The 56,259-nt window shown below is 60.1% G+C and carries 50 protein-coding genes (1 of these 50 only partly in view); 26 read left to right on the forward strand and 24 right to left on the reverse strand.

The features are described from left to right. Positions 1-665 precede the first annotated feature (665 nt). Both CKW11_RS22605 and CKW11_RS22610 read left to right on the forward strand, forming a co-directional pair. A complete protein-coding gene (locus tag CKW11_RS22605; RefSeq protein WP_095139459.1) occupies positions 666-1,856 on the forward strand; it encodes an MFS transporter in 1,191 nt (396 codons plus the stop codon). Between the two features lie 159 nt (positions 1,857-2,015). Continuing rightward, positions 2,016-2,264 (forward strand): hypothetical protein, encoded by a 249-nt coding sequence (locus CKW11_RS22610; RefSeq protein ID WP_095139460.1) that lies wholly within the window; start codon positions 2,016-2,018, stop codon positions 2,262-2,264. Between the two features lie 200 nt (positions 2,265-2,464). Here CKW11_RS22610 and CKW11_RS22615 read toward each other — a convergent pair whose 3' ends face one another. From CKW11_RS22615 to CKW11_RS22655, 9 genes are all read right to left on the reverse strand, one after another. Continuing rightward, positions 2,465-3,445 (reverse strand): peptide ABC transporter ATP-binding protein, encoded by a 981-nt coding sequence (locus CKW11_RS22615; protein ID WP_095139461.1) that lies wholly within the window; start codon positions 3,443-3,445, stop codon positions 2,465-2,467. Further along, positions 3,445-4,413, reverse strand: a complete 969-nt coding sequence (locus CKW11_RS22620; protein ID WP_095139462.1) for an ABC transporter ATP-binding protein — start codon at positions 4,411-4,413, stop codon at positions 3,445-3,447. Before CKW11_RS22620 ends, CKW11_RS22615 begins: the two co-directional genes overlap by 1 nt. Before the next feature lie 10 nt (positions 4,414-4,423). Continuing rightward, positions 4,424-5,350 carry an ABC transporter permease subunit gene (locus CKW11_RS22625; protein ID WP_095139463.1) on the reverse strand — a complete coding sequence of 309 codons (927 nt, stop codon included), beginning with the start codon at positions 5,348-5,350 and terminating at the stop codon, positions 4,424-4,426. 10 nt (positions 5,351-5,360) lie between these two features. Then, positions 5,361-6,371, reverse strand: coding sequence for an ABC transporter permease subunit (locus tag CKW11_RS22630; protein ID WP_007953665.1), 1,011 nt, complete (start codon positions 6,369-6,371; stop codon positions 5,361-5,363). A gap of 73 nt (positions 6,372-6,444) precedes the next feature. Next, a complete protein-coding gene (locus CKW11_RS22635) occupies positions 6,445-8,040 on the reverse strand; it encodes an ABC transporter substrate-binding protein (protein ID WP_095139464.1) in 1,596 nt (531 codons plus the stop codon). 77 nt (positions 8,041-8,117) lie between these two features. Further along, positions 8,118-9,554 (reverse strand): OprD family porin, encoded by a 1,437-nt coding sequence (locus CKW11_RS22640; RefSeq protein ID WP_095139465.1) that lies wholly within the window; start codon positions 9,552-9,554, stop codon positions 8,118-8,120. A gap of 175 nt (positions 9,555-9,729) precedes the next feature. Then, a complete protein-coding gene (locus tag CKW11_RS22645) occupies positions 9,730-11,328 on the reverse strand; it encodes an ABC transporter substrate-binding protein (protein WP_095139466.1) in 1,599 nt (532 codons plus the stop codon). 301 nt (positions 11,329-11,629) lie between these two features. Beyond that, positions 11,630-13,255, reverse strand: coding sequence for an ABC transporter substrate-binding protein (locus CKW11_RS22650; protein WP_095139467.1), 1,626 nt, complete (start codon positions 13,253-13,255; stop codon positions 11,630-11,632). A gap of 260 nt (positions 13,256-13,515) precedes the next feature. Continuing rightward, complete coding sequence (locus CKW11_RS22655) at positions 13,516-15,117, reverse strand: ABC transporter substrate-binding protein (protein ID WP_095139468.1); 1,602 nt, start codon at positions 15,115-15,117, stop codon at positions 13,516-13,518. 885 nt (positions 15,118-16,002) lie between these two features. On the opposite strand from CKW11_RS22655, the gene CKW11_RS22660 reads away from it, so the two are divergent. After that, a complete protein-coding gene (locus tag CKW11_RS22660) occupies positions 16,003-16,365 on the forward strand; it encodes a DUF6124 family protein (protein ID WP_095139469.1) in 363 nt (120 codons plus the stop codon). Positions 16,366-16,535: 170 nt separating this feature from the next. Here the strand turns inward: CKW11_RS22660 and CKW11_RS22665 are convergent, their stop codons facing one another. Continuing rightward, a complete protein-coding gene (locus CKW11_RS22665) occupies positions 16,536-17,255 on the reverse strand; it encodes an SIMPL domain-containing protein (RefSeq protein WP_095139470.1) in 720 nt (239 codons plus the stop codon). Positions 17,256-17,667: 412 nt separating this feature from the next. Here CKW11_RS22665 and CKW11_RS22670 point away from each other — a divergent pair, with 412 nt between their 5' ends. Next, complete coding sequence (locus CKW11_RS22670; protein WP_095139471.1) at positions 17,668-18,930, forward strand: ATP-binding protein; 1,263 nt, start codon at positions 17,668-17,670, stop codon at positions 18,928-18,930. Further along, positions 18,923-19,483, forward strand: a complete 561-nt coding sequence (locus tag CKW11_RS22675; RefSeq protein ID WP_003221630.1) for a response regulator transcription factor — start codon at positions 18,923-18,925, stop codon at positions 19,481-19,483. Before CKW11_RS22670 ends, CKW11_RS22675 begins: the two co-directional genes overlap by 8 nt. Before the next feature lie 71 nt (positions 19,484-19,554). Here the strand turns inward: CKW11_RS22675 and CKW11_RS22680 are convergent, their stop codons facing one another. Continuing rightward, positions 19,555-19,881, reverse strand: a complete 327-nt coding sequence (locus CKW11_RS22680; RefSeq protein WP_095139472.1) for a hypothetical protein — start codon at positions 19,879-19,881, stop codon at positions 19,555-19,557. 270 nt (positions 19,882-20,151) lie between these two features. Between CKW11_RS22680 and CKW11_RS22685 the strand changes: the two genes are divergently transcribed. Further along, positions 20,152-21,879 carry an ABC transporter ATP-binding protein/permease gene (locus tag CKW11_RS22685; protein ID WP_095139473.1) on the forward strand — a complete coding sequence of 576 codons (1,728 nt, stop codon included), beginning with the start codon at positions 20,152-20,154 and terminating at the stop codon, positions 21,877-21,879. Between the two features lie 191 nt (positions 21,880-22,070). Then, positions 22,071-22,817 (forward strand): FadR/GntR family transcriptional regulator, encoded by a 747-nt coding sequence (locus tag CKW11_RS22690; RefSeq protein WP_177440032.1) that lies wholly within the window; start codon positions 22,071-22,073, stop codon positions 22,815-22,817. Between the two features lie 4 nt (positions 22,818-22,821). On the opposite strand, the gene CKW11_RS22695 is transcribed toward CKW11_RS22690, so the two are convergent. The 3 genes from CKW11_RS22695 to CKW11_RS22705 all read right to left on the reverse strand — a co-directional run bounded on the left by CKW11_RS22695 (position 22,822) and on the right by CKW11_RS22705 (position 24,924). After that, the gene (locus tag CKW11_RS22695) at positions 22,822-23,175 is read right to left on the reverse strand and encodes a hypothetical protein (protein ID WP_095139474.1); all 354 of its coding nucleotides are present in this window, start codon (positions 23,173-23,175) and stop codon (positions 22,822-22,824) included. 244 nt (positions 23,176-23,419) lie between these two features. Beyond that, on the reverse strand, positions 23,420-23,608 hold the full coding sequence (locus CKW11_RS22700; protein ID WP_095139475.1) for a hypothetical protein: 189 nt from the start codon (positions 23,606-23,608) through the stop codon (positions 23,420-23,422). 11 nt (positions 23,609-23,619) lie between these two features. After that, the gene (locus CKW11_RS22705) at positions 23,620-24,924 is read right to left on the reverse strand and encodes a phospholipase (RefSeq protein ID WP_095139476.1); all 1,305 of its coding nucleotides are present in this window, start codon (positions 24,922-24,924) and stop codon (positions 23,620-23,622) included. A 237-nt stretch (positions 24,925-25,161) separates the two neighbouring features. Between CKW11_RS22705 and kdgD the strand changes: the two genes are divergently transcribed. The 5 genes from kdgD (at position 25,162) to CKW11_RS22730 (ending at position 31,872) form a co-directional block, all read left to right on the forward strand. Continuing rightward, positions 25,162-26,073: a 5-dehydro-4-deoxyglucarate dehydratase gene (gene kdgD / locus CKW11_RS22710; protein WP_007981458.1), complete on the forward strand. Its 912-nt coding sequence runs from the start codon at positions 25,162-25,164 to the stop codon at positions 26,071-26,073. Positions 26,074-26,133: 60 nt separating this feature from the next. Continuing rightward, on the forward strand, positions 26,134-27,579 hold the full coding sequence (locus tag CKW11_RS22715) for an aldehyde dehydrogenase family protein (RefSeq protein ID WP_095139477.1): 1,446 nt from the start codon (positions 26,134-26,136) through the stop codon (positions 27,577-27,579). A gap of 166 nt (positions 27,580-27,745) precedes the next feature. Further along, positions 27,746-29,107: an MFS transporter gene (locus tag CKW11_RS22720; RefSeq protein WP_095139478.1), complete on the forward strand. Its 1,362-nt coding sequence runs from the start codon at positions 27,746-27,748 to the stop codon at positions 29,105-29,107. A gap of 11 nt (positions 29,108-29,118) precedes the next feature. Continuing rightward, positions 29,119-30,672, forward strand: a complete 1,554-nt coding sequence (garD, locus tag CKW11_RS22725) for a galactarate dehydratase (RefSeq protein ID WP_095139479.1) — start codon at positions 29,119-29,121, stop codon at positions 30,670-30,672. 258 nt (positions 30,673-30,930) lie between these two features. After that, positions 30,931-31,872 carry an AEC family transporter gene (locus CKW11_RS22730; RefSeq protein ID WP_095139480.1) on the forward strand — a complete coding sequence of 314 codons (942 nt, stop codon included), beginning with the start codon at positions 30,931-30,933 and terminating at the stop codon, positions 31,870-31,872. A gap of 136 nt (positions 31,873-32,008) precedes the next feature. Here the strand turns inward: CKW11_RS22730 and CKW11_RS22735 are convergent, their stop codons facing one another. The 6 genes from CKW11_RS22735 to gatC all read right to left on the reverse strand — a co-directional run bounded on the left by CKW11_RS22735 (position 32,009) and on the right by gatC (position 37,309). Continuing rightward, positions 32,009-32,389: a carboxymuconolactone decarboxylase family protein gene (locus CKW11_RS22735; RefSeq protein WP_016984177.1), complete on the reverse strand. Its 381-nt coding sequence runs from the start codon at positions 32,387-32,389 to the stop codon at positions 32,009-32,011. After that, complete coding sequence (locus CKW11_RS22740; protein WP_095139481.1) at positions 32,386-33,447, reverse strand: calcium/sodium antiporter; 1,062 nt, start codon at positions 33,445-33,447, stop codon at positions 32,386-32,388. The genes CKW11_RS22735 and CKW11_RS22740 overlap by 4 nt, the downstream gene beginning before the upstream one ends. 46 nt (positions 33,448-33,493) lie before the next feature. Continuing rightward, positions 33,494-33,865, reverse strand: coding sequence for a septal ring lytic transglycosylase RlpA family protein (locus CKW11_RS22745; RefSeq protein ID WP_095139482.1), 372 nt, complete (start codon positions 33,863-33,865; stop codon positions 33,494-33,496). 232 nt (positions 33,866-34,097) lie between these two features. Next, complete coding sequence (gatB, locus tag CKW11_RS22750) at positions 34,098-35,543, reverse strand: Asp-tRNA(Asn)/Glu-tRNA(Gln) amidotransferase subunit GatB (RefSeq protein WP_007961565.1); 1,446 nt, start codon at positions 35,541-35,543, stop codon at positions 34,098-34,100. Between the two features lie 10 nt (positions 35,544-35,553). Next, complete coding sequence (gene gatA / locus CKW11_RS22755; protein WP_095139483.1) at positions 35,554-37,005, reverse strand: Asp-tRNA(Asn)/Glu-tRNA(Gln) amidotransferase subunit GatA; 1,452 nt, start codon at positions 37,003-37,005, stop codon at positions 35,554-35,556. Between the two features lie 16 nt (positions 37,006-37,021). After that, complete coding sequence (gatC, locus tag CKW11_RS22760; RefSeq protein ID WP_003221657.1) at positions 37,022-37,309, reverse strand: Asp-tRNA(Asn)/Glu-tRNA(Gln) amidotransferase subunit GatC; 288 nt, start codon at positions 37,307-37,309, stop codon at positions 37,022-37,024. A gap of 211 nt (positions 37,310-37,520) precedes the next feature. Between gatC and mreB the strand changes: the two genes are divergently transcribed. The 8 genes from mreB (at position 37,521) to tldD (ending at position 48,784) form a co-directional block, all read left to right on the forward strand. Continuing rightward, on the forward strand, positions 37,521-38,558 hold the full coding sequence (mreB, locus tag CKW11_RS22765) for a rod shape-determining protein MreB (RefSeq protein WP_002555108.1): 1,038 nt from the start codon (positions 37,521-37,523) through the stop codon (positions 38,556-38,558). Between the two features lie 141 nt (positions 38,559-38,699). Further along, on the forward strand, positions 38,700-39,812 hold the full coding sequence (gene mreC / locus CKW11_RS22770; protein ID WP_095139484.1) for a rod shape-determining protein MreC: 1,113 nt from the start codon (positions 38,700-38,702) through the stop codon (positions 39,810-39,812). Continuing rightward, the gene (gene mreD, locus CKW11_RS22775; RefSeq protein WP_007961576.1) at positions 39,812-40,303 is read left to right on the forward strand and encodes a rod shape-determining protein MreD; all 492 of its coding nucleotides are present in this window, start codon (positions 39,812-39,814) and stop codon (positions 40,301-40,303) included. The genes mreC and mreD overlap by 1 nt, the downstream gene beginning before the upstream one ends. A 44-nt stretch (positions 40,304-40,347) precedes the next feature. Further along, the gene (locus tag CKW11_RS22780; protein WP_095139485.1) at positions 40,348-40,944 is read left to right on the forward strand and encodes a nucleoside triphosphate pyrophosphatase; all 597 of its coding nucleotides are present in this window, start codon (positions 40,348-40,350) and stop codon (positions 40,942-40,944) included. 58 nt (positions 40,945-41,002) lie between these two features. Beyond that, positions 41,003-42,460 (forward strand): ribonuclease G, encoded by a 1,458-nt coding sequence (gene rng, locus CKW11_RS22785; protein ID WP_007961585.1) that lies wholly within the window; start codon positions 41,003-41,005, stop codon positions 42,458-42,460. Between the two features lie 75 nt (positions 42,461-42,535). Continuing rightward, on the forward strand, positions 42,536-46,339 hold the full coding sequence (locus CKW11_RS22790; RefSeq protein WP_095139486.1) for a YhdP family protein: 3,804 nt from the start codon (positions 42,536-42,538) through the stop codon (positions 46,337-46,339). A 137-nt stretch (positions 46,340-46,476) separates the two neighbouring features. After that, positions 46,477-47,337 carry a carbon-nitrogen hydrolase family protein gene (locus tag CKW11_RS22795; RefSeq protein WP_095139487.1) on the forward strand — a complete coding sequence of 287 codons (861 nt, stop codon included), beginning with the start codon at positions 46,477-46,479 and terminating at the stop codon, positions 47,335-47,337. 4 nt (positions 47,338-47,341) lie between these two features. Then, a complete protein-coding gene (gene tldD / locus CKW11_RS22800; protein WP_007961588.1) occupies positions 47,342-48,784 on the forward strand; it encodes a metalloprotease TldD in 1,443 nt (480 codons plus the stop codon). Between the two features lie 92 nt (positions 48,785-48,876). On the opposite strand, the gene yjgA is transcribed toward tldD, so the two are convergent. Further along, positions 48,877-49,401: a ribosome biogenesis factor YjgA gene (yjgA, locus tag CKW11_RS22805; protein WP_007961589.1), complete on the reverse strand. Its 525-nt coding sequence runs from the start codon at positions 49,399-49,401 to the stop codon at positions 48,877-48,879. Between the two features lie 108 nt (positions 49,402-49,509). Here yjgA and pmbA point away from each other — a divergent pair, with 108 nt between their 5' ends. From pmbA to CKW11_RS22835, 6 genes are all read left to right on the forward strand, one after another. Beyond that, the gene (gene pmbA / locus CKW11_RS22810; protein WP_027610838.1) at positions 49,510-50,856 is read left to right on the forward strand and encodes a metalloprotease PmbA; all 1,347 of its coding nucleotides are present in this window, start codon (positions 49,510-49,512) and stop codon (positions 50,854-50,856) included. Between the two features lie 216 nt (positions 50,857-51,072). Continuing rightward, a complete protein-coding gene (locus CKW11_RS22815) occupies positions 51,073-51,480 on the forward strand; it encodes a FagA protein (RefSeq protein WP_095139488.1) in 408 nt (135 codons plus the stop codon). Beyond that, the gene (locus CKW11_RS22820; protein WP_095139489.1) at positions 51,461-52,837 is read left to right on the forward strand and encodes an aspartate ammonia-lyase; all 1,377 of its coding nucleotides are present in this window, start codon (positions 51,461-51,463) and stop codon (positions 52,835-52,837) included. Before CKW11_RS22815 ends, CKW11_RS22820 begins: the two co-directional genes overlap by 20 nt. Before the next feature lie 27 nt (positions 52,838-52,864). Continuing rightward, positions 52,865-53,305 carry a hypothetical protein gene (locus CKW11_RS22825; RefSeq protein ID WP_007967199.1) on the forward strand — a complete coding sequence of 147 codons (441 nt, stop codon included), beginning with the start codon at positions 52,865-52,867 and terminating at the stop codon, positions 53,303-53,305. A gap of 1 nt (position 53,306) precedes the next feature. Continuing rightward, positions 53,307-53,918: a superoxide dismutase gene (locus CKW11_RS22830; RefSeq protein WP_095139490.1), complete on the forward strand. Its 612-nt coding sequence runs from the start codon at positions 53,307-53,309 to the stop codon at positions 53,916-53,918. Between the two features lie 30 nt (positions 53,919-53,948). Further along, positions 53,949-54,842, forward strand: a complete 894-nt coding sequence (locus CKW11_RS22835; protein WP_095139491.1) for a ZIP family metal transporter — start codon at positions 53,949-53,951, stop codon at positions 54,840-54,842. Positions 54,843-54,933: 91 nt separating this feature from the next. Here the strand turns inward: CKW11_RS22835 and CKW11_RS22840 are convergent, their stop codons facing one another. The 3 genes in view from CKW11_RS22840 to ptsN are tightly spaced (at most 15 nt apart) and all read right to left on the reverse strand, a layout consistent with a single transcriptional unit that may run on beyond the window. Next, positions 54,934-55,209 carry an HPr family phosphocarrier protein gene (locus CKW11_RS22840; protein ID WP_095139492.1) on the reverse strand — a complete coding sequence of 92 codons (276 nt, stop codon included), beginning with the start codon at positions 55,207-55,209 and terminating at the stop codon, positions 54,934-54,936. 15 nt (positions 55,210-55,224) lie between these two features. Next, positions 55,225-56,082: an RNase adapter RapZ gene (rapZ, locus tag CKW11_RS22845; RefSeq protein ID WP_095139493.1), complete on the reverse strand. Its 858-nt coding sequence runs from the start codon at positions 56,080-56,082 to the stop codon at positions 55,225-55,227. A gap of 2 nt (positions 56,083-56,084) precedes the next feature. Continuing rightward, positions 56,085-56,259: the 3' end of a PTS IIA-like nitrogen regulatory protein PtsN gene (gene ptsN / locus CKW11_RS22850; RefSeq protein WP_095139494.1), read on the reverse strand. Its footprint extends 290 nt past the window's final position; only the last 175 of its 465 coding nucleotides appear in the window; its start codon lies beyond the right edge, outside the window; it ends in the stop codon at positions 56,085-56,087.

Below are 56,259 nucleotides of genomic sequence, written 5' to 3' on the forward strand. Positions count from 1 at the left end.
GCGGACCAATCTCCAACTGAGCACAACCAATCCCACTCTAGGAGCCAGCCTGCTGGCGATGGCGGCCTGATAGCCGACCAATCTCTAACTGATTGCACCCAATCCAATTGTGGGAGCGGGCTTGCTCGCGAAAGCGGTTTCACAGCCGACCAATCTCCAACTGAACACAACCAATCCCACTGTAGGAGCCAGCCTGCTGGCGATAGCGGCCTGATAGCAGACCAATCTCTAACTGATTGCACCCAATCCAATTGTGGGAGCGGGCTTGCTCGCGAAAGCGGTTTCACAGCCGACCAATCTCCAACTGAACACAACCAATCCCACTGTAGGAGCCAGCCTGCTGGCGATGGCGGCCTTACAGCAGACCAATCTCTAACTGATTGCACCCAATCCAATTGTGGGAGCGGGCTTGCTCGCGAAAGCGGTTTCACCGCCGACCAATCTCCAACTGAGCACAACCAATCCCACTGTAGGAGCCAGCCTGCTGGCGATGGCGGCCTGACAGCAGACCATTTTTTCTAATCGAATTGAGCGACTGAAGGCAGCTCCTGAAGGGGCTGTAGGGCGAATCCGTATTTTGAAATCTCGAGGTTCTTGAGCGCGACAACCGGCGTGCTGGACGTTAGTGTTCCAGGTCACGCCGGTCGCTTTGAGAGGTCAATGGAATGACGCGCAACCTCATCCATCTGCTGCGCCCCAACGGTTATTTCAGTCTGATGGCCTGGGTGCTTGCGGCCCTGCTGTTCATCAATCGTCTGAGCAGCATGGTCAAGTTGTTCATGGCGCTGTACCTGCGCCAGGAGCTGGGGCTGGCGATCGAGACGGTGGGTTGGCTGTTGTCAGCGTACGGTGCCGGGTTGTTGGTCGGTTCGATGCTCGGTGGGCTGCTCAGTGATCATGTGCGCACGGCGCGGCTGACGGCGACGTTGTTCTTTGTTTCGGTGTGGGTGTTGATTCTGCTGGGGCTGGTCACGCAAGTGCCGTTGCTGGCGGCATTGCTGTTGCTCAGCGGGACGATCGATGGGGCTATTCGCACCCTGCACCAGCGCCTGATCATGGAGTACTGCGAAGTCGCTCAACGCTCGCGTGCGCAGGCCTTGAGTCGGGTGGCGCGCAACCTTGGCATGGCTGCTGCGGGTATTGCCGGCGGGGTGTTGGCGCAGACGGATTTTCGCTGGGTGTTTTTCGGCAGCGCGGCGATGACGCTGTTGGCCTTGCTGTGGTTTGTTCGTACCACTTGGCTGCGGCCGGTGTTGGCCAATGACGAGGCCTCAATGAACGGTGCAGGGGGATCGGGTGCGCCGTATCACGATAAACCGTTTCTGTGGCTGCTCGCGGCGACGGCCGTGCTTGGCATTGCATTCGACACGGTCTACAGCACGCTGGGCAATTATCTGCGTGATTACTACCACTTGAGCACCGAGGCGATCGGCTGGCAGTTCGGGCTCAATGCGTTGCTGGTGATCGCGCTGCAGATTCCGTTGTCACACTGCGGCGAGCGTTGGGGCACGCGGCGGCAAATGCTCGCCGGGAGTTTGTTGCTGGCCGGCGGATTGGGCATGTTGCCGTTCGGATCCGGGCTGGCGTTCGTCTGCCTGTCGACGGTGATCTGGACCTTGGGCGAGGCGTTGTTCATGCCGCCGCTGAATGTGCTGGCGATGCAGTTTGCCCAGCGTGGCAAAAGCGGCCAGTACTTTGGTCTGTTCTTTATGAGCTGGAGCGCCAGTGCGTTGTTGTCACCCGTGCTCAGTGGTCAGCTCTATGGTCAGTTTGGCGGTCACAGTGTCTGGCTCATGAGTGCGCTGTTGGTGCTCATCTCCATCCCGCTGACCTGGCAGGCCACGCGCGGCGCTTAGCTGTTTCGGTTATTGCTGTTATTCGAAAGCAATCTGTCTGCCGATGGCATTTCTGCCCGCCTTGCTGCGTCCTAAGTGGTGAGCCGGCCGGATCGCAACTAGATTTCACACGGAGCCAGTCCGGCAAGCATGTCTTAGCGCAACAGGATGGAGTCGGCCATGAAAAGCAGATTGCTACGGATTTTGATGTTGTTGAAAGTGATGGTGATGCTGTCCCTCGGCACCGCGACGGCCTGGGCCGAGTGCGAGGATCACGATTCCCAGGCGTTTAACGGCCAGGTCGGACACAGCGGCTTGATGCTCGCCAAGTCGGAATCAGAGCCAGGCGATCAGGGGCAGGGTGGCAGCGCCGATGACGACGACTCTACCACTGATGAACCGGACGATGAAGGCGACAGCCAGACGTAGATCTTGGCCAAAAGAAAACCCCTTCTGCCTCGACTGATGCGCAATCGAGACAGAAGGGGTCTGGTTAACGCTTTAGCTACAACTCAAGCTCCCTGTGGGAGGGGGCTTGCTCCCGAAAGCGGTGAGTCAGTCACCATTATCATGGACTGTCACACCGCATTCGCGAGCAAGCCCGCTCCCACACTTTCGTCCGCCGTTAATCAGGCGGCGCCGTCGAGGAATTGCTCGGCGTAGTGGCAGGCCACCTGGCGATTATCCAATTCACGCAACAACGGCTCTTCAGTGCTGCAACGCTCGGTCGCGTATGGGCAGCGCTTGTGGAACGCGCAGCCCGGTGGCGGATTCAACGGGTTGGGCAATTCGCCGACGATCTTGATTTTCGGCTTGTTCGGGTCCGGGTGAATGGTCGGGGTCGCTGACAGCAGCGCCTGGGTGTACGGGTGCAATGGACGCTCATAGATGTCGTTCTTCGGACCCATTTCCACCGGGCGACCGAGGTACATCACCATCACGTCATCGGCCACGTGTTGCACCACCGCCAGGTTGTGCGAGATGAACACGTAAGCAGTGTTGAATTCCTGCTGCAAGTCCATGAACAGGTTCAGCACCTGCGCCTGAATCGACACGTCCAGTGCCGAGGTAGGCTCATCCGCCACCAGCACTTTCGGTTGCAGCATCATCGCGCGAGCGAGGGCGATCCGCTGGCGCTGACCGCCGGAGAACATGTGCGGATAACGCTGGTAGTGCTCGGGACGCAAGCCGACCTGCTTCATCATCGCCTGGACTTTTTCGCGACGTTCGGCGGCGGACAGGTTGGTGTTGATCAGCAGCGGCTCGCCGAGCTGGTCACCGACTTTTTGCCGTGGGTTCAATGACGCGTACGGGCTCTGGAACACCATCTGCACGTCTTTGCGCAGTTGCTTGCGCTGAGCCTTGTCGGCGCCAGCCACTTCCTGCCCGGCGATTTTCAGCGAGCCGGACGACGGCTCTTCAATCAGGGTCAGGGCGCGGGCGAGGGTGGATTTGCCGCAGCCCGATTCGCCGACCACGGCGAGGGTCTTGCCGGCTTCCAGTTCGAACGACACACCGTTGAGGGCGCGCACGGTCGCGTGGCCCTTGAACAGGCCACGGGACACTTCGTAGTGACGGGTCAGGTCGCGGGCGGTAAGTACGACGGCCATTACGCCACCTCCTGGTTCAGCGGGAAGAAGCAGCGAGCGAGGCTGTTGCTTTTCGGATCAAGGGCCGGACGCTGCGCGCGGCAGCTGTCCTGCACGTACGGGCAGCGCGGCGACAGCAGGCAACCCTGCGGACGGTCGTAGCGGCCCGGGACGATGCCCGGCAGGGTCGACAGGCGTGAGGCGCCCTGGCTGTGTTCCGGAATCGCCTTGAGCAGCGCTTCGCTGTATGGGTGCGCGGGGATGTCGAACAGTTGCGGCACCTGACCGACTTCAACGGCTTGGCCGGCGTACATCACGCACACGCGCTGGGCGGTTTCGGCCACGACGGCGAGGTCGTGGGTGATCAGCACCAGGCCCATGTTCTGTTCTTTCTGCAACGCCAGCAGCAGATCCATGATCTGTGCCTGAATCGTCACGTCCAGTGCAGTGGTCGGTTCGTCGGCGATCAGCAGTTTCGGTTCGCCGGCGATCGCCATGGCGATTGCCACGCGCTGGCTCATACCGCCGGACAGTTGGTGCGGGTAGGCGTCCATACGGCTGGCGGCGCCCGGGATCTCCACTTTTTCCAGCAACTCGATCGCACGTTTGCGCGCTTGCTTGCCGGACATTTTCAGGTGCAGACGCAGTACTTCTTCGATCTGGAAACCGACGGTGTAGCTCGGGTTGAGCGCGGTCATCGGGTCCTGGAACACCATCGACAGGTCTTTGCCGACGATTTGCCGACGCTGACGATTGCTCAGCTTGAGCATGTCTTTGCCGTCAAAGCTGAGCGAGTCGGCGGTCACGATGCCGGGATGCTCGATCAGGCCCATCAGCGCCATCATGGTCACGGATTTACCCGAACCCGATTCGCCAACGATCGCCAGGACTTCGCCTTTGTCGACTTTCAGGTCGAGGCCATCGACAACGGGTGTAGCGGTTTTGTCGCCGAAGCGAACGTTGAGATTCTTGATTTCTAGCAGTGACATGGGAATCTCCTCAGGCGGCGTTCTTGAGTTTCGGGTCCAGCGCATCGCGCAGACCGTCGCCCATCAAGTTGATTGCCAGCACGCTGAGCAAAATGGTCAAACCAGGCAGACTGACGACCCACCAGGCGCGTTCGATGTAATCGCGGGCCGAGGCCAGCATGGTGCCCCACTCAGGGGTTGGCGGTTGTACGCCAAGGCCGAGGAAGCCCAGCGCCGCAGCGTCGAGAATCGCCGAAGAGAAACTCAGGGTCGCCTGTACGATCAGCGGCGCCATGCAGTTGGGCAGCACGGTGATGAACATCAGACGTGGCAGACCGGCACCGGCCAGACGCGCGGCGGTCACGTAGTCGCGGTTCAGTTCGCCCATCACGGCGGCGCGAGTCAGACGCACGTAGGACGGCAGCGATACCACAGCGATAGCGATCACGGTGTTGATCAGGCCAGGGCCGAGGATGGCGACGATCGCCACCGCCAGCAGCAAGGACGGCAGGGCCAGCATGATGTCCATCAAGCGCATGATGGTCGGGCCAATCATTTTCGGGAAGAAACCGGCGAACAGACCCAGCAGGATCCCCGGGATCAGCGACATCACCACCGACGACAGACCGATCAGCAGCGACAGGCGCGAACCCTGGATCAGCCGTGACAGCAGGTCACGACCGAGTTCATCGGTGCCGAGCAGGAATTGCATCTGCCCGCCTTCGAGCCACGCCGGTGGCGTCAGCAGGAAGTCACGGTATTGCTCGCTCGGGTTATGCGGCGCGACCCACGGCGCGAAAATCGCGCAGAAGATGATCAGCAGCATGAACAGCAGGCCGGCAACCGCGCCCTTGTTCTTGGAGAAGGCTTGCCAGAATTCTTTGTACGGCGACGGGTACAGCAGGCTTTGATCCGCGCTTGGAGCGGCGGTGGCTACTGAGGATGTTGGAGTGCTCATGATATGGACCTCAGCGCTGATGACGGATGCGTGGGTTGGCAAAGCCGTAGAGGATGTCCACTACGAAGTTGACCAGAATCACCAGGCAGGCGATTAACAGGATGCCGTTTTGCACAACCGGGTAGTCCCGGGCGCCAATGGCTTCGATCAGCCATTTGCCGATGCCGGGCCAGGAGAAGATGGTTTCGGTCAGGACTGCACCGGCCAGCAGGGTGCCGACTTGCAGGCCGACCACGGTCAGGACCGGGATCAGCGCGTTGCGCAGGCCGTGCACGAACACCACACGCGACGGCGACAGGCCTTTGGCCTTGGCGGTGCGGATGTAGTCTTCACGCAGCACTTCGAGCATCGACGAACGGGTCATCCGCGCGATCACCGCCAGCGGAATGGTGCCAAGCACGATGGCCGGCAGGATCAGGTGATGCAGGGCATCGAGGAATGCGCCCATGTCATCGGCCAGCAGCGTGTCGATCAGCATGAAACCGGTGCGCGGCTCGATGTCGTAGAGCAGGTCGATCCGTCCGGACACCGGGGTCCAGCCCAGGCTCACCGAGAAGAACATGATCAGGATCAGGCCCCACCAGAAGATCGGCATCGAATACCCCGCCAGGGAGATGCCCATCACCCCGTGGTCGAACAGGGATCCTCGCTTGAGTGCCGCAATCACCCCGGCCAGAAGACCGAGGATGCCGGCGAACAGCAGGGCGGCCATGGACAGTTCCAGGGTCGCCGGGAAAAGGGAGGTGAACTCGGTCCATACGCTTTCACGCGTACGCAGGGATTCGCCGAGATCGCCGTGGGCCAGTTTGCCGATGTAGTCCAGGTACTGGGCATACAGCGGTTTGTTCAGACCTAGGCGTTCCATTGCCTGAGCGTGCATTTCGGGGTCGACCCGACGTTCGCCCATCATCACTTCCACGGGGTCGCCCGGAATCATGCGAATCAACGCGAAAGTCAGCAAGGTGATGCCGAAAAACGTGGGGATCAACAACCCCAGTCGGCGGGCAATAAAACTAAACATCTTGTGTGGTACCTCATCAGCCGGTTAGGCGTGCCCGGCGACCCTGGGGTCAGGGTCGCCGGGAGTTTCTTATCTACTTCACCTGGGTAGTGGCGAAGTTATTAGTTGTGAGAGGGCTGATGTGATAACCCTCTACGTTGTTGCGCATTGCGGTAAACATACGGGTGTGGGCCATGCTGATCCACGGTTGGTCCTGATTAAACAGCACCTGGGCCTGTTCGTAGAGTTTGGCGCGTTCGGCCGGATCTACTTTAGCCCGTGCTTCGTCGAGCAGTGCCTGGAATTTCTCGTTGCACCAGCGCGCGTAGTTTTCGCCGTTCTTGGCCGCTTCGCAACTGAGCATAGGCGTCAGGAAGTTATCCGGGTCGCCGTTATCGCCAGCCCATCCGGCCGAGACCATATCGTGCTCGCCGGCTTTGGCGCGCTTGAGCATTTCGCCCCATTCCATCACGCGGATGTCGATCTTGATCCCGACTTTCGCCAGATCGGCCTGCATCATCTGCGCGCCGAGCATCGGGTTCGGGTTGGTCGGGCCGCCACCGTTACGGGTAAACAGGGTAAACACGGTGCCTTCCGGAACTCCGGCTTCCTTGAGCAAGGCACGGGCCTTGTCCAGATCGCGTGGCGGGTTCTTCAGGTCGTGGTTGTAGCCCAGCAGCGTCGGCGGGTACGGGTTGACCGCCACCGAGGCATTGCCTTTGCCGAACAGCGCGTTGACGTAGGCTTCCTTGTCGAACGCGATGTCGATGGCCTTACGCACGCGCACGTCGCTCATGTACTTGTGCTGGGTGTTCATGGCGATATACGAGACGGTCATCGCATCCAGTTCGTCGACTTTCAGGTTGCTGTCTTTCTTGATGCTCGGGATGTCGTCCGGTTTCGGATACAGCGCGATCTGGCACTCGTTGGCCTTGAGCTTCTGCAGGCGCACGTTGTTGTCGGTGGCGATCGCCAGGATCAGCGCGTCGGCCGGGGCCTTGCCACGGAAGTAGTCCGGGTTGGCCTTGAAGCGCACCTGCGCATCTTTTGCATAGCGCTGGAAGATGAACGGACCGGTGCCGACTGGCTTGTTGTTGAGGTCGCCGGTCTTGCCGGACTTGAGCAACTGGTCGGCGTATTCGGCCGGGTAGATCGAGGAAAACGCCATGGCGATGTCGGCCAGGAACGGCGCTTCGCGGCGGGTCAGGGTGAACTTGACCGTGTTGTCGTCGACTTTTTCGACGTTTTTCAGCAGTTCCTTGAAGCCCATGCTTTCAAAGTACGGGAAGCCGACGCTCGACAGTTTGTGCCACGGGTGATTCGGGTCCAGCTGACGCTGGAAGCTCCAGACCACGTCGTCGGCGTTCATGTCGCGGGTCGGCTTGAAGTATTCGGTGGTGTGAAACTTGACGCCTTTGCGCAAATGGAACGTGTAGGTCAGGCCGTCTTCACTGATATCCCAGGATTCGGCCAATGCCGGAATCACTTCAGTGGTGCCGGGCTTGAAGTCGGCCAAGCGGTTGAAGATGGTTTCGGCCACCGCATCGGCAGTGACTGCAGTTGTGTACTGGACCATATCGAAGCCTTCCGGGCTGGCTTCGGTGCAGACCACCAAGGGTTTGGCCGAGACGCCGATGGCGGCGCTCAACAACGCGGCAGCAACGGCCGCACGTAGGGGAAGCATTTTCATCGATAACCCTCTGCAATCGGTTGAAGACAAAAAACCGAACGGCCGACTCATCATGAGTCAGCCGTCGGTTGGCGTTTTTACAGGATGTTGAACGGGATGGTGGTCACGAGACGGAACTCGTTGATGCTGCCGTCGGACTGGAACTCGCTCGCACGGTGCGCGGTGTAAGTGCCGCGAATGGTGGTGGCTTTCAGCGGACCGCTTTGTACCGCATAGGTCGCGCCGATGCCGTATTCATAGTGGTGCTCGCCGTCCTGTTCCTGGATGGTGTCGTAACCTTTGCCCGCCACACCTTTGTTGCCGGTGTAGTGGGTGCCGTCGATGCCCCAGCCGCGCGCCTGATAGATGTTGAATTTCAGACCCGGCACGCCGTACTCGGCCATGTTGATGGCGTAGGAAACCTGAAAGGACTTCTCGTTCGGGCCGTTGAAGTCCGACAGCAGGGAGTTGGCCAGGTAAATGCCGTTGGTTTCGTGCAGGTAGTCGAAGTATTCGTTACCGTTCACTTGCTGGTACGAGAAGGTCAGGTTGTGTGCCTGGTGGGTCAGGCCGAACGACAGCGAGTAGGTGTCGTTGTCGATTTCGCCCAGCAGCTTTTTGCCTTCGTCGACGGTTTTGTAGTAATTCAGGCCGGTGGTCAGAGCGAGGACATTGCTGTCACCCAACTCATGGGTGGCGCCGAAGTAGTACTGATTCCACAGGTCTTCAACCTGAGTGCCCCACAGGCTGGTTTTCAGGCTGGCGAGCGGCTGGTAGCTGATGCCTGCGGTGTTGACCTTGTCGGATTCAACGCGGCCGTTGGCGTATTCAGCGCGGAATTTTTGCAGGCTTTGTTCCGAGCGCGGCGATACGCGATCGAACGTGGCCAGGTCGAAGGACAGGTTGTTCAGTTCTTCACTGTGCAGGGCAATACCTTCGAAGCTCGAAGGCAGCGCACGGTTGCCTATCACGTCGACTTGGGGGCTGCTGAAACCCATGCGGCCGGCGGTCAGCGTGGTGTTGGAAACGCGCGCCTTGATGTTGGCCAGGCCCACTTTGCTCCACTGATCGACCGCCTCACCGTTGTTCTTGTGAGTCAGGGTACGGTTGTTCCCTGAGTAAGCGCCGGTCTTCGGTGCGCCACCGTTACCGGAGGCCAGATTCTCACGATCACGTTCGAGCGCGATGGCGTTGTACGCCGCGACTTCAGTGCTGATCCCTACAGTACCCTCGGTAAAGCCCGAGTTGTACTTGACGATGGTGCCTTGTACCCAGTTGATCCGTCGGTCGGTTTCGGCGATCTGACCGTTCTTTTTGTAGGCGAACTTGCCGCCGCGCTTCAGTTGCTCATTGGCGTACCAGTTACGCGTCGTACCGGTGATCGATTGTCCTTCGACGAAGCCGGTCGCTTCAGCCTGGGCGCTCTTGGTGTTGACGGTCACCGGGGTGAACGCCTGGCTTTGGGTTTCCGCATAAGCCGTGGCGGTGACGCTGCTGATGGCCAGGGCCAGTATCGCGGTGCTGCTCAGTTTCATGGGTGAAGCTCCTTTACTTTCTTTTTATGCCGGCTTTTTTGGGTGGGCCGGTTATTGGTTTAGAACTCATTTCACACATCGCAAACGTTTGCAAAAGGCCGGATTGGCGAATTTCGGCAAAGCGCTTGCGTGAGGGGATAGACGGTCCCCTCAGCATTGCGGCTAATCGGTTGGGTTAATCGATACTGACGCCCGAGAACACATTGCGACCGAAGGGGCTGACCTTGAAGCCTTCAACCCTGGCGCTTAACGGCTGGTTGACCGTCGAGTGGGCGACAGGCGTGATCGGCACTTGCTGCTTGAGCAACTGCTGCGCCTGTTTGTAGAGCATGGTGCGCTGGTCGCGGTCGGTGACGACCTTGGCCTCTTTGATCAGCTTGTCGTAAGCCGGATCGCACCACATGGAATAGTTGTTGCCGCCAATGGCATCGCAGCTGTACAGCGTGCCCAGCCAGTTGTCCGGGTCGCCGTTGTCGCCGGTCCAGCCGATCAGGCTGATGTCGTGCTCGCCATTCTTGGTGCGCTTGATGTACTCGCCCCATTCGTAGCTGACGATCTTCACTTTCAGACCGATTTTTGCCCAGTCCGCCTGGAGCATTTCGGCCATCAGTTTGGCGTTCGGGTTGTACGGACGCTGTACCGGCATCGCCCACAGGGTGATTTCGGTGCCTTCTTTCACGCCGGCAGCCTTGAGCAGCTCGCGGGCTTTTTCCGGGTTGTAGGCGGCGTCTTTGATGCTGTCGTCGTAGGACCACTGGGTCGGTGGCATGGCGTTGACCGCCAGTTGCCCGGCGCCTTGATAAACAGCGTTGAGAATCCCCTGTTTATTCACCGCCATGTCCAGCGCCTGACGTACTTCGAGCTGGTCGAAGGGCTTGTGGCGCACGTTGTAGGCGATGTAGCCGAGGTTGAAACCCGGCTTGGAAATCAGCTGCAGTTTCGGGTCGGCTTTCAGTGCTTCGACATCGGCAGGGCGCGGGTGCAGGGTGATCTGGCATTCGCCGGCCTTGAGCTTCTGCACGCGCACCGAGGCGTCGGTGTTGATCGCGAAGATCAGATTCTTCAGCTTGACCCGGCTCGGGTCCCAGTACTGTTCGTTGCCGGTGTAACGGATGTTCGAGTCTTTCTGATAGCTCTTGAACACGAACGGCCCGGTACCGACCGGCTTCTGGTTGATGTCGCTCGGCTTGCCTTCGGCCAGCAGCTTGTCGGCGTATTCGGCGGACAGGATGGCAGCGAAGCTCATGGCGATGTTCTGGATGAACGCGGCGTCGACGCTGTTGAGCGTGAATTCCACGGTCAGCGGCCCGGTCTTTTCGACCTTGGCGATGTTCTTGTTCAGACTCATCCCGTTGAAATACGGGAATTCGGTCGGATAAGCCTTACGGAATGGCTGTTGCGGATCGAGCATGCGGTTAAACGTGAACAGCACGTCGTCGGCGTTGAAATCGCGCGTCGGTTTGAAGTACGGCGTTGTGTGAAATTTCACACCTTCACGCAGGTGAAAGGTGTACTTGAGACCATCCTGGGAAATATCCCACTTGGTTGCCAGTCCCGGTACGACGTTGGTCGCGCCTTTTTCAAACTCGACCAGACGGTTGTACAGCGGCTCGGCGGCATCGTTATCGGTGGCCGTCGTGTACTGCGCGGTATCAAAACCCGCCGGGCTGCCTTCAGAGCAAAACACCAGGCTGTTGCTGGCGGCGTAACTGGCTGACGTGGCGGCCAACAGGCCGGCGCCCAGCAATGCGGAAAAAATCAAGGTATGGCGCATGACGCTCCCTCTTTTTGTAGTGTTGTTCAATGCACCGCGGTCCCGTCCAGAGACGTTGAGGTGGCATCGAGCTCAATCCAGCACGTACGGCAAGCCGGTGGCACACGCAGAAACTGGTCAGAACCCGACGGTAGGGGCCGTGGGTCTGGCAGTAAATGCGTAATTGCCTGAAAACTCGTAGGAAAAGTCGACACGTCCTATGCCACTGCAGTCATCCGCAGCGGAATTGGCTGTAGGCAAATTCCTGACTTCCCGGCAGCTAAAGCAAGGGCGACGTCATGAACGTCGCCCTTGCAATGGCTTAATTGCTGACGCTGACGCCGTAGAAGGAATTCAAGCCGAATGGGCTGATCTTGAAGTCCTGCACGTTGGCGCGCATGGGTTGATACACCGTCGAGTGAGCGATAGGTGTCATTGGGACTGCATCTTTGAGGACGTGTTGCGCCTGTTTGTACAGTTCGGTGCGCTTGCCCTGGTCGGTCGTGCGCTTGGCTTCCTTGACGAGGCCGTCGAACTTCTTGTCGCACCACTTGGAGAAGTTGTTGCCGCTGAGCGAGTCGCAGCCGAACAGCACGTTCAGCCAGTTGTCCGGGTCACCATTGTCACCGCTCCAGCCAATGATCATGGCCTGGTTCTCGCCACCTTTGGAGCGCTTGATGTACTCGCCCCATTCGTAGCTGGTGATCTTCACTTTCAAGCCGATCTTGGCCCAGTCGGACTGGAGCATTTCAGCCATCAGTTTGGCGTTCGGGTTGTACGGACGCTGCACCGGCATCGCCCACAGCACGATCTCGGTACCTTCCTTGACGCCGGCTTCCTTGAGCAGCTGTTTGGCTTTCTCAGGGTCGTACTTGGCGTCCTTGATGGTGGTGTCGTAGGACCACTGGGTCGGCGGCATGGCGTTGACGGCCAGCTGGCCGGCGCCCTGGTAAACCGAATCGATGATCTGTGGCTTGTTCACCGCCATGTCCAGCGCCTGACGTACACGCAGGTCAGCCAGCGGGTTCGCTTCGTTGCTGCCCTTGACCTTGTCCATCACGTTGTAGGCGATGTAGCCCAGGTTGAAACCGGCCTGGTCAGGCATCTTCAGGGTCTTGTCGGCCTTGAGCGCCGCGAGATCCGCCGGACGCGGGAACAGGGTGACCTGGCATTCGTTCTTTTTCAGCTTCTGGATACGCACCGACGGGTCGGTGGTGATGGCGAAGATCAGGTTGTCGATCTTCACGTCATCCGGCTTCCAGTAGTCCTTGTTGCCGGTGTAACGGATGTTCGAGTCTTTCTGGTAGCTCTTGAACACGAACGGGCCAGTGCCGATCGGCTTCTGGTTGATGTCGGCAGCCTTGCCGTCTTTCAGCAGTTGGGCAGCGTACTCGGCGGACTGGATCGAGGCGAAGCTCATGGCCATGTTCTGGATGAACGCGGCGTCGACTTCTTTCAGCGTGAACTTGACGGTGTGGTCGTCGACTTTATCGATCTTGGTGATGTTGGTGTCCATCCCCATGTCGGTGAAGTACGGGAATTCGGTCGGGTACGCCTTACGGAACGGGTCATCCTTGTTAATCATGCGATTGAAGGTGAACAGCACGTCGTCGGCGTTGAACTCACGAGTCGGCTTGAAATACGGGGTGGTGTGGAACTTGACGCCTTCACGCAGGTGGAAGGTGTAAGTCAGGCCGTCCGGGGAAATGTCCCAGCTGGTGGCCAGACCCGGGATAACGGCGGTGCCGCCACGCTCGAACTGGCTCAGACGGTTGAACATGGTTTCGGCTGAGGCGTCGAAGTCGGTTCCGGTGGTGTACTGGCCTGGATCAAAACCGGCCGGGCTCCCTTCGGAGCAGAACACCAGGTTAGTCGCAGCGGATGCGAAAGGTGCGGAGGCTAACAAGCCTGCGCCGACTAAAAACGGAATGACCGCGTGTTTAAGCATGTTGGCCTCATGATTTGTTGTCATTTTTTAATAGTGAGGTACGACCTCGTGAGTCGTGCCTGCGGATACTTATGCAGGGGCCATACCCAATGCAAGATCCAGAGTGTGAGCGAGCGTTAAACGGTGGCACGTACGTACCTTAATGTCGCATCTGTGTAACTTTTGACGCATTTGACCGTTTGCGAGTGGTTTTTACGGTGCAAACGAAGCCCCAAAACGGTGCGCTGGTCACGTTGTGCGCGCCGCGTTGGGGCTCGGTGTTACTTATTTATACCCACGCCGTAGAAGGGGGTAAGACCGAACGGGCTGATCTTGAAGTCGGTCACTTCCTTGCGCAGCGGCTGGAACACCGTCGAGTTGGCAATCGGGGTGATCGGCACCTGTTGTTTAAGGATCAGTTGCGCCTGTTGATACAGTTTTACCCGTTGCGCCTTGTCGGTGGTCACTTTGGCCTGCTGCACCAGTTTGTCGTAGGCCGGGTCGCACCACTTGGCGTAGTTGCTGCCTTTCACCGCCGCGCAGCTGTAGAGCACGCCGAGCCAGTTGTCCGGGTCGCCGTTGTCACCGGTCCAACCATAGATCATCGCGTCGTGTTCGCCATTTTTCGCACGCTTGATGTACTCGCCCCATTCGTAGCTGACGATGTTGGCCTTGATGCCGATTTTCTCCCAATCCTGCTGGATCATCTGTGCCGACATGCGCGCATTCGGGTTTGAAGCGCGCTGCACCGTCATCGCCCAAAGGTTGATGGTTGTACCCGGTGCAACCCCTGCTTCTTTCAGTAGCACCCGGGCTTTGACCGGGTCGTAAGGGGCGTCTTTGATGGTCGGGTCATAGGACCATTGCGCAGGCGGCAGGGCGTTCTGCGCCAACTGGCCGGCACTCTGGTAAACGGCTTTGATGATCGCCGGTTTGTCGATGGCCATGTCCAGCGCCTCGCGGACCTTGAGCTGGTCCAGTGGCGGATGAGTGGTGTTGTAAGCGAGGAAGCCGAGGTTGAAACCGGCCTGCTTGAGCACGCGCAGGTTCGGGTCTTTCTCCATGACCTGGATGTCGGCCGGGCGCGGGTAGCCGCTGACCTGGCATTCGCCGGCCTTGAGTTTCTGCAGGCGTACGGCGGCGTCCGGGGTGATCGAGAAGATCAGGTTGTCGATCTTCACGTCTTCCGGTTTCCAGTAGGTCGGGTTGGCGGCGTAGCGGATCTGCGAGTCTTTCTGGTAGCGCTTGAATACAAACGGGCCGGTGCCCACCGGCTTCTGGTTGAGGTCGGCGGCTTTGCCTTCCTTCAAAAGTTGCGCGGCGTATTCGGCCGATTGCACTGAGGCGAAGCTCATGGCGAGGTTTTGCACGAAGGCGGCGTCGACGTTGTTGAGGTTGAAGCGCACGGTCTGGTCGTCGATTTTTTCCACCGATTTGATCGTGGTGTTCAGGCCCATGTCGGTGAAGTATGGGGATTCGGCGGGGTAGGCCTTGCGAAAGGCGTTGTTCGGGTCGAGCAGGCGCTGGAAGGTGAAGAGGACGTCGTCGGCGCTGAAATCGCGGGTCGGGGTGAAATATTCCGTTGTGTGGAATTTCACGCCTTGCCGTAGGTGGAAGGTGTACTGGAGGCCGTCTGGGCTTACGTCCCAGTTGGTTGCCAGGCCGGGTTCGACTTCGGTGCCGCCGCGCTGGAATTGGGTGAGGCGGTTGAAGACGGTTTCGGCGGAGGCGTCGAAGTCGGTGCCGCTGGTGTATTGGCTGGGGTCGAAGCCGGCGGGGCTGGCTTCGGAGCAATAGACCAGTGTGGTGGCTGCGTTTGCGATCGGGGCTATGGCTGTCAGTGCGAGGGTGATTAGTAGTGGTTTTAGGGTGAATCTTTCCATGGAGTCCCCGGGATTTGGAGGTGGTTGTTTTTTCAGGTTAGCGGGGATTTGGGTGTGTTCGGAAATATCGTTTTTCCTGTTGGGGTGTCTATCTCGGTATATGTGGCGGCTTTTGTCGGGTACATATCCGTTGCTGCGGTAACGGCTGCTTAGGGTTCCGCCCTGACGGCGGGTCACTTTGGCAAAAGCCCCAAAGTAACCAAAGGGCTTTACCCTGACGTTCGGCCCTCGCTTGGGCTCGGGTTCCTTCGCTCCGGGATTCATCCGGGGGCAGCGCCTACGGTTTGCTTCGCTGCACCTCCTCTCGCTGTGTTTGGCTGCGCCAAACGGTCGCTGCGCTCCCACCCCCGGATAAATCCCTCCACTCAGCCTGCCGACGGGCCCTCAGATCAAAAGCGGTACTCGAGCTAACGCTCATCGTGTGAGTGGTGAAAAGCGGGTGCGGCGACTGGCTAAGTTATGGCGGCCTGACAGCCGACCAATCTCTAACGGCCTGCACGCTATCCACTGTGGGAGCGGGCTTGCTCGCGAAGAGGGCCGTCCAGTCACCTGATAAAATTGGCTTGTTTAAAGTCGTTTCAAATAACCAGAACCTTCCCACAAGGTTTTCAGGTTGTCCCTCGGACGTCAGCTCTCTAGCCTTTAGATGTCGCTGAAAACTCAGCGATCGGGTGTGAGAACCCGCAGGAACTGTTAATCCACAATCAGTACCACCATAATTGCCGCCGGCATTTCTGCTGCTGCAATGTTCTATGGCGGCTGTGTGCGGGCGGGCTTCGGTCCGGCCGGGCTTGTTCCTACCGGTTTCTCACCCCGCACATTGCTGCCACCACTCCGCCGCGTGAGAAACGGCGAGTGAATGGCTGTTGACCAGGAACGCTAACAATGTCCAAACCCGTCCCAGATCCACCGCTCGAACCTACAACCCCACTCGCCGAAGCCCTCCACGCCGAAGACCTCGCAAAAAACCGCGAAGCGATCAAGCGCGCCCTCGACTTCTACCTCAGCCCCGAAGCCACAAAACCGCGTCCACCCAGTTCGATGTTCCTCGTCCATCCGGGCATCGACACTGAAAGCCTGCTGGCCCACGCCTGTGAATCCTTGGCCTCGGCCAACACCATGGCCAGTGATTTCGCCGATCAGCTCAGTCGTCCGCAGCGCAATACGGCGCTGGCGATTCAGCAGATCATCATGCTCGCTGAGCTGGCGGTGAATCGGGCGCTGGATCGGGTTGATCCGCAGGCTTGAGACCGTGTCATCGTTCTTCGCGAGCAGGCTCACTCCTACAGGGGAACGCATTCCAAATTGTAGGAGTGAGCCTGCTCGCGATGGCGGCGGAACATTCACCACAAAATCCAGGCACAAAAAAACCGGCGATCATTCACTGATCGCCGGTTTTTCATTCAGCCCACATCAATTCACTGCATCAGCACTTCAATCGAGCCGTCGGCGGTCAGGCTGACCTGGCTGGTGCCGGCTTCAACTTCCGGCGTGACCGGTGCCGAATCCGCCATGCCGGCGGCTTTCATCATCATCGGGGCGCGCATGTACGGTTGTGGATAACCGTTGCTGCTGAGGTTCAGGTTGACGATTTTGTAGCCCTTGCCGCCCAGTGCATCGGTGGCCAGTTGCGCGCGAGCCTTGAAGGCGCTGACGGCTTCCTTGAGCAGTTGGTCTTCGCTGGCCTTGCGGGTCGGCTCGGCAATGGCGAAGTCCATGCCGCCCATTTTCAGGTCGGTCAGCAGCTCGCCGGTGAGTTTGGACAGGGCGGCGAAGTCGGCGCTTTCCAGGCGCAGTTCGGCGCGTTCACGCCAGCCGGTGATCTTCTGGCCTTTGGTGTCGTAGATCGGGTAGCTGTTGCGGCTGCCCTGGCGCAGGGTGATGTCTTTGACTTGCTTGGCCTGGGCCAGAGCCTTGTTCATGGTGGTGCTGACGTCGGCGGCGAGTTTGGCCGGGTCGGTGTTTTGCGCTTCGGTATAGAGCGTCACGATCATCAGGTCGCGGGCCACTTCCTGGCTGACTTCGGCGCGCAGGGAGATCTGGTTGTAGTGCAACTCATCGGCGGCCAGCGCCGGAAGGCTGGCGACACTGCCGACGGTCAGGGCGAGAAGGGCGGCGCTGCGGCGAAAGGTGTGCATGAAGGCTCCTTGAATAATGCGCAGGTGTTGGTTCGTCCCTGCGTGAAACCATCAGACTCTAGCTTCTGTGATCCGGTTCGCCCAGTTACAACTTCTATACAGATCTCATGTCTGCACGTATTCCTTGAGCGAATGAGATTTTTGTGGCGAGGGAGCTTGCTCCCGCTCGGCTGCGCAGCAGTCGTAAGACCAGCAATTGCGGTCTTCCAATCAGACTGCATTTGCCGGGATTGGGCCTGCTTCGCAGTCCAGCGGGAGCAAGCTCCCTCGCCACAGTCGATCTCGGACAGCCATGTGAGGTAGCCGATTTTTCTGGCAACACCATGTGGTCATTTGCCGCACTTTCGCCTCTCAAAGGCGCGGCTTGGTTATACTCCGTGCGATCCGCCTGGAGCGCTCATCAGGAGAGCTCATGCTCGCCCCCGTACAACTGACTTCCGCCACTCGCCAGAACCTCTGGCGGCTGACTTTCATTCGCACCCTGGTGCTTGCCGCACAGGCCGGTTCCGTCGGCCTGGCCTACTGGCTGCAACTGCTGCCGTTGCCGTGGGTGCAACTGGCAATGACCCTCGGCTGCTCGATTCTGCTGTGCGTGTTCACTGCCGTGCGACTGCGTACGTCGTGGCCGGTGACCGAACTCGAATATGCGCTGCAACTGGCCTGCGATCTGGTGATCCACAGTGCGTTGCTGTATTTCTCCGGCGGTTCGACCAACCCGTTCGTTTCCTATTACCTGGTGCCGCTGACCATCGCGGCGGTGACGCTGCCGTGGCGTTATTCGGTGATTCTGTCCGGCATCGCGCTGGCGCTGTACACCGTGATGCTCACGCGTTTCTACCCGCTGGAAACCCTGCCGGTGGCCCGCGAGAACCTGCAGATCTACGGCATGTGGCTGAGCTTCGCGCTGGCCGCTGCGGTGATCACGTTTTTCGCTGCGCGCATGGCTGAAGAGCTGCGTCGTCAGGAAGAATTGCGCGCGATTCGTCGCGAAGAAGGCTTGCGCGATCAGCAGTTGCTCGCCGTCGCCACTCAGGCGGCCGGCGCCGCGCATGAACTCGGCACGCCGCTGGCGACCATGAGCGTATTACTCAAGGAGATGCAGCAAGATCACCCCGACGCGATGCTGCAAGACGACCTCAAGGTGCTGCAGGATCAGGTCAAACTGTGCAAAGAAACCCTGCAGCAACTGGTACGCGCCGCCGAAGCCAACCGCCGTATGGCGGTAGAGATACAGGACGTCACCCAATGGCTCGACGAAGCGCTGAACCGCTGGCACCTGATGCGTCCGGAAGCCAGTTATCGCTTCCAGCGTCTCGGCCAGGGCAGCGTGCCGCGCATGGCGCCGCCACCGGATCTGACCCAGGCGCTGCTCAACCTGCTGAACAACGCCGCCGACGCTTGCCCGGAAAATCTTCAGGTGACGCTGGACTGGGATGCGGAAACCGTGACCATCAGCATTCGTGACCACGGCGCCGGCGTGCCGCTGGCCATCGCCGAGCAGATCGGCAAACCGTTTTTTACCACCAAGGGCAAAGGTTTCGGCCTGGGCCTGTTTTTGAGCAAGGCCAGCGTGACACGCGCCGGCGGCTCAGTGAAACTCTATAGTCATGAGGAAGGCGGCACGCTCACCGAGCTGCGCCTGCCCCACGGCGCCCGAGGAGACCAACATGAGTGACGAAATCCAAGTCGAAGGCGAAGAACTGCCGCATTTGCTGCTGGTCGACGACGACGCGACCTTTACCCGGGTGATGGCCCGTGCCATGGCCCGCCGTGGCTTTCGCGTCAGCACCGCAGGTTCCGCCGAAGAAGGCCTGACCATCGCCCAGGCTGACCTGCCGGACTACGCCGCGCTGGACCTGAAAATGGACGGCGACTCCGGCCTGGTGCTGCTGCCCAAGCTGCTGGAGCTGGACCCGGAAATGCGCGTGGTGATCCTCACTGGTTATTCGAGCATTGCCACCGCGGTCGAAGCGATCAAGCGCGGTGCCTGCAACTACCTGTGCAAACCGGCCGACGCCGATGACGTACTGGCCGCGCTGCTCTCCGAGCACGCCGACCTCGACAGTCTGGTGCCGGAAAACCCGATGTCGGTTGACCGTCTGCAATGGGAGCACATCCAGCGTGTGCTGACCGAACACGAAGGCAACATCTCCGCGACTGCCCGTGCCTTGGGCATGCACCGCCGCACCCTGCAGCGCAAACTGCAGAAGCGCCCGGTTCGTCGTTAAAAGGTTTTCTGGGCAAATGAGCTGGACTGAATGAAACAGGCGCTACCCTGCATTAGGCTAGCGCCTTGGGTTCAATCTACAACCGTGAAGAACGTTTTTGGCGATGAGTATTGTTTTTCACCAAGTGTCGCTTCGCATTGCGCGTAGAGATCCAGCCCCAACCAGCTTTCCAAGGTAGCTTTTGTTACCGGGAGAATAAGCTCGTTGTTTTTACCGCCTTTCTGTTCGGATTTCTTTCCGGAGGCATAACCGATCCAGGCAAGATTGATATGAACCTTGGAATTTTTGGACCCGAATGTGAATGTAGTTCCCGAATCCCCGAGCTTGCTGATAGACAGTTTGCCATTCCTGATCGAATCGCTGGTTGGAGCATCAAGCGGGTTGTCTTCTTTGTTCATGACCAATTCCTTTCGTTGTCAGAGGGGTAACCTGCTCTCCTGATTCACAGCGAATTCCTTGCAGGAGGCCAGCCCAGTTGATCAGCCTGAATCGCCCCCCTCTACTGTCAACTCTGACAGTCCCGATGAACGGTACGTGCGCTCGCTGCGATACTGAAACCCCCATGAATCTGAACAATCCCTGAATGAGCCAGTCCCACTCTGGCGATAAAATGCACCGATCATCTATGATCGGTGCGTATCTGTTCTTTTCTTTATCGAGCCTTTTCCATGAATCAGAACGCTGAATATTCCGCGGTCAACGATGCTGTGCGCGGGCAGTTTTTTCGCAAGGTGTGGGCGATCATCACGCCTTACTGGCGCAGCGAAGAGAAGGGCAAGGCCTGGACGTTGCTGATTGCGGTGATCGCGCTCTCGCTGCTGAGTGTGGGCATCTCGGTGTGGTTCAACACCTGGTACAAGGATTTCTACAACGCGCTGCAAAAGAAGGATGAGGCGGCGTTCTGGCGCTTGATTCTGTATTTCTGCGGCATTGCGGCGGTGGCGATTGTCGGTGCGGTGTATCGGCTGTATCTGACCCAGATGCTGACGATTCGCTGGCGGGCCTGGCTCACCGAAAAGCATTTCTCCCGTTGGCTCGCCGACAAGAATTACTACCAGCTGGAGCAGGGTGGTTACACCGATAACCCGGACCAGCGGATTTCCGAAGACCTCAACAACTTCACTTCCAACACCCTTGAGTTGGGGATCGGCCTGCTGCGCAATATTGTCAGCCTGGTGTCGTTCTCGATCATTTTGTGGGGTGTGTCGGGCAGCATCGAAGTCTATGGCATCACCATTCCCGGCTACATGTTCTGGTGCGTGCTGGTCTACGCCGTGGTGGGCAGCTGGCTGACGCATTTGATCGGTCGTCGCCTGATCGGCCTGAACAATCAACAACAACGTTTCGAAGCCGACCTGCGTTTTTCCATGGTGCGGATTCGTGAAAATGCCGAGAGCATCGCGTTGTATAACGGCGAGCCGAACGAGAATCGCCGCTTGAGCAACCGTTTCGGCATGGTCTGGCATAACTTCTGGGACATCATGAAAGTGTCCAAGCGCCTGACATTTTTCACCGCCGGTTACAGCCAGGCGGCGATCATTTTCCCGTTCATCGTCGCGTCGCCGCGTTACCTCGCCGGCAAGATCGAACTTGGTGAGCTGATGCAGATCAGCTCGGCGTTCGGCAACGTCCAGGAGAGTTTCAGCTGGTTTATCAGCGCCTACCAGAGCCTCGCGTCCTGGCGTGCCACCTGTGATCGTCTGTTGAGTTTCCGTCAGGCCATGACCGATAACGAACAGCGCCGCCCAGCCATCGATGTGCAGAATCAGGGCAGCGAATTGCAAGTGCACAACCTCGGCCTGGATCTGGCTGATGGTCGTCACCTGCTGACCAATGCCGACATGACAGTCGAGCCGGGCGAGCGTGTAATGCTCAGCGGCCGCTCCGGCAGCGGCAAGTCGACGTTGCTGCGAGCGATGGGACACCTGTGGCCGGCGGGGCACGGCAACATCCGGCTGCCGGCGGCGCGTTACCTGTTCCTGCCGCAGAAACCGTACCTGCCGATCGGCACCTTGCGCGAGGCCTTGAGTTATCCACAGCCGAGTGAGACCTACGCGCCTGAGCGTTATGCCGAAGTGCTGGAAATCTGCCGTCTGCCGCATCTGGTTGCGCGTCTGGACGAAGCCAATCACTGGCAGCGCATGCTGTCGCCGGGTGAACAGCAACGTCTTGCCTTCGCCCGCGCCATGCTTTACGCACCGCAATGGCTGTATATGGACGAAGCGACGTCGGCGATGGATGAAGAGGATGAGGCAACGTTGTATCAGGCGCTGATCGATCAGTTGCCGGGCCTGAGCATTGTCAGCGTTGGCCATCGCAGCAGCCTCAAGCGTTTCCACCCGCGGCATGTGCGGATCGACAGCGGGCATCTGGTGGAGCAGGCCGTGACCGCGTGATCACCACAACCCCCTGTGGGAGCGGGCTTGCTCGCGAAGGCGTCCCTTCAGTCGACAAATCGGTTGCCTGACACACCGCCTTCGCGAGCAAGCCCGCTCCCACATGGCGTAATGTGAGGCGGGATGTGATCGTACAACCCGCGTGCGCTATGATGCCTACCAAGCCGAATTTTCGAGACCAGACGTTGACCATGGAAAACCCGATCGACACTCCACGCCTCCCACGCAAGCGCCGCAGCCTGGCTCAGGAGCTGGTGACGGTGCTGACCGAGCAGATCCGCGACGGTCTGCTCAAGCGCGGCGACAAATTGCCCACCGAGTCGGCGATCATGCAGGAGCACGGTGTCAGCCGCACCGTGGTGCGCGAGGCGATCTCCCGCTTGCAGGCTGCCGGCCAGGTGGAAACCCGCCACGGCATCGGCACCTTCGTGCTCGACACGCCAAGCCCCAGCGGTTTTCGCATCGACCCGGCCACGGTCGTCACCTTGCGTGATGTGCTGGCGATTCTCGAATTGCGCATCAGCCTGGAAGTGGAGTCCGCCGGCCTCGCCGCGCAACGCCGCAGCCCCGAACAACTGGCAACCATGCGCGCCGCCCTCGATGCGCTGAACGACAGCGTCGCTCACGCCAGCGATGCGGTAGCCTCGGACTTCGCTTTCCACCTGGAAATCGCCCTGTCCACCGGCAACCGCTACTTCACCGACATCATGACCCACCTGGGCACCAGCATCATTCCGCGTACGCGGCTGAATTCGGCGCGCCTGGCCCATGATGATCAGCAGCACTACATGAACCGCCTGAGCCGCGAGCACGAGGAAATCTACGAGGCGATTGCCCGCCAGGATTCCGATGCGGCGCGAGCGGCAATGCGTCTGCACTTGACCAACAGCCGCGAAAGACTGCGCCAGGCCCATGAAGAGGCGCAGGCGCAGGGGTGAAAGGTTACCGTTCCAGTTTAATGCGCAGAGGAGGTGATGGCTCTGGTGCCTGATTGAGACGTGTGACGATGTAGTGGAGATCGGCAGTCGCTTCGGGAGTCAGTTTCTTTTCAAAAACATCTTTGGGGATTAAGAAAGTGATCGGCATTCCTAACTCGGGCGCAGTCAGTACGTGATGGTCTTGCCACGTGTTACCTGAGGTGGTCACTACATGAAAAGTAATTCGGTCACCGACAGATGCAGGAGGGTAGGGCGGCACTTCTCCGTGGGCCGCTCCCGTCAGTTTGCCAACATAAAGTTTTCCGTCTTCTGCTTCCTTGAGAAGTGGCGCGGCCAAAGCGTTCACTTGTGTAGCCATGATCAAACTCCGTTTCAATATCCATCAAACCGTTCAAGGCACGCTGATTAAGGCGTTACCTGGCGGAGCCGGTTCGTTAACTCCTTGAACATTGAAGCCGGCAGAGGATTGATCTGGCACCTGTAAGAAATACCAGTTTCGACGAACGGTCTTAGTCACAGGCCTCTTCGCGAGCAAGCCCGCTCCCACACTTGAAATGCATTACAACGTGGGAGCGGGCTTGCTCGCGAAGGGGCCGGTGAATTCAGCGCGGCAATATCGAGCGATCCACCCTCACTGCCAGTTGCGCTTGCCCCGGCTTGGCAGTAAACGCTACCAAACCGTCCTCATCCACAATCCCCCGCGCAATCGGCTTGCCATCTGCCAGCAACTCCAATGGCGCACCTTGCAGCGACTGCCCCGACGCCAGTTCCAGTTTCAATGTGATCGTCATGCTCATTCTCCTTAGTTGACATTGCCCGTCGGGTGGTAGTCCTTGAGCAGCAGGTAGGTGCTCCAGCCCCACCAGTCATCGATGGTGGCGGTGTCGTTGAGGTTGTTCACGTCTTTGCGCCGCAGCACCTTGCCGCCCTCGACGCGGAACAGCGGCGAGAAGTTGCCGGCAAGATTCAGCACCGCCGTCAGATCCGGCAGGCGTTGCAGCGCGGCAAACGTCGAAGGGGCGGGCACGTTGCCGCTGAGGTAGGCGGCGAAGATTTCATCCGCCGAGGCCTGCACCGCCAGATTGACCTGGGTGCGGTTGTCCGCATCGCTGGCCTCGAAGTAGCGTTTGTCGCCGTAGGCGCGCCATTGATCGCCATGGGCGTTGCGCACGTTGAGGCCGAATTTGCTGTCCTCGTCGTGCATGAAACGGGTTACCAGCGAGCCGAGATCGCTCGGCGTGACCACCGCCGCCATCTCTTTACGCGGCACCCGCAGGTGGCCGGCAGAGAACAGGTCGGTGAGGAAGTGGTCGGCAAACGCGTTCATCGCGTAGGCCCGTTCCAATTGTTGTTCATCGTGAGTGGCGCGGGCCGCGACGGCGGTTTGCAGGGCGGCGGTGTGGCCGGCGATGTAGGCCAGTCTGGCCCAGTCGCCGAAGTGGTCGGCGTTGTTCGCCGCCAGTTTCAGATAACGCCCGAGCGGGAACAGCGCCGAGACAAAACTGCCGCCACCGGTGAGCCTGTTCCACTCTTCCGACAACGTATCTCCCAGTGCATCGTAGGCTTCGTGCGGTGGTTTACCGTCCTTGATCGCCTGTTTAACCGCGTCGATCTCTTTTTGCATGACCGCAAGAATCTGCGTGGCCTCGGCGCGGGAGGCCGGGAGCACGGCGAGAGTATCGAATGCCGCGCTGAAGCGGTTCAGGCGATCAGCCGGGGTCGCGCCTTCGTTGATCGGTCGATCGACCACGCCGTAGAAATCTCCGGCCAGCGCCACCACCTGGCCGTAGGTCAGCACGAGGCCATTGGGCAGGTGCAGGGGCACGTTTTGCGCGCGAATCGGCTCGGCGTTTTCGCTGAAGCGCAGCAGGGTGTTATCGCCGATGGATGTGTGTTCAGCGCCCTCGAAGCGCAGTGGCGGTCGAATGTTCAACGCTTTGCCGGGGAGGGCGGTGGCCGGTTCGACATCGCTGTGGGCGTCGGCAATATGCAGCAGCAGATGCGGATTGTCAGCGTTGAAGTGGATGCCATTTACGGTGAAAAGATCATCGAATCGGGCGACGACCGGTTGGGGCCTTTCCTGTGGTTTCGGGTGCAGTCCGGACATTTCTTTCTCCTTGATATGTCGTCGGTGGATTTATTTTAACTGTATGGATATACAGTCAAATCGAGCCTAGCCCAGATTTTTCCTACGTCAAGAACGAATCTTGTCCGACAAAAAGAGTGAGGCGACGATGAAATGCAGTTGACGGTTATCTTTTAAGTTGTACGATGACCTACAACTTCAGCACTGGCTGAACCATAAAACTCACAAAAAAATGTTGCTACCCAGGGTGTTCGAAAAATGAATCCACAAGAACTGAAGTCCATCCTCTCCGCCGGTCTGCTGTCGTTCCCGGTCACCGATTTCAATGCCCAGGGCGATTTCAACCGCGCTGGCTACATCAAACGTCTGGAATGGCTGGCCCCGTACGGCGCGTCGGCACTTTTCGCCGCCGGCGGCACCGGTGAGTTCTTCTCCCTGGCAGCCAGCGAATACTCGGAAATCATCAAGACGGCGGTCGATACCTGCGCCACCAGCGTGCCGATTCTGGCCGGTGTCGGCGGCTCGACCCGTCAAGCCATCGAGTACGCGCAGGAGGCCGAGCGTCTGGGCGCCAAAGGCCTGTTGCTGCTGCCGCACTACCTGACCGAAGCCAGCCAGGACGGCGTCGCCGCCCACGTTGAAGCGGTGTGCAAATCGGTGAACATCGGTGTGGTGGTCTACAACCGCAACGTCTGCCGCCTGACCGCGCCACTGCTGGAACGTCTGGCCGAGCGCTGCCCGAACCTGATCGGCTACAAGGATGGTCTGGGCGATATCGAGCTGATGGTGTCGATCCGTCGCCGCCTCGGTGATCGCTTCAGCTACCTCGGCGGCCTGCCGACCGCCGAAGTCTACGCCGCTGCCTATAAGGCTTTGGGCGTGCCGGTTTACTCGTCGGCGGTGTTCAACTTCATCCCGAAAACCGCGATGGATTTCTACCACGCCATTGCTCGCGAAGATCACGCCACCGTCGGCAAGATCATCGACGACTTCTTCCTGCCGTACCTCGACATCCGCAACCGCAAGGCCGGTTATGCCGTGAGCATCGTCAAGGCAGGCGCCAAGATCGCCGGCTATGACGCAGGTCCGGTGCGGGCGCCGCTGACCGACCTGACCGGCGAAGAGTACGAAATGCTCGCCGCGCTGATCGACAAGCAAGGCGCGCAATAAACACCGACCCAAGAGGCCGCTGAGCAATCAGCGGCTTTTGCGTAGAGAGGAGAATTTTCTGTGGCTGCTTCCAAGCGTTACGACAACTACATCAACGGTGAATGGGTTGCCGGTGCCGATTACTCGGCCAACATCAACCCGTCCGAGTTGAGCGACACCATCGGCGACTACGCCAAGGCTGACCTGACTCAGGTTAACGCCGCTATCGATGCGGCCCGAGCCGCGTTCCCGGCGTGGTCGACGTCCGGCATTCAGGCCCGTCACGATGCGCTGGATAAGGTCGGCACGGAAATCCTCGCCCGTCGCGAAGAACTCGGCACCCTGCTGGCCCGGGAAGAGGGCAAGACGCTGCCCGAAGCCATCGGCGAAGTGACCCGCGCCGGCAACATCTTCAAGTTTTTCGCCGGTGAATGCCTGCGTCTGTCCGGCGACTATGTGCCGTCGGTGCGCCCGGGCGTCAACGTCGAAGTGACTCGCGAAGCCCTCGGCGTGGTCGGTCTGATCACTCCGTGGAACTTCCCGATTGCGATTCCGGCGTGGAAGATCGCCCCGGCGTTGGCCTACGGCAACTGCGTGGTGCTGAAACCGGCGGATCTGGTGCCGGGCTGTGCCTGGGCGCTGGCGGAAATCATCTCCCGCGCAGGCTTCCCGGCCGGCGTGTTCAATCTGGTGATGGGCAGCGGCCGGGTGGTTGGCGAAGCGCTGGTCAACAGCCCGAAAGTCGATGGCATCAGCTTCACCGGTTCGGTGGGCGTGGGTCGGCAGATCGCCGTTAATTGCGTGTCGCGCCAGGCCAAGGTGCAGCTGGAAATGGGCGGCAAGAACCCGCAGATCATTCTCGACGACGCCGACCTCAAGCAAGCAGTCGAGCTGTCGGTGCAGAGCGCGTTCTACTCCACCGGCCAGCGTTGCACGGCGTCGAGCCGCTTGATCGTCACCGCCGGGATTCACGACAAATTCGTCGAGGCCATGGCCGAGCGCATGCAGTCGATCAAGGTCGGCCACGCGCTGAAGTCCGGCACTGACATCGGTCCGGTGGTTTCCCAAGCGCAGCTTGAACAGGACATGAAGTACATCGACATCGGCCAGAGCGAAGGTGCGCGTCTGGTCAGCGGCGGTGGTCTGGTGACTTGCGACACCGAAGGTTACTTCCTCGCGCCAACGCTGTTTGCCGACAGCGAAGCGTCGATGCGCATCAGCCGTGAAGAGATCTTCGGCCCGGTGGCCAACGTCGTTCGCGTGGCCGATTACGAGGCGGCGCTGGCGATGGCCAACGACACCGAGTTCGGCTTGTCCGCCGGTATTGCTACCACGTCGCTGAAGTACGCCAACCACTTCAAGCGTCATTCGCAAGCCGGGATGGTGATGGTCAACCTGCCGACCGCCGGTGTCGATTACCACGTTCCGTTCGGTGGCCGTAAGGGTTCATCCTATGGCTCACGTGAGCAAGGGCGCTATGCACAAGAGTTCTACACGGTCGTGAAGACCAGCTACATCGGCTCCTGATACAGCAATACCCCTGTAGGAGCTGCCGAAGGCTGCGATCTTTGCTTTTGAAGATCAAAAGATCGTCCGATCGCGGCCCGAGCCTTCGGCAGCTCCTACAGGGAATAAATGCAAGACCAAAGAAGATTCACCCGCGCATAAAAATAATCAGTGGGAGTACATCTACATGCAATCGTCCAAGCCGACTCACGTCCGCTATTTGATCCTGCTCATGCTGTTTCTGGTGACCACGATCAACTACGCCGACCGCGCGACCATCGCCATCGCCGGTTCCAGCCTGCAAAAAGACCTCGGCATCGACGCGGTCACCCTCGGCTACATCTTCTCTGCTTTCGGCTGGGCCTACGTTGCCGGGCAGATTCCCGGTGGCTGGCTGCTCGATCGCTTCGGCTCGAAAAAAGTCTATGCCCTGAGCATTTTCACCTGGTCACTGTTCACCGTGCTGCAAGGCTTTGTCGGTGAATTCGGCATGTCCACGGCGATCGTTGCGCTGTTCATGCTGCGTTTTCTGGTGGGGCTGGCCGAAGCGCCATCCTTCCCCGGCAACGCGCGCATCGTTGCCGCCTGGTTCCCGACCGCTGAACGCGGTACGGCTTCGGCAATCTTCAATTCGGCGCAATACTTCGCCACCGTGTTGTTCGCGCCGTTGATGGGCTGGATCGTGTATTCCTTCGGTTGGGAGCACGTGTTCATCGTCATGGGTATGCTCGGCATCGTGTTTTCGCTGGTCTGGCTGAAAGTCATCTATAGCCCGCGCGAACACCCTCGCATCAACGACGCCGAGTTCAAGCACATCGCCGACAACGGCGGCATGGTCGACATGGATCAGAAGGGCAAAAAATCCGACGGTCCGAAGTGGGATTACATCCGTCAGTTGCTGACCAACCGCATGATGCTCGGCGTGTATCTGGGCCAGTACTGCATCAACGGCATCACCTATTTCTTCCTGACCTGGTTCCCGGTGTACCTGGTGCAGGAACGCGGTATGACCATCCTCAAGGCCGGTTTCATTGCCTCGCTGCCGGCAATCTGCGGTTTCATCGGTGGCGTGCTTGGCGGGGTGATTTCCGATTACCTGCTGCGCAAAGGGCATTCGCTGACCTTCGCGCGCAAGGCACCGATCATCGCCGGCCTGCTGGTGTCCAGCAGCATCGTCGCTTGCAACTATGTTGATGTGGAGTGGATGGTGGTTGGCTTCATGGCCCTGGCATTCTTCGGCAAAGGCGTGGGCGCGCTCGGTTGGGCAGTGGTGTCCGACACTTCGCCAAAACAGATCGCTGGTCTGAGCGGTGGCCTGTTCAATACCTTCGGCAACATCGCCTCGATTACTACGCCGATCGTGATTGGCTACATCATCAGCTCCACCGGTTCGTTCAAGTGGGCGCTGGTGTTCGTCGGTGCCAACGCACTGGTTGCGGTGTTCAGCTACCTGGTGATCGTCGGCCCGATCAAACGTGTGGTGCTCAAAGAGCCGCCAACCAACGGTGGTTCTGAAGTCACCGGCAAATTGTCTCAAGCGCATTCCTGAGGAGCGGCGTCATGCAGTTGATTGAACATTCCGACTCGCCGCGCTACATCCGCCTGCACGAGCGGGACAACGTAGTGATTGTGGTCAACGACCAGGGCGTACCGGCCGGCACCGAGTTCCCGGGCGGTCTGGTGACCGTGGATTTTGTGCCGCAGAGCCACAAGGTCACCCTCGAGGACATTCCCGAGGGCGGCCAAGTGATTCGCTACGGCCAGACCATCGGCTACGCGTTGCAGCCGATTCCACGCGGCAGCTGGGTCAAGGAAGATCAACTGCGCATGCCCACCGCGCCGCCGCTGGACAGCCTGCCGCTGTCCACCGAAGTGCCGACCGCGCAGGCACCGCTGGAAGGCTTCACGTTCGAGGGTTATCGCAACGCCGACGGCACCGTCGGCACGCGCAATATTCTCGGGATCACCACCACGGTGCAGTGCGTGACTGGTGTGCTCGATCACGCGGTGAAACGCATCAAGGACGAGTTGCTGCCGAAGTATCCGCACGTCGATGATGTGGTGGCGCTGACCCACAGCTACGGCTGCGGCGTGGCGATCACCGCCACCGACGCCTACATCCCGATCCGCACCGTGCGCAATCTGGCGCGCAACCCGAACTTGGGTGGCGAAGCGCTGGTGATCAGTCTGGGCTGCGAGAAATTGCAGGCCGGGCAGGTGATGCATGAGGACGATGCCTCGGTCGACTTGAGCGAGCCATGGCTGTATCGCCTGCAGGATTCCAGTCACGGTTTCACCGAGATGATCGAGCAGATCATGGCGTTGGCTGAAGTCCGGTTGAAGAAGCTCGACCAGCGCCGTCGCGAAACTGTGTCGGCCTCGGAGCTGATCCTCGGCATGCAGTGCGGCGGCAGCGATGCGTTCTCCGGAATCACCGCCAACCCGGCGCTGGGATATGCCTCGGACTTGCTGCTGCGTGCGGGGGCGACGGTGATGTTTTCCGAAGTCACCGAAGTGCGCGATGCGATTTATCTGCTGACTTCCCGTGCCGAAACCAAGACTGTGGCGCAGGAACTGGTGCGCGAGATGGATTGGTACGACCGTTATCTGGCCAAAGGTGAAGCGGATCGCAGTGCCAACACCACGCCGGGCAACAAGAAGGGCGGGTTGTCGAACATTGTCGAGAAGTCGCTGGGCTCGATCGTCAAATCCGGCAGCAGCGCGATCAATGGCGTGCTCGGCCCGGGCGAGCGTTTCAAGCAGAAGGGTTTGATTTTCTGCGCGACGCCGGCCAGTGATTTTGTCTGCGGCACCTTGCAGTTGGCAGCGGGGATGAACCTGCATGTGTTCACCACCGGGCGGGGTACGCCGTATGGATTGGCGATGGCGCCAGTGGTCAAGGTTTCGACGCGTACGGAATTGGCACAGCGCTGGCCGGACCTGATTGATATCGACGCCGGACGCATCGCAACCGGTCGCGCGTCCATCGAGGAGTTGGGCTGGGAGTTGTTCCACTACTACCTGGATGTGGCGAGCGGCAAGCAACAGACCTGGGCGGAGAAGCACAAGCTGCATAACGACATTACGTTGTTCAATCCGGCGCCGATTACCTGATGGTTTGTGAGGCAAAAGCTACCCTCACCCCAACCCTCTCCCGGAGGGAGAGGGGGCCGATCCGGGAATATTCTAGTAATACACCGACCTGAAAGGGATCTATCGAATCCATAATCGACTCGGTCTCTCGGGTCGATGTATGACGCACCACACCTCACCCTAACCCTCTCCCTCCGGGAGAGGGTTAGGGTGAGGGGCTTTTCAAGCTTTTGGCTTATCATTAAGCCCTGACGACGCTCACCCAAAGGCTCCCCCGGCATGCTGGCAATCTTCCTCGAAACCCTGAACATCACTGCACCGGTGTTCGCCATGCTGTTTCTCGGGGTGTTGCTCAAACGCATCGACTGGATCAACGACAACTTCATCCACACCGCTTCCTCGCTGGTGTTCAACGTCAGCATGCCGGCGCTGCTGTTTCTCGGGATTCTGCATGCGGACCTGCATGCCGCGCTGCAACCGGCGCTGCTGATTTACTTTGCGCTCGCCACGCTGGTGAGTTTTGCCCTGGCCTGGGGCTGGGCGATCATCAAGTGCCCGCGCGAAGATCGCGGCATTTACACCCAGGGCGCGTTTCGCGGCAACAACGGGGTGATTGGTCTGGCGCTGGCGGCGAGCATGTACGGTGACTACGGGATTTCCCTCGGGGCGATTCTCGCGGCGCTGGTGATCCTGTTCTACAACACGCTGTCGACCATCGTGCTGGCGGTGTACAGCCCGGTGATCAAGTCCGATCCGTGGAGCATCTGCAAAAGCGTGTTCAGCAACCCGCTGATCATCAGCGTGATTGCCGCCGCGCCGTTCGCGTATTTTCAGATCAGCCTGCCGGGCTGGCTGGAAACCTCTGGCCAGTATCTGGCGCAAACCACCTTGCCGCTGGCGCTGATCTGCATTGGTGGCACGCTGTCACTGGCGGCGCTGCGCAAGAGCGGCAGCATGGCGCTGAGTTCGAGTCTGGTGAAGATGATCGGTCTGCCGGTGCTGGCGACGCTCGGCGCATGGCTGTGGGGCTTTCGTGGCGCGGAGCTGGGGATTCTGTTTCTGTACTTCGGCAGCCCGACGGCGGCAGCCAGTTTCGTCATGGCCCGGGCGGCGCAGGGCAATCATGAGCTGGCGGCGGCGATCATTGTGTTGACCACGTTGATGGCGGCGGTGACCACCAATATCGGGATCTTTCTGTTGCAGTGGGGTGGGTGGATCTGACTGGCAGATCTTCAGTGGCTGAAAGGGCCTCTTCGCGAGCAAGCCCGCTCCCACAGGTTTTTGTGTTGTTAATCAGATTTCAACAACACCAAAGAACTCTGTGGGAGCGGGCTTGCTCGCGAAGGCGTCAGTCCAGTCACTCAGGTTTCTGATAGGTATCGATCACTTCCTGCGCCGCGCGAAACGCATCAATCGCCGCCGGCACGCCGGCATACACTGCGCAATGCAGCAGCGCCTCGCGAATCTCATCCACCGTGCAGCCATTGTTCAGCGCACCACGCACATGGCCCTTCAGCTCTTGCGGGCACTTCAGCGCGGTCAGCGCAGCAAGCGTGATCAGGCTGCGGGTTTTCAGCGGCAGACCCTCACGATTCCACACGCCACCCCAGGCATGTTCATTGACGAAATCCTGCAAGGGTTGAGTGAACTCGGTGGCGTTGCCCAAGGCGCGATCAACAAACGCATCGCCCATTACCTGGCGGCGGACTTCAACCCCGGACTTCTTCGATTCGGTCATGGCATATCCCTCTTGTGGTGTTGGCGGCGCCAGGCGCGGATCGACGTGAACAACAGAAACGTCAACAGCGTCGGCAGCACGTAGAACAGCATCAACTTTTCAAGCTTGCCGGCCAGTGGCATGCCGGTGGTAAACGACACCACGTGCAGCCCGTACGCCAAATACAAACCGAGCAACAGCAAACCTTCGGCACGGGTCACGCGGTAGCCGGAATAGAACACTGGCAGGCACAGCGCGGCGACGCCGAGCATCACCGGCAGGTCGAAATCCAGTGCGTTCGGCGACACCGACAGTGGCGTCGGTGCGATCAATGCGGTCAGGCCGAGTACCCCGAGCAGATTGAACAGGTTGGCGCCGATCACGTTGCCGACGGCAATATCCCGTTGTCCGCGCAGTGCGGCGATCAGCGAAGTGGCCAGTTCCGGCAGGGAGGTGCCGACAGCGACGACGGTCAGGCCAATGACGCGCTCGGAAAATCCAAGATCAGTTGCTACCACCACGGCAGCTCCGAGCAAAAGGTGCCCGGCAAATACCAGCATCGCCAAACCGACGACGATCATCAGAGAACTGCCGATCCACGACGTTTGGGGTGTTTCAACTCGCTCTGTATGCGGCCGCGTCGAGTGCCGTGACTGGCGCAACAATAAGCCGAGATACAGCGCTAATGCGGCCAACAACAGGATGCCGTCGAAACGCCCGATTTCTTCGTTCCACGCCAATACGAATACCAGCAGGCTGGCGCCGATCATCAATGGAATATCCAGGCGCACCAGTTGCCGCGAGACCCGCAGCGGAATGATCAGTGCCGACAGGCCGAGGGTCACGAGGATATTGAAGATGCTGCTGCCGACCACGCTGCCGACTGCGATGTCGGGGTTGTGCGCCAATGCGGCTTGCAGGCTGACGGCCATTTGTGGCGCACTGCTGCCGAGGGCGACGATGGTCAGGCCGATGATCAGCGGCCGTACATGCAGACGCGCCGCCAGGCGCACCGCCGCACGTACCATCAGTTCGGCACCGAAGATCAGCAGGCACAGACCCGCGAGCAGTTCGATCACGCTGATCAGGGGTAAATCGGCTAATCCGAAAATGGTCAGCGCTCCATCAGTCGAGGGCCTGCACGCGAACCCGTGCGGTGCCGCTGCGCAACATGCCGAGCTGTTCGGCGGCCTCGCGAGACACGTCGATCAGGCGCCCGCGTGTGTGCGGGCCGCGGTCATTGATACGGACCACGACGGATTCATCGTTTTTCAGGTTGGTGACCTTCACCCGGGTGCCGAAGGGTAGCTGGCGATGGGCGGCGGTCAGGGAATTCTGGTTGAACGCTTCGCCGCTGGCGGTGCGTTTACCGTGGTGCTTGGCACCGTAATAAGAGGCGACGCCGGTCTGGTCGTAACCGTGCGGGTCGATGATGTCGTTGCTGGCGCAACCAGCCAGCAGAGAGAGCAGGGCGCAGGCGCCGAGCAGGCGTTTCATTCAAAGGCTCCACAAAACAAATGTGGAAACAATCCAATTTGGAGATCAGCTTCTGTGGCGAGGGGATTTATCCCCGATGGGGCGCGCAGCGCCCCCAAATTCCAGATACAGAAGAATTGGGGCAGCTTCGCAGCCCATCGGGGATAAATCCCCTCACCACAAAAAACCTCTTGCCATAGAAGATTGTTCCCACAGGGGATGGAGCCAGGCTTCAGGTCTGGCCCCATTTTCATCAGCCTTCGAGCTTGCTTTTCAGCAGTTCGTTCACTTGCTGCGGGTTGGCTTTGCCTTTCGAAGCCTTCATGGCCTGACCGACGAAGAAGCCGAACATCTTGCCGCGTTTGGCTTCGTCTGCCGCACGGTATTGCTCGACCTGCTCGGCGTTGGCCGCGAGCATTTCGTCCAGTACCGCGGAGATCGCGCCGCTGTCGGTCACTTGCTTCAGACCGCGCTTGTCGATGATCTCGTCCGCCGTGCCTTCGCCGTTGGCCATCGCTTCGAACACCACTTTGGCGATCTTGCCAGAGATGGTGTTGTCCTTGATGCGCTGCAGCATGCCGCCCAACAGTTCAGCGGAAACCGGCGACTCGTCGATGTCCAGGCCTTGCTTGTTGAGCAGGCTGCCCAACTCGACCATCACCCAGTTCGCCGCCAGTTTGGCGTCGCCGCCGATGGCTGCGACCTTCTCGAAGTAGTCCGCTTGCTCACGGCTGGTGGCCAGCACGTTGGCGTCGTAGGCCGACAGACCGAACTGGCTCTGGAAGCGCTCGCGTTTTTGCGGTGGCAGTTCCGGCAGGGTGGCGCGCACCTCGCCGAGGAACGACTCTTCGATGACCACCGGCAGCAGGTCCGGATCGGGGAAGTAACGGTAGTCGTTGGCTTCCTCTTTGGAGCGCATCGGACGGGTCTCGTCCTTGTTCGGATCGTACAGACGGGTCTGCTGGATCACTTTGCCGCCGTCTTCGATCAGCTCGATCTGACGCTGGATCTCGGAGTTGATCGCCTTCTCGATAAAGCGGAACGAGTTGACGTTCTTGATCTCGCAGCGGGTGCCGAACTCGACCTGGCCTTTCGGGCGAACCGAGACGTTGCAGTCGCAACGCAGCGAACCTTCGGCCATGTTGCCGTCGCAGATGCCCAGGTAACGCACCAGCGCGTGGATCGCCTTGACATAAGCCACAGCTTCCTTGGCGCTGCGCATGTCCGGCTCGGAAACGATTTCCAGCAGCGGCGTGCCGGCACGGTTCAGGTCGATGCCGGTGGCACCGTTGAATTCTTCGTGCAGGCTCTTGCCGGCGTCTTCTTCCAGGTGCGCGCGGGTGATGCCGACACGTTTGACGGTGCCGTCTTCCAGCGCGATGTCCAGGTGGCCCTTGCCGACAATCGGCAACTCCATCTGGCTGATCTGGTAGCCCTTCGGCAGATCCGGGTAGAAGTAGTTTTTACGGGCGAACACGTTGTGCTGACCGATCTCGGCGTCAATCGCCAGACCGAACATCACCGCCATGCGCACCGCTTCCTGGTTCAGCACCGGCAACACGCCGGGCATGCCCAGGTCGATCAGGCTGGCCTGGGTGTTCGGCTCGGAGCCGAACTGGGTGGAACTACCGGAAAAGATTTTCGACCGGGTAGTGAGCTGAGTGTGAATCTCCAGCCCGATAACGACTTCCCATTGCATGTGTGTCTCCTCAGAAGCCGGTTGGGGTGCGGGTGTGCCAGTCAGTGTGTAACTGATACTGGTGGGCAACGTTCAACAGGCGACCTTCCTGGAAATACGGCGCGAGCAACTGCACGCCCACCGGCAGACCGTCGACAAAACCGGCCGGCATCGACAGACCCGGCAGGCCCGCGAGGTTGGCGGTGATGGTGTAGACGTCTTCCAGATAGGCAGCGACCGGGTCGCTGTTCTTCGCGCCGAGCTTCCAGGCCGGGTTCGGCGTGGTCGGGCCGAGGATGATGTCGACTTCATTAAAGGCTGCCATGAAGTCGTTTTTCACCAGACGACGGATTTTCTGCGCTTTCAGGTAGTAGGCGTCGTAGTAACCGGCGGACAGCGCGTAGGCACCGACCATGATCCGGCGCTGCACTTCCGGTCCGAAGCCTTCGCCACGGGAGCGCTTGTACAGGTCGATCAGGTTTTCCGGGTTCTCGCAGCGATGGCCGAAGCGCACGCCGTCGAAACGCGACAGGTTCGAGGAAGCTTCGGCCGGGGCGATCACGTAGTACGCAGGAATCGCGTGCTGCATGTTCGGCAGGCTGATTTCCTTGATAACGGCACCGAGCTTCTGCAGCTCCTGGATGCTGTTCTGGATCAGTTCGGCGATGCGCGGGTCGAGACCGGCGCTGAAATATTCCTTCGGCACGCCGATGCGCAGGCCCTGCAGCGAAGTGTTGAGGCTGGCGGAGTAATCCGGAACCGGCTCATCGATGCTGGTGGAGTCGTTCTGATCGAACCCGGCCATACCTTGCAACAAAATTGCGCAGTCTTCGGCCGTGCGCGCCAACGGGCCGCCCTGATCGAGGCTGGAGGCGTAAGCGATCATGCCCCAGCGCGAAACACGACCGTAGGTCGGCTTCAGGCCAGTGAGGTTGGTGAATGCAGCGGGCTGACGGATCGAACCACCGGTGTCGGTGGCCGTGGCCGCCGGCAACAGACGAGCGGCGACTGCCGCCGCCGAACCACCGGACGAACCGCCCGGCACGTGTTCCAGGTTCCACGGGTTTTTCACCGCGCCGTACCAGCTCGACTCGTTGGCCGAACCCATGGCGAATTCGTCCATGTTGGTCTTGCCCAGGGTCACGGCGCCGGCTGCGGCCAGTTTCGCAACCACGGTGGCGTCGTACGGCGCCTTGAAGTTGTCGAGCATCTTCGAGCCGCAACTGGTGCGGATGCTCTGGGTGCAGAACAGGTCCTTGTGGGCTATCGGCGCACCGAGCAGGGCGCCGCTCTCACCGTTGGCCCGGCGCGCGTCGGCGGCTTTCGCCTGCTCGAGTGCCAGCTCTTCGGTGAGGCTGATGAAACTGTTGAGCTGCGGATCGAGCTGGGTAATACGCGCCAGCAGGACTTTGGTCAGCTCTTCGGAGGAAAACTTTTTATCGGCGAGACCGCGGGCGATCTCGGCCAGAGTCATTTGATGCATTGCAGGCTCTTTCCCTTTAGTCGATGACTTTCGGAACCAGATACAGGCCGTTTTCGACCGCTGGTGCGATGGACTGATAGGCCTCGCGATGATTGGTCTCGGTCACGACGTCGGCGCGCAGGCGCTGACTGGCTTCCAGCGGGTGGGCCAAAGGCTCGATACCGTCGGTATCGACGGCCTGCATTTCGTCGACCAGCCCGAGAATGCTGTTGAGGGCGGAAGTAATATGCGGAAGATCGGCATCATTCAGGCCAAGGCAGGCCAGATGTGCGATTTTTTCCACGTCGGAGCGTTCTAGCGCCATCGGGATTCTCCAGTGGAAAACAGAACGGACGGCGTCCGTGTGTTAGATTGTCGGAACACTACCGCACTTCTACGGTCATAAGGCCGCGATTGTGGGGCTTGGTGCACAGAAAAGCGGCCAATTTAACATATTGGCGCCTTGCCCAAAATCCCTGTCGTTGTTAGAGTTTGCCGCACTTTTTTACCCACGCGTTGCCTAGGGTCCCTTTCCCATGTTCAAGAAACTGCGTGGCATGTTTTCCAGCGATCTTTCCATTGACCTGGGCACTGCCAACACCCTTATTTACGTGCGCGAGCGCGGTATCGTCCTGAATGAGCCATCGGTTGTGGCCATTCGGACACACGGTAACCAGAAAAGTGTCGTCGCTGTCGGCACCGAAGCCAAGCGCATGCTCGGCCGTACGCCGGGCAACATTGCTGCCATTCGTCCGATGAAGGACGGCGTGATCGCTGACTTCAGCGTCTGCGAAAAGATGCTGCAATACTTTATCAACAAGGTTCACGAAAACAGCTTTCTGCAGCCCAGCCCTCGTGTGCTGATCTGCGTTCCATGCAAATCCACCCAGGTTGAGCGTCGTGCCATCCGTGAATCGGCCCTTGGTGCCGGTGCCCGTGAAGTGTTCCTGATCGAAGAGCCGATGGCGGCTGCGATCGGTGCCGGCCTGCCGGTTGAAGAAGCACGCGGTTCGATGGTCGTCGATATCGGTGGTGGTACCACTGAAATCGCGCTGATCTCCCTGAACGGTGTGGTCTATGCCGAATCCGTCCGCGTTGGCGGCGACCGCTTCGACGAAGCGATCATCACCTATGTGCGCCGCAACTACGGCAGCCTGATCGGTGAATCGACTGCCGAGCGCATCAAGCAGGAAATCGGTACGGCCTACCCGGGCGGCGAAGTTCGCGAAGTCGACGTTCGCGGTCGCAACCTGGCCGAAGGCGTTCCACGCGCATTCACCCTGAACTCCAACGAAGTGCTGGAAGCTCTGCAAGAGTCCCTGGCTACCATCGTTCAGGCGGTGAAAAGCGCACTGGAGCAATCGCCGCCGGAACTGGCTTCCGACATCGCCGAGCGTGGTCTGGTGCTGACCGGTGGTGGCGCGCTGCTGCGTGACCTCGACAAGTTGCTGGCCCAGGAAACCGGTCTGCCGGTGATCGTTGCCGAAGACCCGCTGACCTGCGTTGCTCGCGGCGGTGGCCGTGCATTGGAAATGATGGACAAGCACACCATGGACCTGCTCTCCAGCGAATAATCGCCGGTTTGCAATACGTGGGTGAGCGCACAGGCAGCACTTTGCAGTGCTGCCTGTTGGCGTTTATCTTCTGTCAGTCTTCATCCAGGCCGGTTTGATGCCGTATGAATAAACAGAACATTTGCCTGGGAGGAGCGGCTTATTAAACCGCTTTTCGCCAAAGGCCCTTCGTTGGGTGTGCGCCTGTTGGTGCTGGCCGTGCTGTCGGTCGCGCTGATGGTGGTCGATGCCCGCTTCGACCTGCTCAAACCCGCGCGCAAACAAGCGTCGCTGGTGTTGATGGACGCCTACTGGATCACCGACCTGCCCGGACGGCTGTGGGAAGGCATCGCCAGTCAGTTCGGCAGCCGCACCGAGCTTGTCGCCGAAAACGAAAAACTCAAGACCGAGAACCTGCTGTTGCAGGGCCGCATGCAGAAGCTTGCCGCCCTCACCGAGCAGAACGTGCGGCTGCGCGAGTTGCTCAATTCCTCCGCACTGGTCAACGAAAAGGTCGAAGTGGCCGAGTTGATCGGCATGGACCCCAATCCCTTCACCCATCGCATCATCATCAATAAAGGTGAGCGCGATGGCGTAGTGCTCGGTCAGCCGGTGCTCGATGCACGCGGCCTGATGGGCCAGGTGGTCGAGTTGATGCCGTACACCTCCCGGGTGCTGCTGCTGACCGACACCACTCACAGCATTCCTGTGCAGGTGAACCGTAACGGTCTGCGGGCGATTGCCAGCGGCACCGGCAACCCGGAACGTCTGGAGCTGCGGCATGTTGCCGATACCGCCGACATCAAGGAAGGCGATCTGCTGGTCAGCTCCGGCCTGGGTCAGCGTTTCCCGGCCGGTTATCCGGTGGCGACGGTCAAGGAAGTCATCCACGACTCCGGCCAGCCGTTCGCGATTGTTCGTGCGGTGCCGACCGCTGCGTTGAACCGCAGCCGTTATCTGCTGCTGGTATTCAGCGACAACCGCACTGCCGAAGAACGCGCCAACGATGCGGCGCAGGCCCAGGAAAATCTCGATGCGCAGGGCGGCGGCCCGATGCTTCCAGCCACGGTGCCGAAAGTCGTCAACACACCGGCAGCGGCGGCAACGCCAGCTACGCCGACCGCTCCAGCGCCAGCTGCTGCGGCCAGCACCACGCCGGCCAAACCTGCGGCCAAGCCCGCGGCGGCGAGCAAGCCGCCGGCATCCCAGCCTGCTGCGCGCCCGGCGGCGAAACCGCCCGCCACTGCGCCAGCCAACACCGGGAGACAAGAATAATGGTCGGCGCTACAGCTTCGCGTAACGGCTGGATTGTCTGGCTGACGTTTGTCGTCGGCATCCTGCTCAGCGTTTCACCGCTGCCGATGTTCATGGAAATCCTGCGTCCACTCTGGCTGGCGTTGCTGCTGACCTTCTGGGCGTTGTACATGCCGCATACGGTCGGCATGGTCACCGCGTTCTGCCTGGGGCTGGCCGAAGACGTGCTGCAGGGCGATCTGCTTGGCCAGAATGCCTTGATCCTGACGCTGATCACCTTCCTCGTGCTGTCGTTGCAGCAGCGTCTGCGGATGTTCCCGATGTGGCAGCAGTGCCTGGTGATCCTGGTGATCTTCGGCCTCGCTCAACTGGTGCAGCTGTGGCTCAGCGCCTTGACCGGCAACCGTCAGCCCACTCTGGCGCTGGTACTGCCGGCACTGGTCAGTGCCTTGCTCTGGCCTTGGGTCAGCTTCGCTTTGCGTGGATTGCGCCGGCGCTACAAAATCAACTGATTCGGTCAGGCATGTGCCCGCACCTCGACAAGGGAGATGTCTTGATGAAGCCGCTTTACCTCGCCTCTGGTTCGCCGCGTCGGCGTGAGTTGCTCACGCAGATCGGCGTGCCGTTCTCCGCCATCAGTGCGGACATCGATGAAACCCCGCTCCCCGAAGAATCGCCAGCGGCCTATGTCGAACGCCTTGCGCGTGGCAAGGCCGAGGCCGGTCGGCGCACGCTGGCGGCCGACGCGGCGTTTTGCGTTCTGGGCGCGGACACCGCGGTGGTGCTCGACGGCAAAATTCTTGGCAAACCGGTGGACGAAGCCGACGCATGCGCCATGCTGATGATGTTGTCCGGCAAGGAGCATGAGGTGCTGACCGCCATCGCCGTGCTTGAAGGCCAGCGTTGCGAGTCGCGCGTGGCGCGCAGTCTGGTGCGGTTCCGTCCGATCAGCCGCGAAGAGGCTGCGGCCTACTGGGCCAGTGGCGAACCCCGGGACAAGGCCGGCGGTTATGGCATTCAGGGCCTCGGCGCGGTGTTTGTCGCAGGCCTCAATGGCAGCTATTCGGCGGTGGTCGGGCTGCCGGTTTGCGAAACCGCAGAACTGTTGGGCCATTTCGGCATACCCTGTTGGCAAAACCTGAACGCGCAATGAGCGTCGTACGAATCAAGATGCGGCCATTATCGTGAACACGCCTGAACGAGACCCTGCCATGAGTGAAGAGATTCTGATCAACATCACGCCGATGGAATCGCGCGTGGCGGTGGTCGAAAACGGTGTGCTGCAAGAAGTCCACGTTGAGCGCACGCAAAAACGCGGGATCGTCGGCAACATCTATAAAGGCAAGATTGTCCGTGTGCTGCCGGGCATGCAGGCGGCGTTCGTCGATATCGGTCTGGATCGCGCCGCGTTCATTCATGCCTCGGAAATTTCCCTGCGCGAAGGCCCGGCGGTAGAAAGCATCAGCGCGCTGGTGCACGAAGGGCAGAGCCTGGTGGTGCAGGTGACCAAGGACCCGATCGGCTCGAAAGGTGCGCGACTGACGACTCAGTTGTCGATTCCGTCGCGTTATCTGGTGTACATGCCACGCACCGCCCATGTCGGCATTTCCCTGAAGATCGAAGACGAAGCCGAGCGCGAACGCCTCAAGCAGGTGGTCAGCGATTGTGTGGCCAAGGAAGGAATCAAAGAGGCCGGTGGCTTCATTCTGCGTACCGCCGCCGAAGGTGCCGGGGCCGATGAGATCCTCATGGACATCCGCTACCTGCGGCGCCTGTGGGATCAGATCAATGCGCAGATCCAGACCATCGGCGCACCGAGTGTGATTTATGAAGACCTCGGCCTGGCCTTGCGCACCTTGCGCGATCTGGTCAGCCCGAAGATCGAGAAGATCCGCATCGACTCCCGGGAAACTTTTCAGAAAACCACGCAGTTTGTCGCCGAACTGATGCCGGAAATCGCCGATCGTCTGGAACACTATCCGGGCGAACGACCGATTTTCGACCTGTATGGCGTCGAAGACGAGATCCAGAAAGCCCTCGAGCGCAAAGTGCCGCTCAAGTCCGGCGGCTATCTGGTGGTCGATCCGGCGGAAGCCATGACCACCATCGACGTCAACACCGGCGCGTTCGTCGGTCATCGCAACCTTGAAGAAACCATTTTCAAAACCAACCTCGAGGCCGCCACCGCGATTGCCCGGCAGATGCGCCTGCGCAATCTGGGCGGGATCATCATCATCGACTTCATCGACATGGAAGATGAAGAGCACCAGCGCCAGGTTCTGCGTACCCTGGAAAAACAGCTCGAACGTGATCACGCCAAGACCAACATCATCGGCATCACCGAGTTGGGCCTGGTGCAGATGACCCGCAAACGCACCCGCGAGAGCCTTGAGCAAGTGCTGTGCGAGCCGTGCAGCAGTTGTCAGGGCCGGGGCAAGCTGAAGACCCCGGAAACCATCTGTTACGAGATTTTCCGCGAGATTCTGCGTGAAGCCCGCGCCTATCAGGCCGAGGGGTATCGGGTACTGGCGAACCAGAAAGTAGTGGATCGGCTGCTCGACGAAGAGTCGGGTAATGTCGCCGAACTTGAAGGGTTCATCGGCCGCACCATCCGCTTTCAGGTCGAAACCATGTATTCCCAGGAACAATATGACGTGGTGCTGCTCTGAACCCCTGCAGCACATTTAATCCACAACGGCTGGCCTCAGCTTTTAGTAGTTTTTTTGCCATGGGAGCCAACTGACATGGAGCGTCTGACACGCATTTTGGCCGCACTGACCCGCTGGGGGCTGGGCCTGTGCGCGTTGCTTCTGGTGTTGATGGCGTTGTACGTCAGCCTCGGTCGGGAACTGACGCCGCTGGTGGCGGAATACCGCACCGATATCGAAGACAAGGCCACCGCCGCACTCGGCATGCCGTTGCAGATCGGCGAACTGGAAGGCAACTGGAGCGGCTTCGCGCCGATTCTGCTGGCCCATGATGTGATGGTTGGTGACGGCGCCAATGCCTTGCGCCTGGATCGGGTGCGCGTGGTACCTGATCTCTGGGCCAGTCTGCTGGCGCGCGAAGTCCGCATCGCCCACCTGGAACTGAACGGCCTGAAGATCAGCGTCAAGGAAGCGCAGGATGGCACCTGGGCGCTGGAAGGCTTGCCGGTGCAGAACGACCAGCCGCTTGATCCCGAACAATTGTTCAAGCGCTCGCAGATGGTTCAGCAACTGTCGGTGCTCGACAGTCAGGTGACCGTGCAGCCGCTGGATCAGGCGCCGATGACCTTTACTTATGTTGGCCTCAATCTGAAAACCGGCAGCAGCCGTCAGCGTCTTGATGCTCGTCTGACCTTGCCCGATGGGCAACCGGTAGCGATGAGCCTGCGTACACGGATTCGCCCCTCTCAATTGCGCAACAGTTCGGTTGACGGTTATGTCAGCCTGCCGCAAAGCGACTGGTCGAAGTGGCTGCCGGAGCGTGTGACCCAACAGTGGAATTTTTCCGAGATCAAGGCTGGCGGCGAGCTGTGGGTGAACTGGAACGACGGCGCTCTGCAAAGCGCCGCCATCCGCTTGAACGCACCGCAGGTGACTGGCGCTTATGCCGAGCGCAAGCCGATCAAAATCAGCAATCTGGCGCTCAACGGCTATTACCAGCGGGATGACGAGGGCGCGATTGTCACTCTCGATTCGCTGGCGATGAACTTCGGCGAGACCCGCTGGGAATCCCATGTGCAGCTCAAGCAGACGGTGGCCACCGATAAAACCGATGAGTTGTGGCACTTGCAGGCCGACCGCCTCGACCTGACACCGATCACGCCGTTGCTCAATGCGCTGGGGCCGTTGCCCGAAAACGTCGCCACGGTCGTCGACCACCTGAAGGTGACGGGTGGACTGCGCAACGTGCTGCTGGATTTTCGTCCCAATGCCACCGACGGCTCGAAGTTCGGCTTCGCTGCCAACCTCGATAATGTCGGTTTCGATGCCTATCACGGTGCCCCGGCGGCGCGAAACGTCAGTGGCAGTCTCAGCGGCAACCTCGACGGCGGCGAGTTGCGCCTGGACAGCAAGGATTTCGTCCTGCACCTCGACCCGATCTTCGCCAAGCCATGGCAATACATTCAGGCCAATGCCCGACTGACGTGGAAGCTCGACAAAGAAGGTTTCACCCTGATCGCGCCTTACCTGAAAGTATTGGGCGAAGAGGGCAAGATTGCCGGCGACTTCCTGATCCGCCTGCACTTCGATCATAGCCAGGAAGACTACATGGACCTGCGCGTCGGGCTGGTCGATGGCGACGGTCGCTACACCGCCAAATACCTGCCCGAAGTCTTGAGCCCGGCCCTCGACGAGTGGCTGCGTACGGCGATCCTCAAGGGCGCCGTGGATCAGGGGTTCTTCCAGTACCAGGGTTCGCTGAGCAAAAACGCCAAGGACTCGGATCGCAGCATCAGCCTGTTCTTCAAGGTGCATGACGCCGAGCTGGCGTTCCAGCCGGGTTGGCCGCACGTGAGCAAGGTCAGCGGCGACGTGTTCATCGAAGACAGCGGCGTGCGCATCGTGGCCGACAAGGGCCAGTTGTTCGACACCCAGGTCAGCAATGTTTTCGTCAGCATTCCCCATGTGCCAGCCGGGCAACCTACCCACATGTTCCTCGACGGCGGGTTTGCCGGCGGGTTGGGCGACGGGCTGAAGATTCTGCAGACTGCGCCGATTGGCACTGGCGAAACCTTTGCCGGCTGGGAAGGTGAGGGCGATCTGCAGGGCAAGGTCAAACTCGACATTCCGCTGGAAAAGGGCGATCTGCCGAAGATCCTCGTTGACTTCAAGACCGCCAATGCGCGCTTGAAACTGGCTGAGCCGAAGCTGGAACTGAGTCAACTCAAGGGCGATTTCCGCTTCGACAGCGCCAAGGGTTTGAGCGGGCAGAACATCGCCGCGAGGGCTTTCGACAAGCCCGTGACCGCACAGATTTTTGCCGATGGCAGCGCCAATAAAATCAAGACTCGGGTCGCGGCTTCCGGGCAGGTCGAAGTCAAGAAACTCACGGACTGGCTGGGCGTGACTCAGCCATTGCCGGTGTCCGGGACCATTCCCTATCAGTTGCAGGTCAACCTCGACGGCACCGACAGTCAGCTCATCGTCAGTTCCAGCATGAAAGGCGTCGCGGTGGATCTGCCGGCGCCGTTCGGCATGTCGGCCGAGCAGGGTCGTGACACGGTGTTCCGCATGACGCTGCAGGGACCGGAGCGGCGTTACTGGGTCAACTACGATCAACTGGCGAGCTTCATCTTCGCCGCGCCGCCGAGCAATATCGCCGATGGTCGCGGTGAGCTGTTTCTAGGAACCGGCGACGCCGTACTGCCGAATGCCAAGGGCTTGCGCATTCGCGGTGTGCTGTCGGAGCTGGACGTCGCGCCGTGGCAGGATCTGCTCGGCAAATACGCTGGCAACGATCCGGGCGGCAGTGCCAAACAACTGCTCAACAGTGCCGACTTCAAGGTGGGCAAGCTCACCGCATTCGGCTCCACGCTGGATCAGGCCGCGGTTCAGGTCTATCGCAAGCCGTGGGCGTGGAATCTGGCACTCGATAGTCAGCAGGCCAAGGGTTCGGCCAGCCTGCCCGATGTCAAGGGCGCGCCGATCGCGGTCAATCTGCAATACGTGCGCTTGCCGGCGCCGGATCCGACGGTGCAGGCGGACGAGAATTCGCCTGATCCGCTGGTTTCGGTCGACCCGACGAAGATTCCCGCGCTGGATATCACCATCAATCAGTTGTTTCTGGGCCAGGATCTGGTTGGCGGCTGGTCGCTGAAGGTCCGCCCGACAGCCAAAGGCATCGTCCTGAATAACCTCGACATGGGCCTCAAGGGCATCCTGTTGCAGGGCAATGGTGGTTGGGAAGGAGCGCCGGGTTCGACCAACAGCTGGTTCAAGGGCCGGATCAGCGGCAAGAACCTCGCCGATGTGCTCAAGGGCTGGGGCTTTGCGCCGAGCGTGACCAGTGAAGAATTTCACATGGATGTCGATGGCCGCTGGCCGGGCTCGCCGGCATGGCTGGCGACCAAGCGTTTCTCCGGCACGCTGGATGCTTCGCTCAACAAAGGTCAGTTCGTTGAAGTGGAGGGCGGCGCGCAGGCGTTGCGGGTGTTTGGCCTGCTCAACTTCAACTCCATCGGCCGTCGCCTGCGTCTGGACTTCTCCGATTTGTTCGGCAAAGGCTTGAGCTACGATCGGGTCAAGGGCCTGTTGGTGGCGAATAACGGCGTGTATGTCACCCGCGAGCCGATTCGTCTGACCGGTCCTTCGAGCAATCTTGAGCTGGACGGTACGCTGGATCTGGTCGGCGATCAGGTCGACGCCAAATTGCTGGTGACCTTGCCGGTGACCAACAACCTGCCGATTGCCGCGTTGATCGTCGGCGCGCCGGCGGTCGGCGGGGCGTTGTTCCTGATCGACAAGCTGATCGGCGACCGTGTGGCGCGCTTCGCCAGCGTCAAGTACACCGTCAAAGGCCCGTGGAAAGAGCCGAAAATCACCTTCGACAAGCCTTTTTGAGTAGCATGAGGCTTTCCCCCGTGTAGGAGCTGCCGCAGGCTGCGATCTTTTGATCTGGTTTTTAAAAGCAAAATCAAAAGATCGCAGCCTGCGGCAGCTCCTACAGTGATAAGTGGACTCCCTGTCAGGAAGCGGCCATGTCTTTAGCGGTGATTCAAATGGTCAGCCAGAGCGATGTGCTGGCCAATCTGGCGCAGGCTCGACGTCTGCTCGAACAGGCTGCGGCCAGCGGCGCGAAGCTGGCAGTGCTGCCGGAAAACTTCGCGGCCATGGGCCGTCGCGACATCGCCGATATCGGCCGCGCCGAAGCGCTCGGCGAAGGGCCGATCCTGCCATGGTTGAAACAGACCGCCCGCGACCTCAAGTTATGGATAGTGGCCGGCACGTTGCCGTTGCCACCGCTCGGGCAACCGGACGCCAAGTCCCACGCCTGTTCGCTGCTGGTCAACGATCAGGGTGAAACCGTGGCGCGGTATGACAAGCTGCACCTGTTCGATGTCGATGTGGCGGACAATCGCGGGCGGTACCGTGAATCCGATGACTATGCTTATGGCAGTGGCGTGGTGGTCGCGGACACGCCGGTTGGCCGAGTTGGCCTGACCGTATGCTACGACCTGCGCTTTCCGGAGCTGTACAGCGAATTGCGCGCTGCCGGGGCCGAGTTGATTACCGCCCCATCGGCCTTCACCGCAGTGACCGGTGCGGCGCATTGGGACGTGCTGATTCGCGCCCGGGCCATCGAGACCCAGTGTTACGTATTGGCGGCAGCACAGGGCGGGACCCACCCGGGACCGCGTGAGACCTTCGGTCATGCGGCGATTATCGATCCGTGGGGCCGGGTGCTGGCGCATCAGGATCAAGGCGAAGCGGTTTTGCTGGCCGCACGCGACAGTGATGAACAAGCGTCTATCAGGGCGCGAATGCCGGTGACGAATCATCGGCGGTTTTTCTCGCAGGGCGCCCAGCGGCCTGCTTCAGAACATGAATTTAAGGCGTAAACCTATGAGCGAGTTGTTGTCCTCAGTCAGTGATCACCTGTTGGCGCCCGGCGGCGTGACCATCGAGAGCCTGCAAGGTGTGCTCGGCGATCTGGCCGGCCCGGGCATTGATGCTGCCGATCTGTATTTCCAGGGCCAGATCTCCGAATCGTGGTCGCTGGAAGACGGTATCGTCAAGGAAGGCAGCTTCAACCTCGACCAGGGTGTTGGCGTGCGTGCGCAGTCCGGCGAGAAAACCGGTTTTGCCTACAGCAACGCGATCACCCTTGAAGCCCTTGGTGCGGCGGCGCGTGCTGCGCGTTCGATTTCCCGCGCCGGGCAGAACGGCACGGTGCAGGCATTCAGCACTCAGGATGTCGCACAGCTGTACGCGCCGGACAACCCGCTGGAAGTGCTGAGCCGCGCCGAGAAAGTCGAGCTGCTCAAGCGCATCGACGTCGCCACCCGCGCCCTCGATCCACGGATTCAGCAGGTCAGCGTGAGCATGGCCGGGGTCTGGGAACGGATTCTGGTGGCGTCCACTGACGGTGGCCTGGCCGCTGACGTGCGTCCGCTGGTGCGTTTCAACGTCAGCGTGATCGTCGAGCAGAATGGCCGTCGCGAGCGCGGCGGACATGGCGGCGGCGGGCGAACCGACTATCGTTACTTCCTCGCCGAAGACCGCGCCATGGGCTACGCCCGTGAAGCGCTGCGTCAGGCGCTGGTCAATCTGGAAGCGATTCCGGCACCGGCCGGCACCTTGCCTGTCGTCCTCGGTTCGGGCTGGTCCGGCGTGCTCCTGCACGAAGCGGTCGGTCATGGTCTGGAAGGCGATTTCAACCGCAAGGGCAGTTCGGCCTACAGCGGGCGCATGGGCGAAATGGTTGCCTCCAAGCTCTGCACCATTGTCGATGACGGCACGTTGAGTGGTCGTCGCGGCTCGCTGAGCGTCGACGACGAAGGCACCCCGACCGAGTGCACCACGCTGATCGAGAACGGCGTGCTCAAGGGTTACATGCAGGACAAACTCAACGCGCGCCTGATGGGCGTGGCCCGTACCGGCAACGGTCGTCGCGAGTCCTACGCGCATCTGCCGATGCCGCGCATGACCAACACCTACATGCTCGGAGGCGAGAGCGATCCGGCGGAAATCATCGCCTCGGTGAAAAAGGGCATCTACTGCGCCAACCTTGGCGGCGGTCAGGTCGACATCACCAGCGGCAAGTTCGTGTTCTCCACCAGCGAGGCGTACCTGATCGAGGATGGCAAGATCACCGCGCCGGTCAAGGGCGCGACGTTGATCGGCAACGGCCCCGAGGCGATGAGCCGGGTGTCGATGGTCGGTAACGATCTGGCGCTGGACAGCGGTGTGGGCACGTGCGGCAAGGACGGGCAGTCGGTGCCGGTGGGTGTCGGTCAGCCGACGCTGAAGATCGATGCGATTACCGTGGGTGGCACGGGCGCATAAATAAACCAGCTGTAGGAGCTGCCGCAGGCTGCGATCTTTGCTTTTTCAAGATCAAAAGATCGCAGCCTGTGGCAGCTCCTACAGGGCGAGTATCAACGCAGACCGCGTTGGGTATCGTCCAGCTCACGGATGTACTTAAAGATCTTGCGGCTGGAAGCAGGAGGTTTGTTGTGTGCAACCTCGTGCTGAGCCTGACGGATCAGGGAACGCAGTTGCTGGCGATCGGCGTCCGGGTATTCGACGACGAATTTCTCCAGCACGGCATCGTCACCGGCGATCAGGCGGTCACGCCAGCGTTCGAGGTTGTGGAAACGCTCGTTGTACTGACGGGTGGAGGCATCGAGTTGATCGAGCAGGACCAGAATCGCGTCAGTGTCCTGATCGCGCATCAGTTTGCCGATGAACTGCAGGTGGCGTTTACGCGCGATGTTCGCGGTGTGCTTCGGCGCATCGGCCAAGGCCCGGCGCAAGGCGTCGGTCAATGGCAGTTTTGCCTGCAAGTCGGGCTTGAGTGTTGTAAGGCGCTCGCCAAGGTCAACCAGAGCATGCAGCTCGCGTTTGACCTGAGATTTGCTTTTTTCTCCCGTATCGAGGGAGTCGTCGTAAGAATCAACCATGGTGGCAGTCCGCAAAGAAACGCCGCCATGATAACCAGTCGGGGGCCGCTTGTCCGGCCCGGTCGCTCGATGACCCCAGCCGAAAGCAGAATTTGAGTGGAGATGAGCATGAGTGCAGTTCAAAGCGTCGGCCCGCAAGCATTGCCGGCACTGCAGGAGCAGGTCGAGCAGATCATCGCCGAAGCCAAGCGTCAGGGCGCCAGCGCCTGTGAAGTCGCGGTGTCGCTGGAGCAGGGTTTGTCGACGTCGGTGCGTCAGCGTGAGGTCGAGACGGTCGAATTCAATCGCGACCAGGGCTTTGGCATCACCTTGTATGTCGGCCAGCGCAAAGGCTCGGCCAGCACCTCCGCCACCGGTCCGGACGCGATTCGCGAAACCGTCGCTGCCGCACTGGCGATCGCCAAACACACCTCTGAAGACGAAGCCTCGGGTCTCGCCGATGCCGCGCTGATGGCCAGGGATGTGCAGGATTTCGATCTGTTCCACGAATGGGACATCACCCCAGAGCAGGCCATCGAGAAGGCGTTGCTCTGCGAAGCCGCGGCGTTCGACGCCGATGCGCGAATCAAGAACGCCGACGGCACCACCCTCAGCACCCATCAGGGCTGCCGTGTGTATGGCAACAGCCACGGTTTCATCGGCGGTTACGCGTCGACCCGGCACAGCCTGAGCTGCGTGATGATCGCCGAAGCCGATGGCCAGATGCAGCGCGATTACTGGTATGACGTCAATCGTCAGGGCAGCCTGCTGGCGGATCCCGTGAGCATCGGTCAGCGTGCCGCGCAACGCGCCGCGAGTCGTCTGGGCGCGCGTCCGGTGCCAACCTGCGAAGTGCCGGTGCTGTTTTCCGCTGAACTGGCGGGAGGTTTGTTCGGCAGCTTCCTGTCGGCGGTGTCTGGCGGCAGTCTGTATCGCAAATCGTCGTTCCTCGAAGGCACGCTGGGGCAGAAGCTGTTCCCGGAATGGCTGACCATCGATGAGCGTCCGCATCTGATGCGCGCCATGGGCAGTGCGTCCTACGACGGTGATGGTCTGGCGACCTACGCCAAACCGTTCGTCGAGAAAGGCGAGCTGGTGTCGTACATCCTCGGCACGTACTCCGGGCGCAAACTCGGCATGCCGAGCACCGCCAACGCGGGTGGCGTGCACAACCTGTTCGTCACTCACGGTGATGAAGATCAGGCGGCGCTGTTGAAGCGCATGGGCCGTGGCTTGTTGGTTACCGAGTTGATGGGCCATGGCTTGAACATGGTCACCGGCGATTATTCGCGTGGTGCGGCGGGTTTCTGGGTCGAGAACGGCGAAATCCAGTTCGCGGTGCAGGAAGTGACCATCGCCGGCAATATGCGCGACATGTTCAAGCAGATCGTTGCAGTCGGTAATGATCTGGAGCTGCGCAGCAATATTCGCACGGGTTCGGTGTTGATCGAGCGGATGACTGTCGCGGGTAGCTAAAACCCGGCGGCAACAAAAAAGGCGCGCCATCCCCCCGGATGGCGCGCCTTTTTCATGTCCTCCCTGTAGGAGCTGCCGCAGGCTGCGATCTCTTGATCTTGTGTGTGAAAGCAAAATCAAAAGATCGCAGCCTGCGGCAGCTCCTACAAAGGTACTCTTGTTTTGGTTCTCATTATCATCTAATAATGAATCTCATCTCCGAACGAGTCCCGGATCATGAGTTCTGCCTTGCACGACCAGCCATACCTCGAAAGCTGGCGCTGGATGAGTCGCCAGATCCGTTGCGCGATGGATCCCGATGAACCACGCCTGATCGAACATTACCTGGCCGAAGGCCGTTATCTGGCCTGCTGCACGGCGACTTCCCCGTGGACCATCGCTGAAACCTCCTTCCGTTTGCTGCTCGACACGGCCAGCGACATCGCCTTGCCGTGGCACTGGCGCAGCCTGTGTCTCGATCAAGCCTGGCGCCCGTTGCGTGAAATGGAGCGCCTGTCGCTGTGCAACTGCCGGCTCCAGCGCTGGCAGCGCTACACCTGGCAACTGGCGACCTGCGAGTTGCTTCCCTCGATTCCTCTCATTGAATTAGTCCAAGGATTTACCGATGACCAAGACTCGTATTGAGCGCGACAGCATGGGCGAACTGCAGGTGCCGGTGGACGCTCTCTACGGCGCGCAGACCCAGCGCGCAGTGGATAACTTCCCGATCAGCGGCAAGCCGATGCCAACTCAATTCATCCGTGCGCTGATCCTCGCCAAAGCCGCCGCCGCGCGGGCCAACGTCGAACTCAACCAGCTCAGCGCCGGCCAGGGCAAAGCCATCAGCGATGCCGCGCAAGGCCTGCTCGAAGGCGATTTCATGCAGCATTTTCCGGTGGATATCTTCCAGACCGGTTCCGGCACCAGTTCCAACATGAATGCCAACGAAGTGATCGCCAACCTTGCCAGCCGTCTGCTTGGCGAGCCGGTCAACCCGAACGATCACGTCAATTGCGGCCAGAGCAGCAACGACATCATTCCAACCACCATCCACGTCAGCGCGGCGTTGGCCCTGCATGAACAGTTGCTGCCAGCGCTGTTGCACCTGGTGCAGGTCATCGAAAACAAAGCCGAACAGGTGCACCACCACGTCAAAACCGGCCGCACGCACTTGATGGACGCAATGCCGGTGCGCATGAGCCAGGTGCTCAATGGCTGGGCGCAGCAGCTCAAGGCCAATATCGGTCATCTGCAGGATTTGCTGCCGAGCCTGCAATCGCTGGCGCAGGGCGGTACGGCGGTCGGCACCGGGATCAATGCTCATCCGGAATTCGCTGCGCGTTTCAGCCGCCAGTTGAGCCAACTGACGAATGTGCAATTCACTCCGGGCAAGGATCTGTTCGCGCTGATCGGCTCCCAAGACACCGCCGTCGCCGTCTCCGGCCAGCTCAAAGCCACCGCCGTGTCGCTGATGAAAATTGCCAACGACCTGCGCTGGATGAACTCCGGCCCGCTCGCCGGCCTCGGCGAAATCGAGCTGGAAGCCCTGCAACCGGGCTCCTCGATTATGCCAGGCAAGGTCAACCCGGTGATCCCGGAAGCCACCGCCATGGTCGCCGCACAAGTGATTGGCAACGATTCGGTGATCACCATCGCCGGCCAGTCGGGCAATTTCGAACTGAACGTGATGCTGCCAATCATCGCCCAGAACCTGCTGAGCAGTATCGAACTGCTGGCCAATGCCAGTCGTCTGCTCGGCGACAAGGCGATTGCCAGTTTCAAGGTCAACGAGTCGCGGCTCAAGGAAGCGCTGTCGCGCAACCCGATTCTGGTCACCGCGCTCAACCCGATCATCGGCTATCAGAAGGCCGCCGAAATCGCCAAGCAGGCTTACAGACAAGGGCGCCCGGTGATCGACGTCGCGCTGGAACATACCGATCTGTCCCGCAGCCAACTGGAAGAGTTGCTCAACCCCGAGAAACTCACCGCCGGCGGCGTGTAAACCCCGCAACCGCTTTGGAGGTTCACCATGGAGCACTGGAAACGCACGATCGAACGGGCCAATCGCTGCTTCATGCTCGGCGAGCTGATTGATGCCCGCGAGGCTTACCTGCAAGCCCTGGCGCTGGCGCAAGTATTGTTCGAGCGCTGGGCAGATGCCGATGAAGCGGTGGCGGCCTGCGTCATCTCCCACCACAACCTGGCGGATCTGCACTTGCGCCTGAATCAGCCGGAGGAGAGCGCCGAGTACCTCTGTGCGATTCATCAGCGGCTATTGCAGACCATGCAGGACGAGCGCCTGCGCCCGGCCCTGCGGGAAGCGGCGTTGCGCCAGAGCAGCAAGACCTACGTCGAACTGCTGAATTTCATCAGCGAGCACGGCGAATACCCGCGCACCCAGCGCCTGCTGCACCCGGACACCGGCAACGCACGCCGCGCGTCAGCCTCACATCATCATGGAGTCCACTGAAATGGCTTTTACCTTGCCTGCCTTGCCGTACGCCTACGACGCCCTGGAACCGCACATCGATGCGCAAACCATGGAGATTCACTACACCAAGCACCACCAGACCTACATCAACAACCTCAATGCCGCCGTCGAAGGCACCGAGTACGCCGAATGGCCGGTGGAAAAACTGGTCGCCAGCGTTCAGCAGTTGCCGGAAAAACTCCGCGCGGCCGTGATCAATCAGGGTGGCGGGCATGCCAACCATTCGTTGTTCTGGGAAGTCATGGTGCCCAACGGTGGCGGCAAGCCCGACGGCGTGCTGGCCAAGGCGATCGAGGAGCAGCTGGGCGGTCTCGACAGCTTCAAGGAAGCCTTCACCAAAGCCGCACTGACCCGTTTCGGCAGTGGCTGGGCCTGGCTCAGCGTCACTCCCGAGAAAAAGCTGATCGTGGAAAGCAGCGGCAACCAGGATAGTCCGTTAATGAACGGCAACACGCCGATACTGGGTCTCGACGTCTGGGAACACGCCTACTACCTGCGTTATCAGAACCGTCGCCCGGAATACATCAATGCGTTCTACAACGTGATCAATTGGCCGGAAGTTGCTGCTCGCTATCAGGCTGCACTGGTTTAAGTCTTCTATAAAAACGATCCAGGGCTGACTATGGGCACTGAAACACTGGCGATTGGCGGTGGGCGCATGTTTCGTTACGCGGTCGGGTCGCTGTTGCTGCTGGCGGGCATGACGTTGCTGGCGGCGCACGGGCTGGAATGGCTCGATCTGCAGCCGAAGCTGTCGCGGGCCTTGCAGGGTGGCGCGATCTGCGCCCTTGGCACGGCGCTTGGCGCGGTACCGGTGCTGGTGATCCGGCGCATGCCGCAGAGGCTCAGCGATACGCTGCTGGGTTTCGGCGCCGGGGTGATGCTGGCGGCGACCGCGTTTTCGCTGATCGTGCCGGGCATTGCCGCCGCCGAAAGTCTGGGCCTGACACCGTGGGCTTCCAGCGGGCTGATCTGTTTCGGCATCATGCTCGGTGCGTTCGCTCTGTATCTGGTGGATCTGAAACTGTCCGGCGCCTCACCGGAGATGCTTGTCGGTACCCCTGAGCGCCCGGTGATTCCGCCGCGAATCTGGCTGTTCGTCTTCGCCATCATTGCCCACAACATCCCGGAAGGCATGGCGGTGGGTGTGTCGGCTGGCGGCGGCATGCCGGATGCCGACAGTCTGGCGATGGGCATCGCCTTGCAGGATGTGCCGGAGGGGTTGGTGATTGCGCTGGTGCTGGCCGGGGCGGGGATGTCGCGGGTAAAGGCGTTCTTGATCGGTGCGGCGTCAGGGCTGGTCGAACCGATGTTTGCACTGCTCTGTGCCTGGCTGGTCAGTCTGGCGGAGCTGTTATTGCCATTGGGGCTGGCGCTGGCGGCGGGGGCGATGTTGCTGGTGGTGACTCACGAAGTCATTCCGGAATCGCGCCGCCATGGTCATGACAAGCTGGCCAGTCTTGGCTTGCTGATCGGGTTTTGTCTGATGATGGTGATGGATACCGCACTGGGCTGAAAAAAAGATCGCAGCCTCCGGCAGCTCCTACAGGGATCTGGATTCCAGTGCAGGAGCTGCCGAAGGCTGCGATCTTTTGGTCTTTTGACTATCAACCACCCTCATCGAAGTAGTTGTTGATCAACGCCACCAATGCATCCAGCGCTTCCTGTTCCTGATGGCCTTCGGTACTCAGATAGATTTTGGTGCCTTTGCCGGCAGCCAGCATCATCATCGCCATGATGCTTTTACCGTCCACCGTGTTTTCCGGGGTGCGGCCTACTCTGATGGTGCAATCGGGAAACTGGCCCGCCACCCCGACGAACTTGGCCGACGCTCGGGCATGCAGACCCAATTTGTTGATGATTTCGATTTCACGAGCAGGCATCGCGGTGTGAATCCTTTAAGTGAGGTCGCGGTGGCGAACCTGGACGTTCTTCAGGGTTTTCTGCAGGGCCTGACCCAGACGTTCAGTCAGGTAAACGGAACGGTGATGCCCGCCGGTGCAGCCAATGGCAATGGTGACATAGGCGCGGTTACTCGCGGCAAAGCGTGGCAGCCATTTGTTCAAGTAGCCGAAGATGTCCTGGAACATCTCCTCAACCTCCGGTTGTGCAGCCAGGTACTCGGCGACAGGTGCGTCGAGACCCGATTGTGCACGCAGTTCCGGTTTCCAGTACGGATTGGGCAGGCAGCGCACGTCGAACACCAGATCCGCGTCCACTGGCATGCCACGCTTGAAGCCGAACGACTCGACCAGAAACGCCGTGCCCGGCTCCGGCTGGTTCAGCAGTCGCAGCTTGATGGTGTCACGCAACTGGTACAGATTGAGATTGGTGGTGTTGACCTTGAGGTCGGCCAGATCGGCGATCGGGCCGAGCAGGGCGGTCTCATCGTTGATTGCCTCGGCCAGCGAGCGATCGGCATTGCTCAACGGATGGCGTCGGCGGGTTTCCGAAAAGCGCTTGAGCAGGGTTTCATCGTCGGCATCCAGATACAACACATCGCACTGGATGTGCCGGGCCCGGACTTCTTCAAGCAGTTCGGGGAAACGCGACAGGTGGCTCGGCAGATTGCGCGCATCGATCGACACGGCCACCAGCGGCTGGGTTAGCTCGGTGTGAATCAGGGCGCGTTCGGCGAGTTCCGGCAGCAGGCCGGCCGGCAGGTTGTCGATGCAGTAGTAGCCGTTGTCCTCAAGGACATCCAGGGCGGTGCTTTTACCCGAGCCGGAACGGCCACTGACGATGATCAAACGCATGATTAATGACCGTTCTGCTCGCTCAGGACGACCTGATACAAGGCTTCGTTGCTCGGTGCGCTGCGCAGTTTTTCGCGCACTTCCTTGCGATCGAGCATGCTGGCGATCTGGCGCAGTAATTCCAGGTGGGCATCGGTGGCCGCTTCCGGGACCAGCAGAACAAACAGCAGGTCGACC

This window comes from Pseudomonas sp. Irchel s3a10, from assembly GCF_900187525.1.
GTDB classification, from domain to species: domain Bacteria; phylum Pseudomonadota; class Gammaproteobacteria; order Pseudomonadales; family Pseudomonadaceae; genus Aquipseudomonas; species Aquipseudomonas koreensis_G.

What these genes read in the sequence shown, in the direction of transcription:
- CKW11_RS22840 (WP_095139492.1), bottom strand. Translation starts at nt 55,209, where the DNA reads ATGCCTGCTCGTGAAATCGAAATCATCAACAAATTGGGTCTGCATGCC.
- CKW11_RS22635 (WP_095139464.1), bottom strand. Translation starts at nt 8,040, where the DNA reads ATGAAAATGCTTCCCCTACGTGCGGCCGTTGCTGCCGCGTTGTTGAGC.
- CKW11_RS22620 (WP_095139462.1), bottom strand. Translation starts at nt 4,413, where the DNA reads ATGTCACTGCTAGAAATCAAGAATCTCAACGTTCGCTTCGGCGACAAA.
- CKW11_RS22790 (WP_095139486.1), top strand. Translation starts at nt 42,536, where the DNA reads ATGGAGCGTCTGACACGCATTTTGGCCGCACTGACCCGCTGGGGGCTG.
- pmbA (WP_027610838.1), top strand. Translation starts at nt 49,510, where the DNA reads ATGAGTGCAGTTCAAAGCGTCGGCCCGCAAGCATTGCCGGCACTGCAG.
- CKW11_RS22670 (WP_095139471.1), top strand. Translation starts at nt 17,668, where the DNA reads ATGCTCGCCCCCGTACAACTGACTTCCGCCACTCGCCAGAACCTCTGG.
- CKW11_RS22700 (WP_095139475.1), bottom strand. Translation starts at nt 23,608, where the DNA reads ATGACGATCACATTGAAACTGGAACTGGCGTCGGGGCAGTCGCTGCAA.
- CKW11_RS22615 (WP_095139461.1), bottom strand. Translation starts at nt 3,445, where the DNA reads ATGGCCGTCGTACTTACCGCCCGCGACCTGACCCGTCACTACGAAGTG.
- CKW11_RS22680 (WP_095139472.1), bottom strand. Translation starts at nt 19,881, where the DNA reads ATGAACAAAGAAGACAACCCGCTTGATGCTCCAACCAGCGATTCGATC.
- CKW11_RS22655 (WP_095139468.1), bottom strand. Translation starts at nt 15,117, where the DNA reads ATGGAAAGATTCACCCTAAAACCACTACTAATCACCCTCGCACTGACA.
- CKW11_RS22645 (WP_095139466.1), bottom strand. Translation starts at nt 11,328, where the DNA reads ATGCGCCATACCTTGATTTTTTCCGCATTGCTGGGCGCCGGCCTGTTG.
- rng (WP_007961585.1), top strand. Translation starts at nt 41,003, where the DNA reads ATGAGTGAAGAGATTCTGATCAACATCACGCCGATGGAATCGCGCGTG.
- CKW11_RS22815 (WP_095139488.1), top strand. Translation starts at nt 51,073, where the DNA reads ATGAGTTCTGCCTTGCACGACCAGCCATACCTCGAAAGCTGGCGCTGG.
- mreD (WP_007961576.1), top strand. Translation starts at nt 39,812, where the DNA reads ATGGTCGGCGCTACAGCTTCGCGTAACGGCTGGATTGTCTGGCTGACG.
- CKW11_RS22675 (WP_003221630.1), top strand. Translation starts at nt 18,923, where the DNA reads ATGAGTGACGAAATCCAAGTCGAAGGCGAAGAACTGCCGCATTTGCTG.
- CKW11_RS22735 (WP_016984177.1), bottom strand. Translation starts at nt 32,389, where the DNA reads ATGACCGAATCGAAGAAGTCCGGGGTTGAAGTCCGCCGCCAGGTAATG.
- CKW11_RS22720 (WP_095139478.1), top strand. Translation starts at nt 27,746, where the DNA reads ATGCAATCGTCCAAGCCGACTCACGTCCGCTATTTGATCCTGCTCATG.
- CKW11_RS22780 (WP_095139485.1), top strand. Translation starts at nt 40,348, where the DNA reads ATGAAGCCGCTTTACCTCGCCTCTGGTTCGCCGCGTCGGCGTGAGTTG.
- CKW11_RS22820 (WP_095139489.1), top strand. Translation starts at nt 51,461, where the DNA reads ATGACCAAGACTCGTATTGAGCGCGACAGCATGGGCGAACTGCAGGTG.
- CKW11_RS22835 (WP_095139491.1), top strand. Translation starts at nt 53,949, where the DNA reads ATGGGCACTGAAACACTGGCGATTGGCGGTGGGCGCATGTTTCGTTAC.
- CKW11_RS22830 (WP_095139490.1), top strand. Translation starts at nt 53,307, where the DNA reads ATGGCTTTTACCTTGCCTGCCTTGCCGTACGCCTACGACGCCCTGGAA.
- CKW11_RS22825 (WP_007967199.1), top strand. Translation starts at nt 52,865, where the DNA reads ATGGAGCACTGGAAACGCACGATCGAACGGGCCAATCGCTGCTTCATG.
- CKW11_RS22605 (WP_095139459.1), top strand. Translation starts at nt 666, where the DNA reads ATGACGCGCAACCTCATCCATCTGCTGCGCCCCAACGGTTATTTCAGT.
- mreB (WP_002555108.1), top strand. Translation starts at nt 37,521, where the DNA reads ATGTTCAAGAAACTGCGTGGCATGTTTTCCAGCGATCTTTCCATTGAC.
- tldD (WP_007961588.1), top strand. Translation starts at nt 47,342, where the DNA reads ATGAGCGAGTTGTTGTCCTCAGTCAGTGATCACCTGTTGGCGCCCGGC.
- CKW11_RS22660 (WP_095139469.1), top strand. Translation starts at nt 16,003, where the DNA reads ATGTCCAAACCCGTCCCAGATCCACCGCTCGAACCTACAACCCCACTC.
- CKW11_RS22730 (WP_095139480.1), top strand. Translation starts at nt 30,931, where the DNA reads ATGCTGGCAATCTTCCTCGAAACCCTGAACATCACTGCACCGGTGTTC.
- CKW11_RS22685 (WP_095139473.1), top strand. Translation starts at nt 20,152, where the DNA reads ATGAATCAGAACGCTGAATATTCCGCGGTCAACGATGCTGTGCGCGGG.
- CKW11_RS22695 (WP_095139474.1), bottom strand. Translation starts at nt 23,175, where the DNA reads ATGGCTACACAAGTGAACGCTTTGGCCGCGCCACTTCTCAAGGAAGCA.
- CKW11_RS22745 (WP_095139482.1), bottom strand. Translation starts at nt 33,865, where the DNA reads ATGAAACGCCTGCTCGGCGCCTGCGCCCTGCTCTCTCTGCTGGCTGGT.
- CKW11_RS22610 (WP_095139460.1), top strand. Translation starts at nt 2,016, where the DNA reads ATGAAAAGCAGATTGCTACGGATTTTGATGTTGTTGAAAGTGATGGTG.
- CKW11_RS22630 (WP_007953665.1), bottom strand. Translation starts at nt 6,371, where the DNA reads ATGTTTAGTTTTATTGCCCGCCGACTGGGGTTGTTGATCCCCACGTTT.
- CKW11_RS22705 (WP_095139476.1), bottom strand. Translation starts at nt 24,924, where the DNA reads ATGTCCGGACTGCACCCGAAACCACAGGAAAGGCCCCAACCGGTCGTC.
- gatB (WP_007961565.1), bottom strand. Translation starts at nt 35,543, where the DNA reads ATGCAATGGGAAGTCGTTATCGGGCTGGAGATTCACACTCAGCTCACT.
- CKW11_RS22795 (WP_095139487.1), top strand. Translation starts at nt 46,477, where the DNA reads ATGTCTTTAGCGGTGATTCAAATGGTCAGCCAGAGCGATGTGCTGGCC.
- rapZ (WP_095139493.1), bottom strand. Translation starts at nt 56,082, where the DNA reads ATGCGTTTGATCATCGTCAGTGGCCGTTCCGGCTCGGGTAAAAGCACC.
- gatC (WP_003221657.1), bottom strand. Translation starts at nt 37,309, where the DNA reads ATGGCGCTAGAACGCTCCGACGTGGAAAAAATCGCACATCTGGCCTGC.
- CKW11_RS22650 (WP_095139467.1), bottom strand. Translation starts at nt 13,255, where the DNA reads ATGCTTAAACACGCGGTCATTCCGTTTTTAGTCGGCGCAGGCTTGTTA.
- CKW11_RS22640 (WP_095139465.1), bottom strand. Translation starts at nt 9,554, where the DNA reads ATGAAACTGAGCAGCACCGCGATACTGGCCCTGGCCATCAGCAGCGTC.
- yjgA (WP_007961589.1), bottom strand. Translation starts at nt 49,401, where the DNA reads ATGGTTGATTCTTACGACGACTCCCTCGATACGGGAGAAAAAAGCAAA.
- kdgD (WP_007981458.1), top strand. Translation starts at nt 25,162, where the DNA reads ATGAATCCACAAGAACTGAAGTCCATCCTCTCCGCCGGTCTGCTGTCG.
- CKW11_RS22690 (WP_177440032.1), top strand. Translation starts at nt 22,071, where the DNA reads ATGGAAAACCCGATCGACACTCCACGCCTCCCACGCAAGCGCCGCAGC.
- gatA (WP_095139483.1), bottom strand. Translation starts at nt 37,005, where the DNA reads ATGCATCAAATGACTCTGGCCGAGATCGCCCGCGGTCTCGCCGATAAA.
- CKW11_RS22665 (WP_095139470.1), bottom strand. Translation starts at nt 17,255, where the DNA reads ATGCACACCTTTCGCCGCAGCGCCGCCCTTCTCGCCCTGACCGTCGGC.
- garD (WP_095139479.1), top strand. Translation starts at nt 29,119, where the DNA reads ATGCAGTTGATTGAACATTCCGACTCGCCGCGCTACATCCGCCTGCAC.
- CKW11_RS22625 (WP_095139463.1), bottom strand. Translation starts at nt 5,350, where the DNA reads ATGAGCACTCCAACATCCTCAGTAGCCACCGCCGCTCCAAGCGCGGAT.